The 57,671-nt window shown below is 40.7% G+C and carries 44 protein-coding genes and 3 pseudogenes (2 of these 47 running past the window's edge); 26 read left to right on the top strand and 21 right to left on the bottom strand.

Going from position 1 to position 57,671, the window contains the following annotated elements:
• The 3 genes from IPJ09_18895 to IPJ09_18885 all read right to left on the bottom strand — a co-directional run.
• A protein-coding gene (locus IPJ09_18895) for a hypothetical protein (protein MBK7373460.1) crosses the window boundary here: on the bottom strand, nucleotides 1-323 show its 5' portion. Its footprint begins 85 nt before the window's first position; the window shows 323 of its 408 coding nt (coding positions 1-323); its start codon is at nucleotides 321-323; its stop codon lies off the left edge, out of view.
• Nucleotides 324-535: 212 nt separating this feature from the next.
• Nucleotides 536-1,090: a T9SS type A sorting domain-containing protein gene (locus IPJ09_18890; protein MBK7373459.1), complete on the bottom strand. Its 555-nt coding sequence runs from the start codon at nucleotides 1,088-1,090 to the stop codon at nucleotides 536-538.
• A gap of 21 nt (nucleotides 1,091-1,111) precedes the next feature.
• Nucleotides 1,112-6,367: a hypothetical protein gene (locus tag IPJ09_18885; protein ID MBK7373458.1), complete on the bottom strand. Its 5,256-nt coding sequence runs from the start codon at nucleotides 6,365-6,367 to the stop codon at nucleotides 1,112-1,114.
• 152 nt (nucleotides 6,368-6,519) lie between these two features.
• Here IPJ09_18885 and IPJ09_18880 point away from each other — a divergent pair, with 152 nt between their 5' ends.
• The gene (locus tag IPJ09_18880; GenBank protein MBK7373457.1) at nucleotides 6,520-8,400 is read left to right on the top strand and encodes a hypothetical protein; all 1,881 of its coding nucleotides are present in this window, start codon (nucleotides 6,520-6,522) and stop codon (nucleotides 8,398-8,400) included.
• On the opposite strand, the gene IPJ09_18875 is transcribed toward IPJ09_18880, so the two are convergent.
• The gene (locus IPJ09_18875) at nucleotides 8,380-9,012 is read right to left on the bottom strand and encodes a response regulator transcription factor (protein ID MBK7373456.1); all 633 of its coding nucleotides are present in this window, start codon (nucleotides 9,010-9,012) and stop codon (nucleotides 8,380-8,382) included. The two genes, IPJ09_18880 and IPJ09_18875, sit on opposite strands and share 21 nt — an antisense overlap.
• A gap of 361 nt (nucleotides 9,013-9,373) precedes the next feature.
• Here IPJ09_18875 and IPJ09_18870 point away from each other — a divergent pair, with 361 nt between their 5' ends.
• On the top strand, nucleotides 9,374-10,768 hold the full coding sequence (locus IPJ09_18870; GenBank protein ID MBK7373455.1) for a hypothetical protein: 1,395 nt from the start codon (nucleotides 9,374-9,376) through the stop codon (nucleotides 10,766-10,768).
• Between the two features lie 210 nt (nucleotides 10,769-10,978).
• The gene (locus tag IPJ09_18865; GenBank protein ID MBK7373454.1) at nucleotides 10,979-11,701 is read left to right on the top strand and encodes a Crp/Fnr family transcriptional regulator; all 723 of its coding nucleotides are present in this window, start codon (nucleotides 10,979-10,981) and stop codon (nucleotides 11,699-11,701) included.
• Nucleotides 11,702-11,750: 49 nt separating this feature from the next.
• On the opposite strand, the gene IPJ09_18860 is transcribed toward IPJ09_18865, so the two are convergent.
• On the bottom strand, nucleotides 11,751-12,248 hold the full coding sequence (locus IPJ09_18860; GenBank protein ID MBK7373453.1) for a hypothetical protein: 498 nt from the start codon (nucleotides 12,246-12,248) through the stop codon (nucleotides 11,751-11,753).
• 246 nt (nucleotides 12,249-12,494) lie between these two features.
• On the opposite strand from IPJ09_18860, the gene IPJ09_18855 reads away from it, so the two are divergent.
• Nucleotides 12,495-13,025, top strand: a complete 531-nt coding sequence (locus tag IPJ09_18855) for a CvpA family protein (protein MBK7373452.1) — start codon at nucleotides 12,495-12,497, stop codon at nucleotides 13,023-13,025.
• Nucleotides 13,026-13,040: 15 nt separating this feature from the next.
• The gene (locus IPJ09_18850; protein ID MBK7373451.1) at nucleotides 13,041-13,697 is read left to right on the top strand and encodes a lysoplasmalogenase; all 657 of its coding nucleotides are present in this window, start codon (nucleotides 13,041-13,043) and stop codon (nucleotides 13,695-13,697) included.
• On the opposite strand, the gene obgE is transcribed toward IPJ09_18850, so the two are convergent.
• Both obgE and IPJ09_18840 read right to left on the bottom strand, forming a co-directional pair.
• Nucleotides 13,694-14,710: a GTPase ObgE gene (gene obgE / locus IPJ09_18845; protein MBK7373450.1), complete on the bottom strand. Its 1,017-nt coding sequence runs from the start codon at nucleotides 14,708-14,710 to the stop codon at nucleotides 13,694-13,696. The genes IPJ09_18850 and obgE overlap by 4 nt on opposite strands.
• Before the next feature lie 24 nt (nucleotides 14,711-14,734).
• Nucleotides 14,735-15,328, bottom strand: coding sequence for an adenylate kinase (locus IPJ09_18840; protein MBK7373449.1), 594 nt, complete (start codon nucleotides 15,326-15,328; stop codon nucleotides 14,735-14,737).
• A gap of 166 nt (nucleotides 15,329-15,494) precedes the next feature.
• On the opposite strand from IPJ09_18840, the gene IPJ09_18835 reads away from it, so the two are divergent.
• Nucleotides 15,495-16,328 carry a hypothetical protein gene (locus IPJ09_18835; protein ID MBK7373448.1) on the top strand — a complete coding sequence of 278 codons (834 nt, stop codon included), beginning with the start codon at nucleotides 15,495-15,497 and terminating at the stop codon, nucleotides 16,326-16,328.
• Here the strand turns inward: IPJ09_18835 and IPJ09_18830 are convergent.
• Both IPJ09_18830 and IPJ09_18825 read right to left on the bottom strand, forming a co-directional pair.
• Entirely contained in the window at nucleotides 16,278-16,784 is a 507-nt protein-coding gene (locus IPJ09_18830; GenBank protein MBK7373447.1) for a C40 family peptidase, read from the bottom strand. The two genes, IPJ09_18835 and IPJ09_18830, sit on opposite strands and share 51 nt — an antisense overlap.
• Before the next feature lie 137 nt (nucleotides 16,785-16,921).
• A complete protein-coding gene (locus IPJ09_18825; protein MBK7373446.1) occupies nucleotides 16,922-18,421 on the bottom strand; it encodes a right-handed parallel beta-helix repeat-containing protein in 1,500 nt (499 codons plus the stop codon).
• 135 nt (nucleotides 18,422-18,556) lie between these two features.
• Here IPJ09_18825 and IPJ09_18820 point away from each other — a divergent pair, with 135 nt between their 5' ends.
• From IPJ09_18820 to IPJ09_18795, 6 genes are all read left to right on the top strand, one after another.
• Complete coding sequence (locus IPJ09_18820) at nucleotides 18,557-18,949, top strand: HEPN domain-containing protein (protein MBK7373445.1); 393 nt, start codon at nucleotides 18,557-18,559, stop codon at nucleotides 18,947-18,949.
• Nucleotides 18,928-19,308, top strand: coding sequence for a nucleotidyltransferase domain-containing protein (locus tag IPJ09_18815; protein ID MBK7373444.1), 381 nt, complete (start codon nucleotides 18,928-18,930; stop codon nucleotides 19,306-19,308). The genes IPJ09_18820 and IPJ09_18815 overlap by 22 nt, the downstream gene beginning before the upstream one ends.
• 69 nt (nucleotides 19,309-19,377) lie before the next feature.
• Complete coding sequence (locus IPJ09_18810; GenBank protein MBK7373443.1) at nucleotides 19,378-20,064, top strand: glycosyltransferase; 687 nt, start codon at nucleotides 19,378-19,380, stop codon at nucleotides 20,062-20,064.
• The gene (locus IPJ09_18805; protein ID MBK7373442.1) at nucleotides 20,065-21,543 is read left to right on the top strand and encodes a glycosyltransferase; all 1,479 of its coding nucleotides are present in this window, start codon (nucleotides 20,065-20,067) and stop codon (nucleotides 21,541-21,543) included. It abuts the gene before it with no gap.
• Nucleotides 21,518-22,867, top strand: a complete 1,350-nt coding sequence (locus IPJ09_18800) for a DUF2029 domain-containing protein (protein MBK7373441.1) — start codon at nucleotides 21,518-21,520, stop codon at nucleotides 22,865-22,867. Before IPJ09_18805 ends, IPJ09_18800 begins: the two co-directional genes overlap by 26 nt.
• Before the next feature lie 217 nt (nucleotides 22,868-23,084).
• Nucleotides 23,085-24,278 carry an ATP-binding protein gene (locus tag IPJ09_18795; GenBank protein MBK7373440.1) on the top strand — a complete coding sequence of 398 codons (1,194 nt, stop codon included), beginning with the start codon at nucleotides 23,085-23,087 and terminating at the stop codon, nucleotides 24,276-24,278.
• On the opposite strand, the gene IPJ09_18790 is transcribed toward IPJ09_18795, so the two are convergent.
• From IPJ09_18790 to IPJ09_18780, 3 genes are all read right to left on the bottom strand, one after another.
• A complete protein-coding gene (locus IPJ09_18790; GenBank protein MBK7373439.1) occupies nucleotides 24,270-24,683 on the bottom strand; it encodes a hypothetical protein in 414 nt (137 codons plus the stop codon). The genes IPJ09_18795 and IPJ09_18790 overlap by 9 nt on opposite strands.
• Before the next feature lie 189 nt (nucleotides 24,684-24,872).
• Nucleotides 24,873-26,111, bottom strand: coding sequence for an MFS transporter (locus IPJ09_18785; GenBank protein MBK7373438.1), 1,239 nt, complete (start codon nucleotides 26,109-26,111; stop codon nucleotides 24,873-24,875).
• Between the two features lie 62 nt (nucleotides 26,112-26,173).
• The gene (locus tag IPJ09_18780) at nucleotides 26,174-27,094 is read right to left on the bottom strand and encodes a 1-phosphofructokinase family hexose kinase (GenBank protein ID MBK7373437.1); all 921 of its coding nucleotides are present in this window, start codon (nucleotides 27,092-27,094) and stop codon (nucleotides 26,174-26,176) included.
• An 88-nt stretch (nucleotides 27,095-27,182) separates the two neighbouring features.
• On the opposite strand from IPJ09_18780, the gene IPJ09_18775 reads away from it, so the two are divergent.
• Entirely contained in the window at nucleotides 27,183-27,815 is a 633-nt protein-coding gene (locus IPJ09_18775; protein ID MBK7373436.1) for a CPBP family intramembrane metalloprotease, read from the top strand.
• On the opposite strand, the gene rsmA is transcribed toward IPJ09_18775, so the two are convergent.
• Entirely contained in the window at nucleotides 27,775-28,560 is a 786-nt protein-coding gene (gene rsmA, locus IPJ09_18770; protein ID MBK7373435.1) for a ribosomal RNA small subunit methyltransferase A, read from the bottom strand. The genes IPJ09_18775 and rsmA overlap by 41 nt on opposite strands.
• A gap of 107 nt (nucleotides 28,561-28,667) precedes the next feature.
• Here rsmA and pdxA point away from each other — a divergent pair, with 107 nt between their 5' ends.
• Nucleotides 28,668-29,744 carry a 4-hydroxythreonine-4-phosphate dehydrogenase PdxA gene (pdxA, locus tag IPJ09_18765; GenBank protein MBK7373434.1) on the top strand — a complete coding sequence of 359 codons (1,077 nt, stop codon included), beginning with the start codon at nucleotides 28,668-28,670 and terminating at the stop codon, nucleotides 29,742-29,744.
• Here pdxA and IPJ09_18760 read toward each other — a convergent pair.
• The 3 genes from IPJ09_18760 to IPJ09_18750 form a co-directional block, all read right to left on the bottom strand.
• A complete protein-coding gene (locus IPJ09_18760) occupies nucleotides 29,741-30,349 on the bottom strand; it encodes a glucosaminidase domain-containing protein (protein ID MBK7373433.1) in 609 nt (202 codons plus the stop codon). The two genes, pdxA and IPJ09_18760, sit on opposite strands and share 4 nt — an antisense overlap.
• A 74-nt stretch (nucleotides 30,350-30,423) precedes the next feature.
• A complete protein-coding gene (locus IPJ09_18755; protein ID MBK7373432.1) occupies nucleotides 30,424-31,164 on the bottom strand; it encodes a response regulator transcription factor in 741 nt (246 codons plus the stop codon).
• Entirely contained in the window at nucleotides 31,165-32,214 is a 1,050-nt protein-coding gene (locus tag IPJ09_18750) for a histidine kinase (protein ID MBK7373431.1), read from the bottom strand.
• A gap of 311 nt (nucleotides 32,215-32,525) precedes the next feature.
• On the opposite strand from IPJ09_18750, the gene IPJ09_18745 reads away from it, so the two are divergent.
• Nucleotides 32,526-35,603 (top strand): TonB-dependent receptor, encoded by a 3,078-nt coding sequence (locus IPJ09_18745; protein MBK7373430.1) that lies wholly within the window; start codon nucleotides 32,526-32,528, stop codon nucleotides 35,601-35,603.
• A 19-nt stretch (nucleotides 35,604-35,622) separates the two neighbouring features.
• On the opposite strand, the gene IPJ09_18740 is transcribed toward IPJ09_18745, so the two are convergent.
• Nucleotides 35,623-36,261, bottom strand: a complete 639-nt coding sequence (locus IPJ09_18740; GenBank protein ID MBK7373429.1) for a carbonic anhydrase — start codon at nucleotides 36,259-36,261, stop codon at nucleotides 35,623-35,625.
• Nucleotides 36,262-36,295: 34 nt separating this feature from the next.
• Nucleotides 36,296-37,287, bottom strand: a pseudogene (locus IPJ09_18735) (hypothetical protein).
• A gap of 367 nt (nucleotides 37,288-37,654) precedes the next feature.
• Between IPJ09_18735 and IPJ09_18730 the strand changes: the two are divergent.
• From IPJ09_18730 to IPJ09_18685, 10 genes and pseudogenes are all read left to right on the top strand, one after another.
• Nucleotides 37,655-38,056 carry a hypothetical protein gene (locus IPJ09_18730; GenBank protein MBK7373428.1) on the top strand — a complete coding sequence of 134 codons (402 nt, stop codon included), beginning with the start codon at nucleotides 37,655-37,657 and terminating at the stop codon, nucleotides 38,054-38,056.
• A 177-nt stretch (nucleotides 38,057-38,233) separates the two neighbouring features.
• Nucleotides 38,234-39,514: an efflux RND transporter permease subunit gene (locus IPJ09_18725; GenBank protein MBK7373427.1), complete on the top strand. Its 1,281-nt coding sequence runs from the start codon at nucleotides 38,234-38,236 to the stop codon at nucleotides 39,512-39,514.
• A 3-nt stretch (nucleotides 39,515-39,517) separates the two neighbouring features.
• Nucleotides 39,518-41,457 (top strand): annotated as a pseudogene (locus IPJ09_18720) (efflux RND transporter permease subunit).
• A gap of 19 nt (nucleotides 41,458-41,476) precedes the next feature.
• Complete coding sequence (locus tag IPJ09_18715; GenBank protein ID MBK7373426.1) at nucleotides 41,477-42,736, top strand: TolC family protein; 1,260 nt, start codon at nucleotides 41,477-41,479, stop codon at nucleotides 42,734-42,736.
• 256 nt (nucleotides 42,737-42,992) lie between these two features.
• Nucleotides 42,993-44,111: an efflux RND transporter periplasmic adaptor subunit gene (locus tag IPJ09_18710; GenBank protein ID MBK7373425.1), complete on the top strand. Its 1,119-nt coding sequence runs from the start codon at nucleotides 42,993-42,995 to the stop codon at nucleotides 44,109-44,111.
• 6 nt (nucleotides 44,112-44,117) lie between these two features.
• Nucleotides 44,118-45,329 (top strand): efflux RND transporter periplasmic adaptor subunit, encoded by a 1,212-nt coding sequence (locus IPJ09_18705; protein ID MBK7373424.1) that lies wholly within the window; start codon nucleotides 44,118-44,120, stop codon nucleotides 45,327-45,329.
• Nucleotides 45,330-46,044: 715 nt separating this feature from the next.
• On the top strand, nucleotides 46,045-46,491 hold the full coding sequence (locus IPJ09_18700) for a hypothetical protein (protein ID MBK7373423.1): 447 nt from the start codon (nucleotides 46,045-46,047) through the stop codon (nucleotides 46,489-46,491).
• Nucleotides 46,492-46,648: 157 nt separating this feature from the next.
• Nucleotides 46,649-46,867 carry a heavy-metal-associated domain-containing protein gene (locus IPJ09_18695; GenBank protein ID MBK7373422.1) on the top strand — a complete coding sequence of 73 codons (219 nt, stop codon included), beginning with the start codon at nucleotides 46,649-46,651 and terminating at the stop codon, nucleotides 46,865-46,867.
• Nucleotides 46,868-47,672: 805 nt separating this feature from the next.
• The gene (gene cadA / locus IPJ09_18690) at nucleotides 47,673-50,252 is read left to right on the top strand and encodes a cadmium-translocating P-type ATPase (protein MBK7373421.1); all 2,580 of its coding nucleotides are present in this window, start codon (nucleotides 47,673-47,675) and stop codon (nucleotides 50,250-50,252) included.
• 68 nt (nucleotides 50,253-50,320) lie between these two features.
• A pseudogene (locus IPJ09_18685) lies at nucleotides 50,321-51,895 on the top strand (peptide chain release factor 3).
• A 351-nt stretch (nucleotides 51,896-52,246) separates the two neighbouring features.
• Here IPJ09_18685 and IPJ09_18680 read toward each other — a convergent pair.
• Entirely contained in the window at nucleotides 52,247-52,978 is a 732-nt protein-coding gene (locus IPJ09_18680; GenBank protein ID MBK7373420.1) for a hypothetical protein, read from the bottom strand.
• A gap of 32 nt (nucleotides 52,979-53,010) precedes the next feature.
• Here IPJ09_18680 and IPJ09_18675 point away from each other — a divergent pair, with 32 nt between their 5' ends.
• Complete coding sequence (locus tag IPJ09_18675; protein ID MBK7373419.1) at nucleotides 53,011-55,479, top strand: hypothetical protein; 2,469 nt, start codon at nucleotides 53,011-53,013, stop codon at nucleotides 55,477-55,479.
• Nucleotides 55,480-55,513: 34 nt separating this feature from the next.
• Here IPJ09_18675 and IPJ09_18670 read toward each other — a convergent pair whose 3' ends face one another.
• On the bottom strand, nucleotides 55,514-56,635 hold the full coding sequence (locus tag IPJ09_18670; protein MBK7373418.1) for an ABC transporter permease: 1,122 nt from the start codon (nucleotides 56,633-56,635) through the stop codon (nucleotides 55,514-55,516).
• Nucleotides 56,632-57,671, bottom strand: partial view of an ABC transporter permease gene (locus tag IPJ09_18665; GenBank protein MBK7373417.1) — the 3' portion only. It continues 70 nt past the right edge of the window; 1,040 of the gene's 1,110 nt are visible here — the last part of the coding sequence; its start codon lies off the right edge, out of view; the stop codon is at nucleotides 56,632-56,634. The genes IPJ09_18670 and IPJ09_18665 overlap by 4 nt, the downstream gene beginning before the upstream one ends.

Below are 57,671 nucleotides of genomic sequence, written 5' to 3'. Positions count from 1 at the left end.
GTCATCTCCATGGTAAAATGTTGATCTTGGTTAGAAACCAGATTTTTAATCAGTGCAGCCTTTACCTTTTCAACTCCTGCTAAAACCAAATAGGTATTTGCAACGATCACTGCCGCTCTGTTGACAATAATTCTGGAAGTATCCAACTTTGCGAGGCTGGATCCATCGCTTCCCCAACCACCTGCCAGTTTTATGTGCACATTGTGTATCGATGTCGCTGTATTAACACTATTAACAGCGAAATCCAGTTGCAAAGTTTCTATTTGAAGGTTCCCTATTCTTGCGTCCTTAGCATCGATGTTTTCAGTAATCGCATTGATCAAATCATGCGAGTAAAAATCAAAGGCTTTAGCAAATGACCCACTTTGCTCAAATGTCTTATTATCATCAAGGTCAACATTTATATGTCTGTGTATGGTGATATAATTGCAGCTAACTGCTAAAATTATAATGCAGATAAAATATATAGAAACAATTCTTTTTTCAATGGACAATCCCCTGCTCAGGTTATATTATAGTAAATTATGATTAATTGTCATTGAAGAATCATGCAGCGTTTATACTGCATCTTATTATTCGTTTTCAAACAAATCGTATGTACTCCGCTGACCATACTGGTGGAATGGTATTCAATTTTATATGTCCCCTTTTGCATGATTTGATCCACAATGTTATCTACTGTTCTCCCTTGCGAATCGATCATACTGAGCCTCACTTCGCTGGTTGCTTCCAGATCGAATTGAATAAAGGCCGTGCGAAAAAATGGGTTAGGGTAAATCGTCAGATCCGAGATGACACCGGGCTTATTTTGTTTGATCGGCTCAGGTGCGCTGTATTTTTCTATGGCTAAATTTTTATTGGATTTTTCTTCCATCCGATACCAAAAGCCGACACAAGTGATATTATTTAAGGTTACATATTTGGCAACGGCCGGTTGTCCAATCGTGAGGTTTAGGATGTAACTTCCATCTGTTGTCACCTGTCCTCCATTACTAATGACTGATTTACTTAGCATTGTCTGTGCATGCAGACACAGATATGCGCCATTCATCCAGACAAATAAAATACCAATTCGAAAGCATCTTTTCATTCAGTTGATTTTATTACTTCATTATTGTTGACGGGTAATTTTTTGCTGGATCACCTGGTCGGCCTGGAGGTTTGTGTTACTTCTTGGCTCCATCGTAGTCGGACCATCAGAATCAGGTATAAATGGTTTAGGTTCATCGGATTTATTTCTCACTACTTCAAATCCTTCATATCCTTTTCGTACACATTTGACTTCCCAATCAAATTCATAAGTTCCGGTCCCATCCAATAATTCCTCAACTTCAAATCCGGTATTGCTCTTTTTCACAACTGCAATACCTTTGGATTTACTGCTTAATGGGCTTACAATGACCGTCATAGTGCCGGCATTTGCCACCTGGATATAATGATCCGGAAAATCTATTCTGGCACTGCCATTAATCATTTTTCCCGTCCCTCGGATATATGCCGCCAATTCAGGCCCTTCGAGACTGCCATACCATATTTGTTTGTCCGGCTTACCGGGATAATCCATTTTAAAATTTTTGACATCGGCAAATAATATACCTTGATTATTGGCATTCGTATACATGCCCGCTTTGACTGGACTGCCTACGAGATTGGAATTGCAAACACCAATATATCCCAGGTTGGGTGCAGTAGCAGAAGACATAAAAGAATGCTCTACTCCATTGGGACCTTTGGCGAGGATAGTTCCACTTTTTACTTCAGCTCTGGCATGTTGCATTTTGTCCACCAGTATGAGGTTGACTCCACTTCCTGTACTGTAGACTGACAAATAAGACCCATCCGCATCCGTCACTTCCATGTTGCCTCCACCACTTAAGGTCACCCGTTGATTGCCACCATTATCCCTGACAGCAACTGTTCCTCCAAGGTCCCCACTATTCATATAAGCTCTTTCGCTACCTGATGCATTGCTGGCACGTATATAACCCTGGCCTGATGTGGATGCCAGCAAACCGGCTATGACAGATCCATTTGCATTATAAGTCGCTACAGTACCATGATTGCTAGTGGTCACCGATAGCTCAACTACTTCTTTGCCAGTAGCATTTCCAACGCTGATATATCCTGTGCCTCCGGCCGAAGTAGCCAATCGGGCGCGATCAGTGCCACCACTACTGTTGGCTACCCCGATATAACCGCCACTTGCATTATTGACAGATAAGAAGGATACTGAATTGCCTGCAGCATTGTCCACACTCACGTATCCATCACCTGTAGTGAGTGAACTCATGCGAGCGACCTCTTTACCTGTGCTGTGGTTAGCAAATAAGTAACCACCCCCGGAAGAATTATTCATATTTATGCCTCCCAAATTAGTTGAGGCACTATTATTAATCCCTATAAATCCGTTGCCGGCTGTAGTGCCAGTCATTCTGGCCACCTCTTTGCCTGTGGAGTTATTGGCAAATACATATCCTGCTCCTGATGATGAATTATTAGTGAGTCCCGCCAGATTAAATCCTGCCGAATTATCGATGTTTACAATACCGGTACCAGCGGCTGATGTCATTCTTGCTAATTCTTTACCGTTCGCATCTTTGGTATATAAATAGCCAACACCCGTATTGGCATTAGTAGTCATACCTGCCAGGTTGACACCACTGCCATTGTCAATGGTGACCAGTCCTTCTCCTTTGGTAGTAGATGTCATTCGAGCGATCTCATTGCCTGCCGTGCCATGGACCGCGACTTTGCCATGATTGGCTCCGTCCAACGATAGCGAAGTAGCCACTTTGCCCGACTCATTAAAAGTAGTCACATTGCCACCGCCATTAGTATTTGTGGTAATCCATACTGCATCTTTGCCATTTTGATCCTTATTACCCATAAATCCTCCGCCTAATGAATTATGTGTCATTGTGGATATCAATGACCCAACCGCATTGTTTATCAACAGGGCACCAAATGCATTGTCCTGGGTCAAATTGATGATATCATTGCCCAGATTATTTCTGATACCTATTCCACCGCCCTTACCATTATTGGCCGTTATGCGCACTACTTCTTTTTTGTCAACATTATCTACTCCTATAAAGCCTGAACCATCTGTATTGGCAGTCATGCGAACCACTTTAGTCCCATCAGCTGCACCTACCTCTATTTTGCCCCGGCCATCATCAAAATGGGCTATAGCACCTGTATTATTTCCACTTGCATTATTGACGAGTATACTTCCATGATTTAAATTCTGGGTAATGGTCACAATATCTTTGTTTAAGGCATTTTTTACGCCGATGCCACCGCCTTTGCCAGTATTAGCTGTAATGCGTACCACTTCATTTTTGTCGCTATTGTCTACGCCTAAATATCCAGAGCCGTCAGTATTGGCTGTCATACGAGCCACTTTGGTACCATTGGAAAAACCAACTTCTATTTTTCCGCGACCATCATCAAAGTGGCCTACTTGTGATGTAATGTTGCCCCCATTATTGTAGACATTTATCTCTCCGCCTGCGGAAGATGAGTTCATCTGGGTTTGATTTTTTTCATCTTTGTAAGTCGCTATCATACCGGATCCATCAGCATTTGATGTTAAGTCAGAAGCGCGTTGGTTTTTATTATTATACATGGTGATAAAACCATCCAAATTAGCAGAACCTCCTATTTCAACCCGGCTCTTAATGATATCTTTTGGATTGGCTATCCGGATGATTCCTTCGCCATTTTGCTGGACCTTCGATTCGTGAGTCATGAGATTATTTGCATTAAATATTGCTGTTCTCCCTCCGAATATCGTATTGCCCATCAAAGCCCTGTGATTTGTACCGGGTTTTCCATCCGTGACTGCTATACTTCCTCCATCCTGGAATGCAGTAAAATAACCTCCAGTATTACCTAAGTGGTTTTTTAACTCAATACTGCCATCACCAAACTCATTGTGGCCAAGGAAAGAAGTTTTAAGTCCTTTGGAGTTAAAAAGATTTAAATACCCATTGCCTAATACATCCCCGCCGAGGCGGGCTCTGTCAAGTGTATCGACGGCCTTTGAACTTATGCGAATGAGTCCTTCCTGAGTGATCGCGTCAGCTTGAAGGTTTAATATTCCTTTGGTGTCTTTATTAAAAATTGTTAGAAAACCTGATTCACTCGCAGCACTCCCGAGTTCTATTCTGCTTTTGGTCTTGTCAGATTTACTTCTGATTTGCAATAAACCTTCTGAATTAAAATTAGTCGTGAGAAAAAAAGTCTTGACGCCTTTGGCATTGTATAATTCGAGCTCCCCACCACCAACTCCTCCATTGAGTACAGCTCTAAGGTTTAGTCCATTGGTTTTAGTGCCATCAGTGACATACATAAAGCCGCCCAACGTTGACCCCTCTATCCCAGCCGATTCGAAACCTAATTTATTTTTAAGCAATAGGCTTCCATCGCCTAAAAATGATCTCAGATTGACAATATCAATATTTTGTGGATTAAATAATTTAAAATCTCCACTACCTTCCAATTCTGTTAACCGCGCAGACAATTTATTCTGTTGTGAGAATAAATTAAACAAACCACCGGCGTTGTCATTTGCAGTCAATTGAATGGTAGGGGTTTTTAATACAGAATTTAAGGTCAGTTCTCCATCGCTAAATGCATTGGATTTAATCAATGCCACTGAGTTACCCAATCGATTATTTAGATTGATTCTTCCACTTCCGTTCATGGTATTAATCCGAACTTTTTCTTCACCCAGCTCATTATTTATCCTCAAATCACCGTTTCCATCTAGTTCCGTCGCCTGGGCAGCGATCAAACCTTGCTGGTTAAATATGTTGATGAGTCCCCCAGCATTATTATTGGCAGTCAAGAGGACAGTTGGATTGGTCAGGACGGAGTGAAGTCTAAATTCTCCGTCACTAAATTGATTGCTGGTCAGCTCTGCAGTAAGATTTCCCAACCGATTGTTCATTCGCATAGATCCTTGCCGCTGAGCTGTAGTAGTAATCCTAAAAATTTCTACCGGGTCCTGATTGGAGATGCTAAAAAATCCACCCCCATTGGTATTTACTGACAAATCACCCACGGCAGTGTTAGCTCCGGATCTGACGAATAAACCACCATCACCTACATTATTGGTACTCAGATTTACAGCTGTATTGCCTGCTCTATTCCTTACACTGATAATCCCCCCGCGGTTTTCAGCTGTGGATAATCTCACCGCTTCTGTAGATTCATCATTGAAGAGGGATAAGAAACCACCTCCTCCGATATTGGTTTTCAGGTCAAGTACCAGTACATTATCCACTGAACTCAGCATTAACCTGCCGTTACCTGCTGAAGTCGTGGTGAGTGCACTTACGGCATTGCTTCTTTGATTAAATACATTGATAATTCCTCCAGCATTTTCATTAGTTCTTAATTGAACGGTTGGGCTTCCTGCTCCGGATTTAAGATTCAACTCTGCATCACTTGATTCATTTGCTTTTAAATCTACGATCTGTCTACCCAACCTGTTGTTCAAAAACAATAATGGCTGGCCATCGTTAAAATTAGTAACCCCAAACATTTGGGTACCCTGGGCATTGGAAGTGGTGATGCTCCCACCCTGGTTTGCACTATTGGTGGTTATACCTGTTACCACAGCTGAGTTTTGATTGAGGATGTGGAGAGACCCACCCGGCCCAAGCTGAATATTTGGCTTCAATCCAATGGCTGAAACCGGACCAGTCGGGTTCTGGATATTGATGCCATTGCCATCTGTGAGCTGAAGGATGCTCCCTGTCCCGCCACCACCTTCACCAGTGGAAGAAATGGTAATTGATTTGTTTACATTATCGGTCGTAATAGAAACATTGGCTCCGGCTACAAGATTTACATTGCCACCATCATTGGTAATTCCGTTAATACTTGAAATCAATGGAGTTACTATTTTATCCAGGGTCACTGCATTGTTTTGAAGCTTGCCAGTCGATATGGAGTTGTCTTCTATATTTTTAGCCATCAAGCTATAAGGCACAGCTGTGAGCTCGATCCTGGGAGACATTTCCGGATTCTGCCCCAGTTTAATGCCCAGAAAATAAGTCTGATCAAATGGCAGAGTAAGGGGACTTATTTTTCCTAACTGGGTGCTAAAGACACCTGCAGCTACATTGACATTGCTCTGGGTCTCCAACCACAGAATGACATCACTTTGGGCAGAATTATACAATCTGAAAGATATTGAATATACTCCATTAGTCACAGGCACTCCGGCCACATTGGTCAACACACCCTGAATATTGATGGTGGTCGGTACTTGCACCTGAGTCCTCGCCGACAAAATCACTGTTAACAACAAAATAAGACTCAAAACCGATCTTAATACAAAATTGGCAGATTTCATATAGTAGTAATTTTTTAGAATATTGCTGCACAAAGCAAATCAAGCCTTGGCTTTTCTACAATCCCCTCCTGAGGGTATTTTTAATAAAAACTACTGAAATAGTTTGAACACCGTCAGAAAATGTATTTAATTTGAATTTCAAATCGTACTTCATGATAAAGTCATCGACAGTTATAAAGCTGTTCATTTATTATCTTTTCTTTGTATGGCCTTTGTGCTCAGAAGCAAAAGACCAAACAGCCTGGGCTAATCAGCAGTTGGCCAATTCAATTCAGATCTACGAGGATAAATCAGGCCAGAAATCAATTGATGACATTCGTCTATTGCCTGAATTCGAATTTAAAAAAGGTAGTGTTTATCAGAATTTTGGATTTACAACATCAGCCTGGTGGGTAAAATTCCAACTTACCAATCCACTGGATACCTTACAAAAATTATTACTTAATCTTGCCAATGGACATATTCATGATATTCAATTTTATTCAATCAGCCCTGATGATTCTTCCCATTATAGTACAGGCAATCATTTTCCATTTTCTTCAAGGCCGATAAAATACACTGAATATTTATTCCCAATAGAATTAAAAGCTGGAGCAGGAGCACAATATTATTTAAGATTGGAAAAAAAAGGAGCTGAATTAAATGCACCATTAATAATATTGCCCGGAAATTATAATTACGGTGAAAACTTCAATCGGTGGAATTTACTTTTTGGCTCCACATTTTTATACATACTGATACTATTTATTACCTTTTGTGTCATACGCACTAGGGTCATCCTGTATTATTTCCTGTATGCCACTTGTTTATGTCTTTATATGGCTTCGGCTAAAGGGATTACCTTTTCAGCAATTTGGCCTGATCAAACCTGGATACAAACCAATATATTAGAACTGAGTAAACACCTCGCAAATATTTTTTACATTCTTTTTGTTTTAAAATTTATTGGCTCGAATAAAAAATACCCGGCCATCAATTATTTCCTTCAAGCCTGCATCATACTTTGCGGGCTAAATATAATTTGCAGGTTGACTTATGCTTCCTCAAATTGGATATCTGACATTTTGATGATGCGATTCGTGCAATTCACTGCATTGCTGCTTCCGGTAGCGGACGCAGCCCTCATATTTTTACTATTCGATGCATGGAAAACCAATAAAAAGGCTGAAGTGATGTGGTTATTGGTATTGACTACAGGATTGATCATACCTCTATTATTCCTCGTAAGTCTTCATTTTGGCTGGATACCAGCACAGCCCTTTTATCCCAATATGCTGGTTATTCTTTTTTTGCTTGAAATTGTATGTATTAGCATCATTATAATCTACCGGTATTACGAATTATACACCAAAGAAATATATCATCTAAGGGAAATCACCTTACTGAGAAGAAAAGCCGTAGAAAATATACTTCTTGGTCAGGAAGAGGAACGAATCAGGATAGCCAAAGATCTACACGATGGCATCAGTTTGTCGCTCGCAAGTGCGCGCATGAGATTATCATCACTTGAATACAAATTGGAAGAAGGGACTCAAAAAAAAGTCCTCGAAGATGTAGTCACCCAACTAGGCCAAACCTCCCAGGAAGTCAGAAATATATCTCATAATCTTGCACCCTTGTCACTACAGCACCAGGAGTTGACCAATGCCATACAAGAGCTAGTTTATCAAATCGAATTAAATGACTCGAATATGGATATAGAATTCAATTTTACACCTGAAATCAACAAATACCTGAGTTTAATTTTAAAACAAAACATATATCAGACTGTAAAGGAAATATTTAATAATATATTGAAGCATGCAAGTGCTTCGCAAATAATAGTCACATTAGACCAGCATCAAAATGAATTGAAACTAGAGGTCGCAGATAATGGAAATACTTATGATTATGCCAAGTCTATCCTGGATAGTAAAGGTGTTGGTTTGTCCAGCATTCAATCCAGAGCAACCTTGCTCCATGGGAATTTTGAAGCCAAACCAAGAGCGGGCGGTGGCATGCTGCACGTATTGTCAATACCCAATTCCGTGTAATGGATTTTCAATAAAATAACGAATAAGTTCAGAGTTGGAATGAATACCCAATTTTCTAAATATATTTTTGCGATGAGAGTGCACCGTATGCTTGCTGATAAATAAAGATTCAGCTATCAATTGCTCTGTCAGCCCTTTAATAATTAAGTTTATGATATCCATTTCTCTGGAAGACAGAGGTTCCCTGTCCGTGGTGATATGCGTGGAAGGCAGCAAGGTACTACCCAGGCAGGTAATGTTCTGTCTGCCTGACCATACCAATTTGAGTGCCTGACTCAACTCCAGCATAGTGATATCTTTTCTCAGGTAACCGGCCACGCCATATAAAAAAGCCTGCTGCACCAATGCCGGCGATTCATAGGCACTGAGAATGATCCATTTGACATGGTTAAATTTTTGAACCATACTACCGATCCGAACCAGTTTATTTTCTCTGTTGTAAAATACATCGACCAGCACAATATGAATATTTCTGTCGTTTGATAAAATCTGCTCCAGTTTATCCGGATGATTACATTCCCCTATCCAATTAAAATGCTCAACCTGCTCAAGCAAATTCTTTAATCCTTCCAAGATTAAAGCATGGTCATCTACGCAAAAGACATTTGGCACAGTTCTAATATAGGGAAAGTTTATGAAGCATAAAAAATTCAGATTATTTCTTATTCCTCATATGTTTATATCTTCATATATATATCTGGGCTAAACATTTAATGAAGCGAGTTGAGATAATTGAAGGTTGTAAGGTACAACTGATATAATTGCAAAAAAACCAGAAAGTATCGTACCAGGCTTGACTAGACTTAAACTGATGTATTCTTATCTGGTTTAAATTGCTTAAAGTTTTACACCTCCTTCAACAAAGCATATGTTGTAAAGCATATTTTCTAGAATACATAGATCATAGGTTTGCCTCTGTTATCGAACACAGATTTGATACCATCTATCTAAACCGATATAAACAAGACAATCTATGAAAAAAGCAATTTTGATTTCCGAAATCACAAAGGGGTGGCCCAGGCTATTATTGAAAGCAATGCCCCTACTTATTCTATTTGGTCTCTTATCAAGTTGTTCGCATGAACCACTGACAGAAGAGGCTCTGGACCTTCAATTAAAAGAACTCCTGGCACAGAATGCACCTACAGGGTCTTTTGAATATTATATACTACCTGAGAGCTTTGAGCTGCATCGTCTGCCCAATCAAGACCCAAAAAATCCCATCAACGAAGCCAAAGTTGAGCTTGGCCGTATGTTATTTTTTGAAACAGGGATAGGGATGGATGCGGTAAAAACCGAATCCATGGGCACCTATTCTTGTGGTTCATGCCATATAGCTTCCAAAGGATTTACTGCAGGCAGGTACCAGGGCATAGGTGATGGCGCTATCGGATTTGGAAATCATGGAGAAGGAAGAATTAAAAATCCATCTTATACAGACGAACAGGTAGATGCTCAAGGCGCAAGACCCTTACCAATGCTAAATTTGACTTATGTGACGAATGCACTCTGGGCCGGCTCATTTGGGTCCAGAGGCGTCAATATTGGAACAGAATCTGTATGGAAGCAAGATAGTTTGATAGCGATCAATGCTAATAATTTGGAAGGGTTGGAGGCCAATAATCACAGAGCGCTCATAGTCCACAGGCAAAACGTAACCAAAGAGATCTGCGATAGGTTGGGTTACACACCGATGTTCGATGCAGCTTTCCCTGAGGTAGCTGTCAAAGATCGATACAGCAGGCAGACAGCTGGCAATGCCATCGCAGCATATCAGCGCACCATCATCACCAACAAAGCACCTTTTCAAGACTGGCTTAAAGGTGAGAGCACTGCGCTGACCACTACACAACGAAATGGGGCCATCCTGTTTTTTGGCAAAGCCGGGTGTGTCAATTGTCATCGAAGTCCTTCGCTCAACAATATGGTTTTCCAAGCTGTAGGAGTGAAAGACATGTATCAAAACAGATCGACAACTTTTGGCACCAGTGTTGATGATAAAAGAAATCTGGGTAGAGGTGGTTTTACAAAATCAACAGAAGACAACTACAAATTTAAAGTGCCTCAGCTCTACAATGTAAAAGATTTTGGATTTTACTTCCATGGTGCAAGTAAAACCTCAGTTCACGATGTGGTGGAATATTTTAACAATGGCCAGGGAGAAAATCCAAATGTGCCAAATAGTAAATTATCCTCCTTTTTTCATCCACTCAGATTGAATGCCACAGAAGTAAATGAGCTTACTGATTTCTTAGAAAATGCACTTAGGGACCCCGACCTCGAAAGATATTTGCCTACCAATGTGATGTCTGGCAATTGCTTTCCTAACAATGATCCACTGTCCAAGGACGATATGGGATGCAGATGATCTATAATCTAAATAAAAAAATATTTCTGTAAGGTTATTAAGGGGTTTAGTGTATGGTCGGTCTAATACTCTGCAAAGAGATTAACCGACCATTTTTTTATATTTTGATGATGATGGTTATCATTTTACCTGATATAAATCAGTCTCCCCAACTCCTGAGCAGCATATTTTTGGGCGCTCCGGACCTTACAGAATATGTGTACATCGACAATGAATACGAGGGATCTTGCTGAAGGATCTTGCTCTTCAGCTTGCATAAACTGCACCTTTAGACACTTATCCTTATTCTCCAAACTTCAACCTGAGGAATTACAATTATTAAATTCCAATAAATCCTTTGCTCGCTTCCAGGCTGGAGAGTACATTTTCAAAGAAGGCAGTAAATTAAAGGGACTCCTTTGCTTGCAGCAAGGAAAAGTTAAACTTACCCGAAGAGCCGACTCTGGAAATAATGTGATTATCGCCTTAAATAAACCCGTAGAATTCATAGCCCTTCCCGAGTTATTAATTCATCAACATCATCATTCGTCAGCGATGGCCTTGGAAGATACTTTCATTTGCACTATTGATTCCAATCACTTTATGGAGATCATGCAAAATAATGCTGCTTTTAGTTTGCAAGTCAGCACCTATCTATCCGGCAAATTAGAATCAGCCCAAAACCATTTAATGCATTTGACTCAAAAGCATATGAGAGGCAGACTGGCCTATGCAATATTATATTTTAAAGATTTTTTTGGTATTGACCCTACAAATTCCTTCCTGAATATGGGATTAAAAAGGTCAGATCTGGCAGAATGGACCAATATGACTACCGCCAACGTGATCAGGACTTTATCTTCCTTTTCAGTAGAGCGATTAATCGAAGTCAGGGGCAGAAATATCAAGATACTTGACGAGGCTTCGCTGAAGCAAATATATCAGTTAAATTAAATATAGTTAATAAGTAGTAAGTGCCTTGCTAAAACAATAAATTAGAAGGTTATTTTTTGCTGGCTACTTGTTTTTTCCCAGGCACTGGAAAAGCTACACTGCCATAATTATAAAAAGCAATTGTAGAAGCAATAGGCAATCTGTAATAAGACATCATGGTCTCCACTACCTGACCAAACACTACTTTGTCTACGGCCTTAGATCCAGGCTTGGGGTAGTAGGCAAAATGTCCGATAGATCCGTCTGCATTCCAATTGATGGAACACCAAAGTTGTACCCCCTTGAGACTAAAACCCAACTGATCACTCACGTTCTCCAACTCAGTCATGGTATGTAGCCATTTGTCATAAGCCAGGTAAACATCATTGTTGCATACCTCTAATAATGAAGTGGTGGAGCTGTTTAGCTTCTCATATTGTTCACTGAACTGGCCTATCAGAAATACTTTTGGCAAACTGTCCAGAACCTCCAGGGGTATAATACCTTTAGAGGAAAAGGTAGCAGCTGCACTATTCGCAAAAGTGCATACTACAATAAATAATGCCAAAATAGGTTTCACAACAGATAAACCTACAAGTAATATGCCATAAATCAAAGAAAATAATGAGTGATTTATGATTTTTATATTTTGAGGTCATGTAGGCCAAGCTGTCTACCGCCTTGAAAAGTGGATTCAGAGCCCTTTGACAAATTCTGAATAGCTATATTTAGGTCTTATTTTGGCTCATTTGTCGAAAACTTTATCAATTTCACAAATCCGATGTTAATATTGACTTTTTAAATTCATCCATCCATGGCAATAGACATCATTGCAGCCCTCATAGCAGTTTATGGTTTTTACCTCGGGTATACCAAAGGCATAGTCAAGACCATCTTTGGCATCGTATCCATCTTCATAGGCCTCCTGGCAGCACTCAAACTTTCTCCATATATCGTGCAAATGTTAGAAAAAGTATCGGGGAGCAATAGTCCAATGGTATTCCTGGTCGGATTTGCACTGACTTTTGTGTTGACCTTGTTTTTGGTGCGGTTTTTAGGCAACCGATTTGAAGACCTGCTAAAGATGATTAAGATCAATATATTCAATCAAGTGATTGGCGGAGCAGCTTTGAGTGTTTTGTTTTTATTATTGTTTAGCTATGGCATATGGTTTGCTGACCAGGTGAAAGTAATTTCAGAACCGGTTAAAAAAGCAAGCTACACCTACTCCTATTTGCAGACCTTGCCGGAAAAGTCTAAATCCGCCATCGCTATGGTCAAGCCGCTTTTTAGAGAATTTGCCGACAAAGCCAGTGCAACGATAGACAGTGTAAAAAACAATTAATTCTATCTTATATTGATGCTACGAAGATCCTATCTACCTTATTTCTTTGTGGCCCTGCTTCATTTGATTGCGGAGTTTTTTAGCTGGTCTGATATCACCATTTATACCAAGCCTTTATTGATGCCGGTGCTGGCCGTCGGTTTTTATTTTTCGCTGACATCTGTTTCAAAAAATCTTCCCTATATCAAATCCCTGCTTGCCGCTTTGGCCTTTAGCACAGCTGGAGATGTGCTGTTGCAGTTTGAAAAAACATTATATCAACCACTCTATTTTTACTTTGGACTAGGTGCTTTTCTCTGTGCTCAATGCATGTATATTCTGAGCTTCTTCCGACTGGGACCAAGGAGTATTTCAAAGTACTGGTTCGTGGCTTATTTGCTTTATTTTATCACCTTTTTAGCAGTTTTGTATCCTGGCATGCCGCTGGCCCTACAGGTTCCGGTGACGATCTATGGACTAGTCCTCACTTTGATGGCTTGGCAGAGTTGGAGGTCATTCAAAATAGGTGGATATATCTCTGTGGTCGGGGCTTTGTTTTTTGTACTTTCTGACAGCTTACTAGCCATCAACCGATTTAAGATGGCCATACCACAAGCAGGGACCTGGATCATGCTCACCTATTTGATAGCGCAATTTTTAATCGTAAGGGGTGCAACTTATAAACAGCATTAAGCGCCTTCTGTACCTTCCTGACCTTGATGGATCAGTGCCCAAATCTTGTCTTTTAATTCTCCCAAGCCATATTGATTGACAGCAGAAATCAAACAGTAAGGCACTCCCTTGGGCAGTTTTCTTTTGACCGCACTATATTGATCAGGCTCGATGAGATCCATCTTGGTCACAGCCAGTAGCCTGGGTTTGTCCATCAACTCCGGATTATACAGTTCCAGCTCTTTGAGCAAAATCTTATACTCTTTACTGATACTCTCACTATTGACAGGCACCATAAATAATAAGACGGCATTGCGTTCGATATGCCTCAAAAATCTTACTCCCAATCCTTTGCCGGCATGGGCATCTTTTATAATACCCGGGATATCGGCCATCACAAAAGATTTTCCCCCATGATAATCGACGATACCAAGATTGGGTACCAGCGTCGTAAATGCATAGCTGGCTATTTTGGGTTTGGCGGCTGTGACCGCAGCCAGCAAAGTTGATTTGCCTGCATTGGGAAAGCCAACCAAGCCTACATCTGCCAGTATCTTTAATTCGAAAGACAGCCATGCTTCTTTGCCGGGCTCGCCTTCCTGAGCAAACCTGGGCGTTTGATGGGTAGATGATTTAAAAAATGCATTCCCTTTACCACCCCTGCCTCCATCCATGAGCACTTTCACCTCGTCCTGAGAAGTGACTTCTGCCAGAACCTTCTCAGTTTCTACATCCCTGATCATCGTGCCCAAAGGGACTTCTATAAAAATATCTTCACCTGCCTGACCAGTCCTATTGGCCTTAGCACCACCTCCCCCATCGTCAGCATAGATATGTTTTCTATATCGTAGGTGCAGTAAGGTCCAGAGCTGACTATTGCCTCTGACCATGATTCGGCCGCCTCTACCTCCATCACCGCCATCAGGGCCTCCCATGGCTTTAAATTTTGCCCGATGCAGATGGACAGCTCCTGCCCCGCCCTTACCAGAACGACACAAGATTTTGACAAAGTCAATAAAATTTTCTTCAGCCATGTAAGGGAGTAACTCTATTTTTTTTTAATAAACAAACTTGGTGGTGAACCGATCGTCGATCACCAGGCACAATTCTTCAAAAATTTCATCGACGGTACCCATACCATTTACCTGAATGGACAATCCTTTTGCGTCATAATAATCATACACCGGGGTCGTCTCATCACGATATACTTTCATTCTATTCCTGATGATACTTTCATTGAGGTCATCTGTACGGCCAGAGGTCTTTCCTCTTTCGAGCAGACGATGCACCAATTCATCATCGTCTACCACTAAAGAAAGCAATGAAGTTAATTTTATATTTTTTTCATTTAAAAGTTCGTCCAATGCTTCTGCTTGTGCTATAGTCCGGGGAAATCCGTCGAGGATGAACCCATTTTTTACAATACCGCTATCCATTCGCTGCTTGAGCATCGCAATGGTCACTGAGTCAGGCACTAACTGGCCCTTGTCCATATATGATTTGGCCAGTTGGCCAAGTTCAGTCTTATTGCCCAGCTCATATCTAAACATATCGCCGGTAGATAGATGCGTGATATCATATTGATCAACCAGTTTCATGGCTTGCGTACCCTTGCCTGAGCCCGGAGGTCCAAAAAGTATTAAATTAATCATGGTCAGTATACTAGCTTTTCTATAAGGCGAAAGATACGAATAAGTGACTAGAACTCTAAGATTTATCTAACCGTCAATCACAAAATAAGGAGCTCAGTATTCTGGGTAGTTATATTGACAAAAACTAAAACTGGTATTTAAAAGGCAGAAGCTTAAATTTGAACACTTGAAAATTTTACTCGACTATTATTCTAAAATCAGATTTGACCTGCCTGAAAATGAAAGGAGTGACATATTCCTTCCAACCTATATGCTATCCTTGAGGTTGCAGATTAAAAAATTAGTCGCTCTCCATTTTATGATTGGTCAATGCGACAAAAATTTTGATCGCAAAAAATCTCTTCAACCATTTCGGGATATTTACAAATCTGCAGGTGTTCTCAGAGAGATTCATCTGGAACAGACCATGCTGGAAAAATATGCAACAGGTATCGGGTTGCCGGCATTAGAGTTTTCTATGCTCGAGCGCCAGGCAGTCGCTCATGCCCAATACGATACTTTCATGACTAAAAAAAACATGAAGGCACTCAACCGACATTTGAAAGGCCTTGTGCCCCGTCTTCGGTCCATCCGTCGTAAGGAAGTTCATAACTACCTTATTAATGAGGCAAAGGAAATCCATCATCTTCTTAGTCAAGGACCCTTGAATGAAGATCAAATCCACCTGGTCAGAAAAAAAATGAAACGATTTATGTTCAATCGTAAAAGCATAAAATGGGAAAACCCTGCACCTTGTTTTTCCAATGATGCCATCTTACCTAAGTGGATGGGCATATGGCACGACCACTATACTTTTATGATGCGTTTGAATGAGGGTCTGGGAGCTTCTGAAATATATGACATAGAGCGAAAAGAACTTACACGCATTCATGCGAAAATAGAAGTCATCACCAAAGCAATTTTGAGTCAGATCCAGGCCATTTTAATCGAAAACCTGGGTCAGGACTCTCTAAATAATGACCCTCCTGGCCAGCTTAAGTCTTTTCATCCAATAGTCTGAATCCTCTAAAACCTGTTCAACCACACCTTTGCTCGAAGTAGAATGTATGAAATATGTTTTGCCTGATTTGACTTTGCTGATCATCGCTACATGATCGATCTTTTTATTGCCAAAAAACAGAAGATCTCCGGGCTTGATCAAAGGCAACTTTATGGTGTGACCTACCTGTGCCTGGTCAAATGCCATACGGGGGAGCGAAAGATGAATCGACTGAAAGACTGCAGCCGTAAAACCAGAACAATCATAAGATTTGGGCCCGGAACTGCCTAGCCGGTAAGGTTTACCAACTAATTTTTTTGCTGAAGTACAAAGGGTTTCGATTTCTTCAATATGGGCTTTTAGGTAGGCCTGATCTGCCGCTTTGGCCTTATCGGACACTATATGTCTGCTCTGATTACAGGCGACAAACAGGAATAAGCTCAGCACAATGCAGGTCAGTTGGCGCAATACGTTCATGGAGAGACAAAGGTAACCAGGTCACATCACCCGTTTTTTTAATATGATGTTAATAGTTGTGAAAGGTGGTTAATAGTTTGTTATGTATTCCTCAGAATATCAGACGCTAGTGAGCCAGCGTATCGACTCCAAAAAAATCACTTCAACTCATAACATCCAATATCTGGATTGGTAGCATGCCTTCTGACACCCAGGATATCTCCCAACACTCTGTCGATAGGCTTTGCTTTACCGTTGACCACTGAATTGGTATCTAATCTAAAATCCAGCTTAGGAATACTTAGAAATACGGTGTCTTTCGACTGTGCACGTATACACCCAGGGCAATTATCAAAAAAACCCGGATAGTTTTTAGGATCCAACAGATCTTCTGCCTTGATATAACAATTGGTAAAGTTGGTTTGAAAAAATGATGGATTCTTTGGTTCTGTCAGATCCACCATGTCTACTTCATCCTTGCCGGAACCATAGAATATACTATTGGTGATATTCGCTAGCAGGGGATACAATTCTATCCGATTGGTCTCAGGATCACGCAGAATAGCATTGTTCATAGAGAGTGCTTCTGCTTCGTTGTCAAAATTGACCGCAGTACAATAGTCTATACGATAGTTGCCCCCATATGCAAGCTGTATACCATGTGACCCGTTAGAATGAAAAAGACTGTTTTCAGCTGTGATACGAGCATGGATGCCGACCAGCCCTGAACTGGCGGTATTAAAGATCCTGGTATTGCGTACAGTCAGATCACTGGCGCTGTCAGCATATATACCGACAAAGGCTGATCTGATCTCAGCGTAGCTGATCCGGTTATTGATACTACCCTGCCCTATCCTGATCCCGGACCATGCGCCCCATTCATCTTTGAGTTCTTGTTCTAATCGATCTGTCGTAAATATCACAGGACGATCAGCCGTGCCCTCCACACTGAGTCTGCCGTGATCCAATACATAGATGATCCCATCATTGTATATTGAATTGGCAGTCCTGACCAAACCCCCATGCACGTACACGCGCGCGCCTGCAGGGATGCGGAGCGTGCAACTATCTATCAGCAATACTCCATAGATCACATAAGGTTTGGGATCCGACCAGGTCTCTTCCTGGAGGTTACAGCTCAATAAGGCGAGTGAGCCTTTGGAATAGCGGTCAGGGATATAATTGGCATTTTGACCCCAGGCTTCCAGATATACCGTCTGGATATTGCTATTGGTCTCAAATTCAATAGCATCGCTAATGACAAAAGGGCTTATAGAGAGTGGCTGGTCGGGTTGGATAGTCACCTCTAAAAAAACATAGATGCTGTCATGGGCACCAATTTCAACACCTTTAAGTATTTTCGATGGAGCCGAAAATCCATCTACATTGAGTCTGAATACCGAGGAGGCTCCGGATCGGATAGAGATCTTTTCAATTTTCAGGGGCAGGCTGGCATCATTATATACTTTAAAAGACCTCGTGGCGGAGCCTACGGTCACAAATACAGTATCAAATCGAAGGGTATCCAAAGAAAACCGAAGGCGATCAGTCGTATCTGTGGTGAATTGTTCTGTATAACAACCCACATTCCAGAGCTCTAAAGCACCAAGAAAGAAACATAATAAAATGAAAGGGCGACCTTTCAAGGCGAATTGCATGTGGCAAAAATAGGGGTTTATAATTGAAGTAAGTGCGTAGCAAGGTAAGGCAATAAAAGCATCCCAAGCGACATCCATCCTATATTAGGCTGCAAACGAAAGTATTACGATCAAGTGTGTATATTTGTGATAAGCATGCTCACCAAACAAGGACATATCGATTATTGGTTAAAAGCCGGCCACGAATCCTGGGATTCTGCTGAGTTTTGCTATAAAGGAGGTCGGAATGTTGATGCCTTGTTTTTTTACTGTTTAGCTGTAGAAAAATATCTAAAAGCCAATTTTGTGCTGGACAATATTCAAAACCTGGCTCCCAGAATACATGAGCTACAGGCGATCTACTCACAGACCGAAATCCAACTAGAACCTGAATTAATTGATTACCTGGACAATGTAAACAGATGGAATCTTGAGGGCAGGTATCCTGATTTTAAATTTAGCCTTCACAAGCTTGCCACAGCAGATTATATGAAAAATCACCTCGTCAAATTAAACAAACTTCGAATATGCTTACTCGAAAGGCTTTGACCAATTTATTAACTGGTGTTTTCAATGAATTAGTTGACATGGGGCTCCGGCCGGATCGAATGATATTATTTGGGTCCTATGCCAAAGGAAATATTCATGCCTATAGTGATGTCGATCTCGCTATCTGGAATAAAAAATTTATTGGCGAAGGTTTGATTGACTTTGAATTGGTTCAACCTGTATTGAGAAAATTTCGAGCTGTCAATAGCATTGACTTTAAAATGTATCCTACAGGTGCTACTGCGGAAAATTTTGACCCTTTTATTGAAGAAATTGAGAGAGATGGTATGCTTTGGGTACCCGAGGTGAACGCTTTGCAAAAAGTACACTCTGTGAACAAATCTCACTTCTCCACTTGACCACTTCCCTATAATCTGTAAAAGAAAAAAACTTTAGATTCGATACCCTGTCATACATTAGTAGTGCTAATGCCCGTCATCGATGTCATCATCCCTGCTTACAATGAAGAGAAAGCCATAGGCCTGGTCATTGATGAAATTCCTAAAAACCTGGTGAGGAATATCCTCGTAGGGAATAATAACAGCAAGGATGGCACCAGGCAGGTGGCGGCAGCCCATGGAGCAATCGTCCTGGATGAGCCCAGGCCTGGTTATGGATATGCCTGTCTCAAATGCATGGACTATATCAGCCAGCTAAGTCAAAAACCTGATATCGTCGTATTTATTGATGGTGATCACAGTGATTACCCTGACCAAATGACTTTGATCTTAGGCCCAATCCTGGACGGTCGGGCCAACCTGGTCATAGGTTCTCGCGCGTTAGGAAATAAGGAAAAAGGGTCTATGACTATCCCACAAAGATTTGGCAATTGGCTGGCGACCCGTATGATTCGATGGATCTATGGCTACGTATTTTCGGACCTGGGGCCTTTCAGAGCCATCGACTACCCTAGTTTGCTAAAAATCGATATGCAGGATAAAACTTTTGGCTGGACGGTGGAAATGCAAGTCAAAGCCGCCAAACTCAAACTCCTCACTGCGGAAGTACCCGTAAATTATAGGCGGAGAATCGGCACTTCAAAAGTAAGCGGCACCATAAAAGGAACTATCTTAGCCGGCTATAAGATCATCTGGACGATATTAAAACTGATCTGAGTGGAATATCTCGCTTATTTTTTTGCACTGATTTATTTCCTGGCCCTGAGCTTCATCACCATTTATGCTTTCCTGGAATTTCACCTTTTATATTATTACCTAAAAAAGTATAAGTCCATCAGGCAATATCAACCACCCGCCTTGAAGGTATGGCCCAAAGTCACCATCCAATTACCTGTATTCAATGAGCTGTATGTGGTCGAAAGACTGATCGATGTAATCTGCAAGATTGATTACCCGCCTGCACTATTGGAGATCCAGGTACTGGATGACAGTACGGATGAAACCGTGGAGATCATCACCCGCAAATGCCGGGAGTATGCCGCCAAAGGTATCGATATCAAACATTTACATCGTACTAACCGATCCGGTTACAAAGCCGGGGCGCTCAAAGAGGGACTCAAAGTAGCTTCTGGTGAATTCATCACAATTTTTGATGCTGATTTTTTGCCGCAGCCGGATTTTTTAAAAAAATGCATCCCATATTTTCAAAATCAAAAAATAGGCGTGGTCCAGACCCGGTGGGATCATATCAATGAAAACTATTCTTTGCTCACCATGTTACAGGCCTTTCAGCTGAATGTGCACTTTTCTATAGAGCAGTCCGGCAGGCAGTCCGGCGACCTTTTGTTACAGTTTAATGGCACTGCAGGTACCTGGAGAAAAACAGCTATCGAAGAAGCCGGTGGTTGGCACTCCGATACCTTGACTGAAGATCTGGATCTTTCGTTCAGAGCACAGCTCAAGGGTTGGGAGATTTATTATATACAGGAGATAGGATCACCGGCAGAATTGCCAGCAGAAATGAATGGTCTTAAGTCTCAGCAGGCGAGATGGATGAAAGGCGGAGCTGAAGTAGCCAGAAAATTGATCCCGGTTATCTGGCAATCAAACCTGGCCTTTGTTCAAAAACTACATGCGATCACGCTTTTGTTGGGCAGCTCGATTTTCGTGTTGGTACTGGCCTTGGCGGTATCGAGTGTGCCTATTTCATTTCTAGTCTCTCATTACGGTATATCCCCAAAATATTTTGCATTTGGATTGATTGGTACCTTATCCATCATCCTCATTCATTTTATGGCCAACGTGCGCATTGCGTGGAATAAAATCCCTTTGTGGAAATCCGTACTTCGATTTATCGTGTTATTTCCACTGTTTCTTGTTTTTTCTATGGGGCTTTCCCTGCACAACAGTGTAGCTGTCATCCAAGGCTGGCGTGGCAAAAAAAGTGCTTTTGTCAGGACTCCAAAATTCAACATTAAATCTATCACTGATCGCGTCGCCAAGCACAAATACCTCTCTCACCATTTATCCTGGATCACTGTGTTCGAAGGATTGCTGGCCGGGTATTTTATCTATTCTGTCTACTGGGGTATTACGACTCAACAAACCAATTTTTTAATTTTTCACGTGGCTTTGGCACTCGGATTTGCCTCTATATTTCTATACACGATTGTACATATCAGCCTTAAAGACTGATCTTTCTACTATGGCTGTCCACCTCCATCGATCGCTACTCCTTATAATAGTATTAGCCTTGACGATATTGGCATATACTGTTCCACAGGCAGCCTTCGGCAAACTGGTCTTATATTATGGTATTGCGTTTGGGGCCTATGCCTGGGCAGGTCTCCACAAACCTGCTTCTTTTGAAGCTCACTCCTGGCTCAATTGGATGGTAAAACTGGTCCTGGTATTTTCGTTCCCCCTGGCCTCAGATGATTTTTATAGATTTTATTGGGATGGAATGTGCGTATTGGAAAAAATAAATCCCTATCAATTTACTCCTCACGAGCTTCAGACATTATACCCCCAGGATTGGATGGTTGTATTTACTAAGCTCAATTCACCAAATTATTTCAGTGTTTATCCACCCATATTACAAGCACTCTTTGCTATGTGTGCCATCGTGGGCTTCAAATCTATTTATTTATTCTCAGTGAGTTGGAAGATGCTTTTATTCTTATCAGATGTAGGCACGATTTATTTCCTGAAAAAATTAATTCCAAAAGATAAAATTCAGATGGTTTGGTGGTATGCATGGAATCCACTTATTTTATTTGAAATCATAGCCAATGGGCACCCTGAAGGATTCATTATGTTTTTTATTGTAACGGCTTTGTATTACCTATTTCGTACCAGGTATGATTTATCCTCTGTCATGTTGTCGCTTGCTGCTGCGATCAAAATATTTCCCATCATTTTATTGCCTTTCCTATGGAAATACCTGGGATTCAAAAAAGGACTTAGATACAGCCTGTTATCCGTCTTGATATTTATACTCTGCCTTTGCTGTATATACCTTTATCAGGATCATTTTATGCAATCGATCAGGCTATATATTTCCAGTTTCGAGTTCAACGGCAGTTTGTTTGAAATCTGGAAAGCTATAGATTACCAAAGATTTGGATTTGACAATGTCCGACATATAGGACAGTATCTTTCGGTCTTATTCATCCTATGGACCACCTATCTATTTATAAGACAAAAGTCCAAGCAGTGGAGCTCTCTGCTACCTTCGATCTTACTGATGTGGATGGGTTATTTGCTATTGAGCACGACGGTTCATCCCTGGTATATCCTTCCGCTGCTTTTATTGGGTACCCTGTCCGGCTGGTTAGTACCTTTTATTTGGTCGGGGCTGATCGTTTTGTCTTACAGTTGGTATGATCCGACGATGAGCACTACGTGGAAGTATGCATTGATTGGGATAGAATATATGGTGCTGCTGATTTTCTTTCTAGTGGATCGAAATGGACTGATTCGATTTAATTTAAAGGATACCGGAGCTCATGCATCTTGACATGATTTCAAACCGGGTCACCGATGTCAGCTGTGACCTACTTTTTTCCTTCGGAAAGGTGGTCCTGCTCTAAGTAGTCCTGAACTATTCTACCATTCATTCCTACTTTGATTAGAGCTTAGTTGTATAATAATTGCTTTATATAAAAGCAATTTATTCATTTTTATGCTTTTTATAAAAGCAATTTACTTATTTTTGTGCTTATTTATTAAGCAATATGGAGCATTTATATAAGATTCATCAAAATCTAATAACCAATTTAAAAACTTCATTCAGAAGGAGTTATATAGATATTATTGATTGGAATGAAAGACTTATTGGTATTAAAGGATCAAGGGGTGTAGGCAAAACCACCATGATCTTACAACATATCAAAGAGCATTTTGGCGTCTCCAGTAAGGCACTATATATAAGTTTGGACCATTTGACGCTGAGAGGGGTCACGATCACGGAGGTCGCGACTTATCACCAAAAGCAGGGAGGAACCCATCTATTTATTGATGAAATCCATAAGGAAGATGACTGGAGCCTTCACCTCAAAACCATTTATGATAACTTTCAGGATTTTCACATGGTATTTTCTGGTTCCTCCCTTTTGAAAATATACAGCGCCCAGTCTGACTTGAGCAGAAGAGCAATGTCATATGAACTTCCTGGCCTATCACTTAGAGAATATATCAATATTGAATCCAAGACCAGTTTCGAGCCTTCGACTTTAAATGACCTATTAAATGATCATATTCCGATTGCATCCAACATATTGCAACAGCTCAAAATCATCCCCTTGTTTAAATCGTATTTGGAGCATGGGCATTACCCTTTTTATCTTCAAAGCGTAAAGAATTATTCTATTAAACTAGATCAAATCCTAAATACAATTATTGAAGTCGATCTACCTACCGTATTGAGCATAGATATCCACCATATCAACAAAATAAAAAAACTGATCTACTATCTAGCCACTGAAGTACCTTTTCAACCCAATATATCTAAACTCGCTACCAGCATTGAAGTCCCTAGAAATACGCTTTATGAATACATCCATTATCTCGACCAGGCTAAAATATTCCACTTACTTCAGGAATCAGGAAAAAGCTACAGTGTGCTGAGTAAACCGGAGAAAATATATCTGCACAATACCAATATCCACATGGGATTAGCTCCACATCAGACCAATATTGGCACTTTAAGAGAGGTATTTTTTTTTAACCAGGTATCTACCAAATACAAAGTACATTCCTCCAAATCCGGTGATTTTTTAGTCGCTGAGAAATATACATTTGAAATAGGGGGCCCAGTCAAAACATTCAAACAGATAGCAAATAAGCCTAATAGTTATCTCGCCATCGACGACGATCTAAGTGGAATAAAAAACAAAATACCCTTATGGATGTTTGGTTTCCTATATTAATGAGGCAAATGATTTTGATCGAAGACTAAAGTCGTCAAACCGACTTAGGTCTGTACGGAGCGAGAGTAAGCCGCCGGTGGCCAGTACTTGCTGGCTCAGAGAAAAACCGATATTGGAAAAATTTTGTTTGCGAGGTAGAAACTTTATTGTACCATCCGGTTGTCTGACATCGAAAAAGTCTTTGCTATAAGCCGGTACATTGCCATAAAATGTAATTTGAGGGCGAAAATCACTTTCGAAACTCTGATATCGATACAGACTGATCTCTTTTTGAGTGTGGGCCAGTTTACTTTGCGGTGAGTTTTCCTTGGCCAGTGCGATGTAGCCTGGCAAAGTGATTGCTGATTGGCTAAAGGCAAAAGCATACACCTTAGATAATACAAGGAGCGTAATAAGGTATTTCATGTACCGAAAGGTAATAATATTTTAATTTTTGCTTTGATAGAAAGCAGGGCCGAAAGCTTAAAGCTATGGTGGGGCAGGTCTCCTTCTCTATTCAGGCAGGTTATCTATCCTAAAGCATAGCTTGCTCCTGAACAGGTCGGAGTATAACTCCTCTAAAACAATGTCACAAAATTTATACTACCATTCTTTTTAATCCAACTCCAAATAATCCAGATCCTTGTTATGCGTCTCGGAGATAGTGGTAATCGAATAGATGGCTATGATATATACCAACAATCCTCCTAATCCTGCTGCCAGTGTAGCTGATCCCAGCAGACCCTTAAATGCCTGGTACAATACTGTATCTATGACCGTCGTGCCTCTCACCATATTGGGGATAGTAGTAGCAGCAGTAGCCCTCAGGTTAGTGCCAAACTGCTCGGCTCCAATGGTCACGAACATGGCCCAATAACCACCCCCTAGCCCCATCAGCCCATTGAGCAAATACATGCCTGTGGCTGAGCGAAACGTACCTGACAAATAAAACAAAACAATCACTATCTGAAATAATAAAAAATACAAAACGGCCTTTTTGCGCGATTGAAGATAATGACTGATGATCCCATTGGCAAGGTCACCAATGGACAAACCAATATAACACCACATGATAGAAAGTCCCGGTTTGATCGGCTCGGTGATACCAAGTGCCTTACCGATTTCATTGCTAAATGAGCAGAGCACCCCGATCACAAACCAACTGGGGATACCCATACCGATACATTTGAGATATCGGATGAATCGATCCTTTTTGGCGAATAAAGCAAAAAAATTGCCTTTTGATATTTTATGATCTGCTTTGATACTTTTGAAAAAAGGCGTTTCGAAGACCCCCATTCTTAAAAACAATAAAGCAAATCCCATCCCACCCCCAACAAAATAAGCAGTGCGCCAATCAAACATCTCAACTGTTAGATACCCGACTACTGCTCCTAACAGGCCTACGAAAGCCACAATACTGGTACCCAGAGCCCTTAGATGTTTAGGAATGGATTCAGACACCAGGGTGATGCCTGCACCTAACTCACCTGCCAGACCTACCCCTGCTATAAAACGGATGATTTTATACGTAGTAGGATCCTGCACAAAACCGCAGGCTATATTGGCCAAAGAATAGGTGATGATAGACCCGAACAATACCGAAAGCCTGCCTTTTTTATCACCAAATACACCCCACAATATTCCTCCAAGCAACATCCCTGTCATCTGCCAGTTGAGTATGGAAGCGCCTATGCTGGAGACTTCACTCTCTGACAGCCCAAGAGAATTTAAGCTAGGGATCCGTACGATACCAAACAACAGCAGGTCATAGATATCCACAAAATAACCCAGGGCAGCCACTATGACCGGAAGGCTAAATAAATGTTTTAAGTCACCGCGATGAAAATTCATAAGCACAAAGTAATGTTTGGAATAATTGGATTTTGGGTGGATACCATCTGCCGATAATATTTTTATTTAATCAGTCGGTAAAGTCTCCGGGCATTGGTAGGATCAAATAGTTTGGTGCCCTTTTGAATAGTGGCCGCCGATCCACAAGCCAGCCCCATTCGAAGTGTATCTCTCAAACTTGCCTTTTTGCTAAATTGATAAATCATGCCGGCCACCATACTGTCTCCCGCTCCGACAGTGCTTTGCACCTTGACACTTGGCGCCTTGAGTTCTACAACTTCCTGATCAGTGGCAAGGATTCCCCCGGAAGCCGACATCGAAATAGCGATATGCTGAGCATAATGTTGGCTTATCCATTGGCGGGCTTGCTTGATCACCTGTGCCGTAGTCATTTTTTTTCTACCTGCCAATTGATAAAATTCCGCAAGATTGGGTTTGATCAAAAAGGGGTTTGAAGAAAACCAGGGCAACAATTGATCAGCGGGCAAATCCACTACCAGGCGACTGCCTTTCCTGGCACACCACTGCGCCACAGCCTTTGAAAACCGGGTATTGATCCCAGGTGGAAAACTCCCGCTCACAATTACAAACTCAGGAGCGGTATTGATTGAATTTAATTTTAGCCAAAATTTTTCAAGGTCCAGGGAGGATATTTTTTTTCCTTTATTGACCAGTCGATATTCTAAATGACTTGAGATATCATCAATGGTGATGTTTTCCCTGGTTTCACCGGCGACATTGACGGGCAATATTCGTTGATGGTCATCAGCCAGTCGCTGCTCGATCCATCTGCCGTTTTGACCTGCTGAAAAAAACAAAGCACAACTATCCAGCCCAAGTCTGTTCAGTCCTTTAGCTACATTTATGCCTCCACCTCCGACTTCCTTTTCGTATTGCTCGCAGCGCAATTTTTCTTCAGGAATCAACTTAGTGACATGCACCGATATATCAATGGATGGGTTGAGAGTAATAGTAAGTATCATACACCAAGCGTAAAGATTGTATTTTTTCGGCTAATTTTGAGCTGTGTCTTTATTTTCGTTTTTTTTTATTGGGCTACAATTTATTGTTTTGCCGCTTTTAAGCTTTCAGACCCGGGTCATAATTGAAAATCATGAAGTGATCCCACCCAAAAGATTGCTTTATCTCCAGTCGATCATCATGTTATCCATCATAGGTGGTCTGGCTGCGTTAGTAGATTGGCGCGAAGCCCTGGCTGTGAGAATAATAGGACCGATCGAGCTGCGTTTCATACTCTTTGGGGCCGCCTTATATGCATTTGGCGTGTTGATCAATTTTCTGCACTTCAAGTTTTTTCAGAATGACTCCAAAGCAGAAGATGAAATCATATTACCTGAAAAGCAAAACGATTACTTTTTGTGGGTATTACTTTGCCTGGTAGCCGCCTTATCCGAAGAGTTTGTATATCGGGGGGTGCTCACCCACCTGTTAGCCAAGCATGGCATGCTTTTTATCCTCGCGGCGATGATGAGTGCGGTAAGTTTTTCATTTTCACATTACACGCAGGGCTGGTTGGCTATCCCCATTACCTTTTTATTCGCCCTGGGGTTCCAATATCTGTATCATTTGAGTGGCAGCATCCTGCTTCCGATCATCGTACATTTCTTTTACAATATCACCATCGAACTTTTGAGACGCTCACTCATTGGGCCGGTAACTTCTTCTGATCGGTCACCAGATTAGTAATCGTGACAAACTCTGATACAGCCAATTGTTCTGGCCTTTTGTCGTAAAAAGGATCCTTCAATATATCAGCAGATAGATGCGATTTGAGCGAATTTCTGATCATCTTTCTTTTTTGAAGGAAACAGGATTTTACGATTGATTTGAATAAGGATTCGTTACAGTCCAAATGCAGGGTTGACTTGCGGGTAAATCTCAATACAGCAGATTTTACTTTGGGAGGGGGGCTAAAATTGCCCTCTTTGACTGTAAACAAATATTCTACATCATAATATGCCTGTGTCAATACGCTGATGACCCCATACTCTCTACTGCCTGGAGCATGAGCGATACGCTCTGCCATTTCCTTTTGAAACATGCCTACCATACCGGGTATCAACTCCCGATGATCAATCATCTTAAATACGATCTGGGAAGAAATATTATATGGAAAATTGCCAATGATATACAATGGTCGTGAACCATTTAATGCAAGCAGGTCGAGTTTCAAAAAATCCTCTTTGATTAATTGGGCTGTGCCAAACTTCGTATCAGCCTCCAGGAAGTCGACCATGTCCTGATCTGCTTCTACCATGATAAGCGTTGGGAAAGCCTCGATGAGGTATTTGCTCAACATGCCTTTCCCGGGACCGACTTCTAACAGGTGGTCTATTGGTCCAAAAGGAGCCAGGGCAGTGGTGATACGTTCTGCGATCGATTCGTTGGTAAGAAAATGCTGCCCATAGGACTTTTTAGCATAAGTCATCTGCAATGATACGCCTTTCTACTAATCCTTTAAAGTCAATCCAGGTACAACACCCGAACTTCTAAACCATTCTAAATAACTATCTTCGTACTCCAATAGATATTCATATGGGGAGTAACGAATCGAACACAGTCAAAATCGGCATCACGATCGGCGATATCAACGGTATCGGGCCGGAGGTAATCATCAAAGCACTTAGAAATCCTAAGATTTTAGATTTCTGCATACCGGTTATATATGGTTCAGGTAAGATCATCTCTTATTATAAAAACATCGTAAAGGCAGATGATTTTGTTTATTATCAAACCAGGAATAACGAAAAGCTGCAACCAGGAAAAATATATGTGTTAAATGCATGGCAGGAAAATGTCACAGTATCCATCGGAAAAATTACTGAGACAGGAGGCAAATACGCTTTGGCTGCATTGGATCAGGCTATCCAGGATATCCAAAGTGGCTGGTTAGATGGGCTGGTCACGGCTCCGATACACAAGCAATCTATGCAGATGGCAGGATTTAACTATGCAGGCCATACGGATTACCTCGCGGAGAAACTTAACTGCTCAGAATATATGATGATGATGGCTGGTAATAATATCACAGTAGGCCTGGTCACCACCCATATTCCTTTGCAGGCCGTGCCTTCAAAAATCACTATACCCAAAATCAAATCTGCGATTCAGATATTACATGCCTCTATGCAAAAAGACTTTGGTATTGATCGACCATTGATAGCAGTATTAGGCCTCAACCCGCATGCAGGAGATGGTGGGGTCATCGGCCAGGAAGAACAACTTTTTATCATACCTGCTATCGAAGAATTAAAGCAACAAGGGATGATGATCTATGGGCCTTTTTCGGCGGACGGCTTCTTTGGATCTTCTCAATTTAAAAAATTTGATGCCATCCTGGCGATGTATCACGATCAGGGTCTGATCCCTTTTAAAGCCCTTGAATTTGAAAATGGAGTCAACTTTACAGCCGGTCTGCCAGTGGTGCGCACCTCACCGGATCATGGAACCGCTTTTGATATTGCAGGCAAAAACGAAGCTGATCCAACCTCATTCAGGTCCGCTCTTTTTGGGGCCATCGAAATCGCCAGGCAGCGCAAAAAATATGCTGAAGATCGTGCCAATCCTTTGAACAAACATCAAAAACAATCAGAAGAAAAAGTGGAAGGTTAGTCTATGGTAGACTGAATAGGAACTATTTGCGAAGTCAGCGCTTGATATGCTGGCAGATCAAACTCACTGGACAAATAGGTATCGTATCGATAAAGCTGATATTCTTCAATTGTACGTATAAGTTTTAAACTGTAGGATCTATCTGTGGCGTAGCCACATTCTTTGAGGCCATAAGCCCAGGATTTGTAATCCGTAATATCCAGGTTAAACAAGCTGGCATACTTAGCCGATGACCTGAGGAAATCTGAATGATCCTTGAAAGACGCATCTATATCCGCATATGCCCGAAAGCAAGACTCCATCAACTTACCTTTGGCATCCAGGTCATCATCTTTATGGTAGTAGCTTTGGCCTTTCCAGTAAGACTTACATTTAATTCCAAAATGGTTATTGCTCTCCAAAGCCAATACACTCCGACCAGCATTAGATTCTACCATGGCCTGAGCCAATTTGATACTGGCAGGTACCCCGCTACGACGCATCTCATTGACAGCCAAGACCGAATATCTTTCTATATATGCCTGGGCAACTACCCGTTCGTCCATTTTATAGCGAAAAGAATAAAATAACGTGCAAATCAATACAATGCTGACCCAAGACTTCATACTGGTCCGTGAATTGCAAAAACTATGCCAAGTGGGGCAATGGCCATACCGAAACTTCGGGATGCCTATTGCCCCTACTCTTCTCCTAACAATTTCTGAGCGTCGACATATTCCCTAAATGCCTTTCGGTAGGTTTCTCCAATCGGAATAGATACACCATTGATCTCGACATAATCTTTATGGATCGCTTGTATCTTTTGTAGTGCGATGATATAAGAATGATGGATGCGGATAAACCTGCCCTTGGGAAGCTGAGCCTCGAGGTTTTTCATCCGCTGAAGGGATACTATTTTATGATTGGGAATGTAGATGCTTACATAATCTTTAAGTCCCTCGATATACAGGATGCTGTTTATGTCTATACGTACGAGTTTGGTGCCATCTTTTACGAAAATAATGTCGTCTTTATTATTGGACTCTTCGGGGACTACGTGATTGGGTACCTGAGCAGTAGAGGTAATGGACAATCTTTGTTTTACCTTTTCTACTGCTTGAAAAAAACGTTCAAAAATAATCGGCTTAAGTAGATAGTCTGTCACATCCAATGAATATCCATCCAAAGCATACTCGCTATAAGCCGTCGTCAATATCACCTGAGGTTTGTACGACATAAGTTTTAGCAAACTCATACCGGTAAGATCAGGCATCTGGATATCCAGAAACAATAAATCGACGCGGTGATCTTGCAGGTAGGTCAAGGCTTCGAGTGAGTCCGAAAAGCTTTTGACCAGGCGCAGCACCGGCATTTTACTTACATAAGTCTCCAATAACTTTCTGGCCAGGGGTTCGTCTTCGATGATAACACAATCAATCATTTAATTTAATTGAAGATCTAAGGTAGCAGTATAAGTATCATCAAGCTCTTTTACATCCAGGGTATACTTGCCTGGATAATTTAGATCGAGCCTACGCTTGACATTGTCCAGGCCTATACCCGTATTGGCAGACGCAGCGGTACCTTTATGCCGGGTCTTGCTGTTAGACACATGCAAAGTGACTTTTTGATGATTACAGTCCAGGATTGCTTTCACCCAACTATCCTTATTATTATTGGATATACCATGCTTGAATGAGTTTTCCAAAAAAGGTATAAGAAGCAAGGGTGCTATCTGTTTGTTTTCAGGATCGCCGGTCACTTCAAATTCAATGGGTATCTGATCGTTTAATCTCAATTTTTCCAAAGAAATATAATTTCTCATATATTCTATTTCTTTTTCCAAAGGTACCTGGTCGTAATTAGAATCATAGACCATATACCGCATCATCTGTGACAACCTTGAGATCACTTCTGTAGTCTGAGGCGAATTAGAATAAGCAAGTGCATAAAGATTGTTGAGTGTATTAAATAAGAAGTGCGGGTTGATCTGATTCTTGAGAAACTTCAACTCAGCGACCAGCTTCTCATTTTTTAATTGAGCTCTTTGATCTTCCAGGTCTCTCCATTCTGAGAAAAATCTAAGCAAAGCCACAAAAGCAGATACCAGGACCGAGGTTACAAAAGAGCCTATGGCAAATCGATTGCTGTAATAAAAGTGATTGTCATAGGTGTATCCATCTACTATCCATCGTTTAGCGTGTACGTATAAAAACAGGATGACCACAGCCATGGATACAAACTCTACAGTATATCTTATTCCATTTTTATGGCGAAGAAACCGAGGCATGATCAAAAAATAATTCAAATAAGCCACGATCATCAGATAGATGGTATGTGATAAGGCATTGTTAAATAGCTGGAGAAAAGGTTGATCTTCGGCCCTCGATCTACCCGAATTACTGATCTGGTAAAAGAAAAAAGAAAAATAAACACTCCAAAAAAGTAAATGAAGCGTTTTGTTTCTATGTCTTTGCAAAAATCCTTGCATATGGTGATTTAGTAGATAAACCATCAAAATTACAAGTATATAGCGGTTTGCTTTTCATTTAGGCACCATACTATACGACTTATCGACTACTTATGGATTATTTTATACAAATTTGGATTTAACTCGTTTTAGGACAAAAAATCATATTATCCATATATTTAATATGTTCAAAATGTTATTTTCTTTAACAAAACTGGGCAATTTAGACGAAGAGCCGATAAAACCTGCCTGATCGTCGAATCTGTCTTGTACTCCGACCCTTTCGGGGTTACTTTTACAGTCTATTTTAATACAATTATCTCGAAATCACAATGTTAAAAAAAATATTTACCCTGCTTGGCATCTTCATTTTTGGACTATCTATTGGTCAAAATGCGAATCGTCCTGTAAAAGGAACAGCCGTTTTACAAGGGAGCATCCTGGATACCACCAATAAAAAACCTGTAGAGTTTGCCACTGTAGCCTTATTGATAGCTGCTTCCAAAGAGGTAGTCGATGGCAATATCACGGATGATAAAGGCGAATTTGAAATCCAAAATGTTGGGGCAGGAGAGTATTTACTGGAAATCGATTTTCTGGGATATCAAACAAAACAAAGTAAAATCATCCAAGTTAAAGACGGAGAAAAAGTAAAACTAGGCAAATTATATCTGGTACCGGAAACCCTGGTACTTGGCGAAGTGACAATCGAAGGCCAGACTGATATCATCGAAGAGAAAGTGGACCGCCTGGTATATAACGCTGAAAAAGATATCACCAGCAAAGGAGGAGACGCTGCAGATGTAATGCGCAATGTACCCTTGCTCACTGTTGACCTGGATGGCAATGTCAGCCTGAGAGGTAACTCCAATGTGAAAGTATTGATCAATAATAAGCCTTCCAGTATCATGGCCGGAAGTGTAGCAGATGCTTTAAAACAAATACCTGCCGACATGATCAAGTCCATTGAGGTGATCACCAGTCCTTCTGCCCGATATGACTCTGAAGGATCTTCCGGGATCATCAATATCATCACTAAAAAGAATACACTTGAGGGTATGACTTTGGGTGTAGATGTCAGAGCTGGAAATCGCGGTGCCAACCTGGGTCTGAATGGCAATTTGCGTACCGGAAATATGGGTTTCAGCCTTAGAGGATATGGCAGAGCCGAATATGGAATAAAAGGAGCTTTTGAAAATGTACAGACTACGCAGACCTCAATAGGTTTGCAAAAAAGTATCCAGAGCGCTACTACGCTTTCTGATAGACTTCATGGCAGTTATAATCTGGGCTGGGATTGGGATATTACTAAAAAATCCAACCTTTCTGCAGGGTTAAGGTTAGGTACAAGAAATGGCAACAGTGTACAGGACAACCTTATTTCTCAGACATTTCTACCAGGTGCCACTATACCCTTATTGAGTGGTAGAAATGTAGCATCCAAAGACCATGACATAAGTTATGATTTGAATTCGACCTATACTTATACTTTTAAGCCACAACAAGAATTGAGTTTACTTGGCTTGGTTTCACGCAATAACAGGGATAATAGTTTTGAAGCTGACTTACTCAATAATGTAGACCTTCACACCATCTCGGCAAGACAAAAAAATGATAATACCAGCTACAACCTGGAGTCGACATTAGAAGCAAACTATCAAGCACCGACCGGAGAAAGAGGTCTTATTGAATTTGGAGGTAAAGGAATATTTAGAAAAGTAAATAGTGACTATCAATATTATTTGGGTGAAGGCACCTCCAATCAATTTGTTTTAGACGAATCCAGAGTATCTAACCAACTCAATTATAACCAATCAGTCGGTGCCGGCTATTTGTCTTACACCTTCACTACCAAAAATAAAATCAGTGTTAAAGCTGGTGCCAGACTAGAATATGCTGATATCAACGCCAGTCTATTTAAAACGCCTGATGTGCTCTTAGATATACCTTCTTACTGGAGCCTGGCTCCCAGTATCAATCTTTCCAAGACGATCACGAAAAAATTAACCTTAAAAACAGCGTATAACCGTAGGATTCAACGACCGGGCATACAATATTTAAACCCAAATGTCAATGAAGCCAACCCCACCAATATTTCTGTGGGCAATCCCTACCTTGATCCAGAATTTACGGACAATTATGAGGTCAGCGCCAGCATCAACCTAAAAGCTATTTACTTAAATACCTCCGTTTTCTATCGGCATACAGGTAATTCTATTACTAGCTTGAGAGATACATTCACTACACAAAATCCAAATCCTACGGAACAAGGAAGTATAGCTGCCATCAGAACTACGTACGCCAATATCGGTAACGAAAACACCATCGGTATGAACATATTTGGTAACGTGACTTTTTTCAAAATTTGGCAGATCAATGGAGGAATTGATCTATATAATGTGAGCCTGACTAATAATAATCCAAACCCATCTTATGCAGCTTCCAATAGTGGCCTGGTCATGGGAGGTCGTTTGTTCAGCAACCTCAGGCTTAAAAAAGGCTGGGGCATCCAAGGCGGTGGAGGCGGAAGAGGTCGTCAGGTCAATCTCCAGGGGTATTCCGGTGGATTTAGATTTTATATGATGGGAGTTAAAAAAGATTTTAATGATGGTAAGGGCAATGTGAGTTTATCCGCTGAAAATTTCTTGAATTTCCCTTTCAAGGTAACTTCGGAATCCAAAAGCCAACTGCTGCAACAACTTAATACCAACAGTTTTTATAATGCTGGTGTGCGGATAGGTTTGAGTTATAAAATTGGAAAAATGAATTTCGTGGACAGAAGAAAAAGGAAATCAATTAATAATGATGATATGAAATCTGGTGGCGATGGCGGCGGAGGTGGTGGTGATAATGGAGGTGACCAACAACAGGCAGCACCCACTCCTGCAGGCCAGCGAGGGGGTACCAGAGTACAGGGTACTACCCCGCCAGCTAATAACATGAATTCGCCAAAAGATACTACTGCCAAGGGAGCAAATATGCCCCTGGAGCAAAGATCACCAGACCAGGGTCAATGGCAAGGTCAGAGACCCCAGGGTCAGTGGAACAAACCAGGAACACCTGGCGCGGATACCACAAGAAGACAATGGCCTCAAGGTCAGAGACCTGCCGGCCAAATGAGAAGACCTGGTCAGGACTCCACGATGCGCCAAGGCCAAAGGCCTGATGGCAGTCAATGGAGAAGGCCTGGTCAACCCGGCTCAGATTCTACTGGAGTGCAAGGGGGCCAAAGGAATGGTCAAAGACTACAAGGACAGCCATCCGATACAAATAACAAACCCGGCACTGAAGACAAACTCATCAATGAGTCTAAAGAATCCGTAAAACTTATCAATCCAAATGATTTAAAACCGATGGTAAATGATAGTGTGCAGATGAAAAAAGATTCTATCCCGGTAAAAAAACAGTGATCCCGAAATAGCCCATTCCCTAGGACACGCCGAGATCATAAATTCGTCGGATCATCTTTAGTTTCTCCACAAAATCGATCTGGAGATCTATCAGGCGACCTGAATGCACATCAAATACCCAGCCATGCACAGTAGGACTGCCTTGAGCAAGGTAGTGTTTTTGCACTACTGCAGTTTTGATAACATTAAAACATTGCTCTTCGACATTGATTTCAACAAGTCTTTTATATCTTGTTTCTTCATCAGTAATGGCCTCAAGTTCTGACTGGTGAAGGCGATAGACATCCCTGATATTTCTGAGCCAGGGATTGAGCAGCCCAAGGTCTTTAGACTGCATAGCAGCCTTGACTCCACCACAATAATAATGACCACAAACTACGATATGTTTGACCTGGAGATAGTCTACGGCATATTCTATCACACTGAGTGCACTGAGATCATTATTGCTCACCAGGTTGGCTATATTGCGGTGGACAAACATCTGGCCAGGCTTGACACCTGTCATTTCCTCCGCAGTCACCCTGCTATCACTGCAGCCTATGTATAGAAAATCGGGATTTTGGCCAAGTGATAATTGACTAAAAAACTCTTTATCATTCCGCTTCTTCTCTTCGATAAATCGTTTATTATTTTCGAACACTTCTTCGTAAGTAATCATATGGATCTATTCTTTATCGAACCAAGATATAACATTACATCAAAAAATCATTTTGAGCTGCCACTGGCTCAGGAATATTTGTATCCCCCAGCATTTCTCTCAGGTCGATCTCTATGGTCCTGGAGATACTGGTGATGGGCACATCATTATAAGTGCCTTCAAAGGGATTTTCTGAGTAATCCCCGATTTTTCCATCAAAAAAAAGACCCATATAATCAAGGCAGAAAATAGAATATTTAGCCACAGCATACTATCTCCCATGTCTTTAAATGCTTGTATCATTCCAAAGGGTATAAGCGCTGCAAATACCCAGGTCATCCACAATGCGACGGAAGCATACTGCCGGGGAAATGGGAAGTTTTTTATACGTTCACTTTTCCCTGATCTTCATAAAAGATTGAATCAGTCGATATAATTCCATATGCCTGAAATCTTCGATGTACCCTTTATTTTTAAGCTCCTGCAATCGTTTGCTTTGTGTCAATAATATTTGAGTGGAGATATTAGATTTGAGTTTGTATGCTTCAAACTCTTTTTCAGGAATGAAATTCATCAGCTCCTGGTCCATTTGATCATAATATTCCTCACAAATAGTAGGAGAATAAAGTCCTTTGATCCGGTTTTCAGTATGTTCCCATTTTCTGCTTAATCTCAACTGATATCGAAGTGCAGTCAACCATGCCAGGTGTCTGTATATAATTCCCGATGTATTGTACTCGCTTTATCCCCATCTCTCGATCTCACAAAGGAGATTATTGCACTGCCAAAAGTACGGCTGCTATTGACTATCGAGCCCCAGATCTTCCGTGCCTCCCAAGTCCTGTCATAAGAGCTATTATTTTTAAATCCCAGGTAGAAAGCAACTGCAATCCCTATTATGCTGACAGGTTGCCATGGGATGATAAGGTCCCAGTCCATAAAATAATCAATTAAAGTGACGGCGGCGGCATAAATAGCCCCTAATATAAATGGCTTTCTCGACCAATTAAATGTCATCCAAAATCCATAATTTTTATTGATATACATCAGGCATTAGTTTAGAGAAAATCTTGATATCAGTTTTTAAAACATTGATATCAAGAAATGGTTGAGTATATATCGACTTTTCTACCTTTTTCCATTTTGTAGAATCACTATGCCCTTACATCGCGATGACCCAGCCACTAAAGCTTATTCCGCAGTGGATAAAAATATTGAATCCTGACACTTGACCGCATCGCAGTGAAATTAGATTTGTTCAAGCCTAAGCAGACTGATTTTACCTGGTTACAATCCAAAATAAGTAAGACTAAAAGAGTGAAAAAACCTAAGAGTTTCACTAATTTGATCCTATTTGATTGATTTTAAATAAAATACAGGATTAAAATACCTCTATTTTTGCATTGCCCTACAAATGAAAAAATTTGGAATCGTAATATTGACTTTCATTTATCTCACCTCTACCTCTGGTGTCATGGTACATATGCACTACTGTATGGGAGAATTGGCAGATTGGGGATTTGGACGAGTGACTTCTGCTATTTGTAGTTTCTGTGGCATGGATAAGGGTCATGGACAAGACAATGGCTGTTGTAAAGATGAATTCACATTCATCCAGAACCATACCGATCAGCATTTTAATGAATCAGGATCAGACCCTGTCCATACTAATATTATTGACCTTCTGGTTTTTCATGACCAATCTCTTCCTTTACTGGCCACTTCTTCTAAGGCACTTCAGTTGATACATCATCCCCCACCTCGGGGTGTTTCCGGTATACTGACCTGTGTGCTTAACCAGGTTTTTCGTTTATAGCCTCCCCTTTTCATGAGTCATTCCATGGGGCACAGTCTCATGATGCCATGATGGATTTTATCTGGGATCTCAGCCTATTAAAGTACTCAGAATTTTCTAATCGAAGTTGTTCTGCTTGCCTTCTTCGAGGCCAAATAAAAAAAATGAGGCCAATCATCTTCCAAAATATAAATAGCTATGATATCAAATATTATATCCTGGTCATTAAAAAACAGGTTCATCGTTTTACTGTTAGCCACCGGTCTATTTGTATGGGGCATAGTCAACATGGAGAGGAACCCTATTGATGCCATTCCCGATCTCAGCGAAAACCAGGTCATTGTCTTTACAGAATGGATGGGGCGTGGACCACAAATCATGGAGGATCAGGTCACCTATCCTTTGGTGAGCAACCTGCAGGGTATTCCCAAAGTAAAAAATATCAGGGGGACTTCTATGTTTGGGATGAGTTTTGTGTATGTCATTTTTGAAGATGATGTAGATGTGTATTGGGCCAGGACCAGGGTATTGGAAAGGCTAAATTATGCACAACGATTATTGCCCAACGGGATCACACCGGCAATTGGACCTGATGGAACCGGAGTTGGCCATGTGTTTTGGTACACCCTGGATACAAAAAATCTTGACCTCGGAGAGCAAAGAGCCTTGCAGGATTGGTATATCAAACTTGCCATACAAACGGTACCCGGCGTTTCAGAAGTAGCATCCTTTGGAGGATTCGAAAAACAATATCAATTGGTACTTGATCCGGTAAAGTTACAGTTCTATAAGGTAAGCCTGATGGATGTAATGAACAAAGTAAAAGCCAGTAACAATGATGTAGGGGGCAGAAAATTTGAAATGAGCGACATGGCCTATATCATCCGGGGACTGGGTTACATAAAAAATAAGGACGATATAGAAAGTATTGCGGTCAGCAATAATAATGGTATTCCGGTAAGGGTGAAAGATATTGGCACCGTCCAGATGGGTGGCGATTTACGCTTGGGCATATTTGATGAAAACGGCGAAGGCGAAGTAGTAGGTGGTATTGTGGTCATGCGCTACGGCGAAAATGCTGATAAGGTTATCAAAGCGGTAAAAGAAAAAATGATCGATGTGCAAAAAGGACTGCCCGAAGGAGTAACCTTTAAAACAGCTTATGACCGCAGCGAACTGATTGAAGCAGCTATTGAAAATATCAAAGTAAAATTGCTTGAAGAAATGGCGGTTGTGGCCCTAATCGTTATCATTTTTTTGTTTCACTGGCGAAGTGCTTTAAGCATTATCATTCAGATTCCCATTACCGTTGCCATCAGTTTTATACTGTTGAATATGTTTGGCATTTCATCCAACATCATGTCACTTACTGGCATTGCATTGGCCATCGGCGTCATTGTAGATAACGGAATTATTATGAGTGAGAACGCGTACCGGCATTTATCAGACTGGCAAAACGCCCGAAACCCTAAATCGTAAGCTATGAAAAGATTATTTAAAAAATTAAAAAGCGAAAAGAATTACTACATTATTCCTGAACCGAAACGGATGCAATTGATCGAAAGAGCCTGCAAACAGGTGTCAAGAGGTGTCTTCTTTTCAACCATTATTATCATCACCTCTTTTCTGCCAGTCTTTCTATTGACCGGGCAGGAAGGAAAATTGTTTCACCCGTTGGCATACACCAAATCTTTCATCATGATAGTGGATGCATTGCTGGTGATTACATTAGCCCCTGTGCTGATATCCTTTTTTATGAAAGGTCGTTTCAGGCCGGAAACCCAAAACCCTGTAAATCGTATATTGGAAAAAATATACGAACCCTTAATTCGCACCTGTATAAAATGGCGTAAAACAACCCTCGCCATAAACATTGTTTTATTGGCTATAAGCCTTCCCATGCTGCTGAGTTTAGGTAAGGAGTTTATGCCACCGTTGGATGAAGGTTCTATATTATTTATGCCCGTTACGCTTCCTGATGTTTCAAACAGTGAAGCAAAACGGATTTTACAGGTGCAGGATAAACTCATTAAATCTGTACCTGAAGTAAAAAATGTATTGGGCAAGGCAGGCAGAGCCAATACTGCTACGGATAATTCTCCGATCAGCATGATTGAAACAATCGTTTTATTAAAACCTCAGTCTGAATGGAGAAAGGGAATGAATAAGAACGATATTATTAATGAACTCAATGCAAAATTGCAGATACCCGGTGTTACGAATGGATGGACACAGCCCATCATCAACCGTATCAATATGCTTTCCACCGGAATCCGTACTGATGTTGGTGTCAAAGTGTATGGACAAAATCTAGACACCATTTATGCTTTCGCTGAAAAAGTGAAGAAAGAATTGGAAGGTATAGACGGGGTAAAAGATCTGTATGTAGAACCAATTACAGGAGGCAAGTATATTGATATAATTGTAAAACGGGATGAAATAGGTCGGTATGATTTGACCGTAGATGATGTGAATAGCGTAGTCGAAATTGCATTGGGTGGTATGCGGCTTACCACTACCGTGGAAGGAAGGCAGCGGTTCTCCGTAAATGCAAGATTTGGGCAAGATTTCAGAAATAACCTTGAATCTATAAAACACTTACAGGTGCAAACCATGAAATTCGGCCCTGTGCCATTGGAAGCGGTAGCTGATGTCAAAATAACAGAAGGCCCGCCCATGATCAATTCTGAAAATGCCATGCTGAGAGGAACCGTATTGTTTAATGTCCGGGAAAGGGATTTAGGCGGTACGGTAAATGAAGCCAAAGAAAAACTGAATAAAATGATTACCAAACTACCAAAGGGTTACTTTTTAGAATGGAGTGGTCAATATGAAAGCCTGATCCGTAGTGAGAGGACATTAAAAATGATTTTACCTATTGTCCTAATAATCATTTTCTTGTCCATGTATTTTGCATTCAGGAATGCCAGAGAGGCCTTTTTGAGTTTGATCTCTATTCCTTTTGCACTGATTGGAGGGGCTTTCATGATTTATTTCTGGGGGGTCAACTTATCGGTTGCCGTTGCAGTAGGATTTATTGCTTTATTTGGGTTAGCCGTGGAAACAGGTATTGTCATGGTGATTTATCTCAATGATGCCATGCAGCAACTCGTAGAAAAAATGGAAATTCAAGAGAAACCATTTCCAAAACAGAATTGAAGGAATATGTCATTGCAGGCGCAGCAAAAAGATTGAGGCCTAAATTGATGACGGTAAGTGTATCTCTGTTTGCCTTGATCCCAATTTTATGGAGCCACGGTGTGGGAAGTGATGTGATGAAACCCATTGTACTGCCTATGGTTGGCGGCGTATTGACTTCTGCAACCCATATTCTATTGGTCACCCCACTGATCTTTTTAATGGCCAAGGAATATGAATTGAGAAAACATGGGAAAATTGAAGTAATGGAAACAAAACACTAAGCAATAAAAAAGAAATAGCATGAAACGAATACAAATAATTATTGCATTTCTACTAATCACATGGCAAGCAAAAACTCAAAACATGCTCACCATGAAGGAAATTCAATCAGCAATAGAAACCAATCATCCCGCCCTAAAAATGTTGGATGCAGAAGCCAACTCGTTGAATGAGGCAGCAAAAGGAGCCTATAGTTGGATGCCGACAGACCTTGGTGTAGGGGTATTTCTATTACCCTATAATCCAGCTCAATGGTTAGATCAGAATGGAACTCCTGGTCGCGGGATGTTTATGATTTCGGCTCAGCAGATGCTTCCTAATCGAAAAAAACAGCATTCTGAGTATGATTATATGCGAGCAAAATCTTCCATAGCGCATCAAAAAAAAGAGGTAGTGGTCAACGATCTTATATATATAGCCAGGAAAAATCTTTACGAGTGGATAGTTATAGGAAAAAAATGGAAGGTTCTTGAAGAAAACAAAAGACTTCTTCAGTTTATGATGCAAAGTGCGGAGATACGCTATAAAAATGGGCTTGGAAAAATAAGTGCTTATTATAAATCTCAGGCAGCACTGGCCAACGTGGAGAATATGATGCTCGTGCTGAAGAATGAAATTGCTGAAAAGAAAATTGCTATCAATACCGTTATGAATAGATCGCGGGATGAAGATTTTTTGATAGACACCAACATTGTTTGGTTCGACTTTGATCAGTCGATGTTTGATTCAAACTCTTTAATGAATCGAAAAAGCGAAATCAAGGTGATCGACAGGGCTATCCAAGTAAATAACCTGGCCCGGTCAGCCGAATTAGCTAAACTAAAACCGGAGTTTGGAATTAAATATGACCATATGACCAGGTGGACTGGCCGTCCTATGCAATTTTCATTAATGGGCATGATGAGGTTGCCTTTGCTCGGCAAATCGACTTTGATGAATGAAGCAAATGCGTCAAGCCTCCTATTGGAAAATGAAGCTTTAGAAAATCAACAGCAGGTGTATATCAACGAAGTTGAAGGGTTTGCACGATCCTCTCTGGTTGAGTTGGAGTTGAAAAAGAATCAAATGAAATTGTATGAGGAGCAGATCATTCCGGCTTTGAGAAGAAATTTTCAAACTATGCAGTTGGGTTACGAACAGAATACCGAAGATTTGTTTCAGCTTTTTGATGCCTGGGAAGCACTAAACATGACACAGATAGACTATTTCGACCAGTTACAGAAAGGATTACAGATGCAGGCAGAGTTGATGAAAATATTAGAAATAAAACAAAACGATTAGCATGTACCCAATTCATAAAATAAAATGGTTTGCAGTTGTAAGCATGGCCCTCTGCTTTTTTGCCTGCAATAGTGGTAACCAGCAAACAGAGATAATGTATACCTGTCCTATGCCAGAGGATTCCGTGTTCAGTGACCAACCCGGTACATGTCCTAAATGTGGAATGGATCTGGTACCAATAGAGAATCATACCATGCACGTGGGACAAGAAATAGCTGACAGCAGCATGGCAATAACTAAAGGATACACCTGTCCTATGCATCCGCAGGTGCATAGCGATATGGAAGGAACTTGTCCGATCTGCGGTATGCAACTCGAAAAGGTAAAGTCACCCAACGAATCCAAAGCTGTTTCGCTGAATGCCTTGCTCAAACCTTCTAATCAGCAGGTGATTGCCAATGTACCCATGGTTCACATGATGGCAAGGGAAGAAGATATAGAAATGGAATCATATGGATTTATCACTTATGACACAAGACAAACAGGCATTATATCCACTAACTTTTCAGGCCGTATTGAAAAGTTGTATGTGAAATATCGTTTTCAAAAAATCAACAGAGGACAGCGGATTATGGACATCTATAGCCCTGAACTATTGACTGCTCAGGAAAATCTTTTGTTTCTGCTAAAAAATGACCGGGAGAATGCTACGTTAATCAGTGCTGCAAAACAGAAATTGTTTCTGTTGGGTATGAGCAATCAACAAGTAAGTAGCGTGATGAATACTTCCAAACCATCTTATAATGTTTCTCTTTTCAGTAATTACAGTGGTCATATTCATGAAAGCACCAGCAAAGGCATGGGAAACAATCAACCCGCAACCATGCAACTGTTGGATGCTACTACCGCTGAATTATCCGTTAAAGAAGGAATGTATGTGCAGAAAGGACAAAACATTTTTTCGGTCTATAATCCGAATAAAGCATGGGCCATGCTGAATATTTTTACCGGACAGGCAGCTATGCTACAAGTGGGAAATAAAGTACACATCATTCCGGAAACAAATTCTGAAAATGATTTTAATGCCAGCATCAGCTACATAGAACCTTTTTATAATGAAGCCAGTAAAACAGTAACAGCTAGGGTCTACTTTGATAATTCCTCCTATAGACTTCCGATAGGCAGTCAGGTGAAAGCTACCATTTATGCTGGAAACCGTCTGGCAAACTGGCTGCCAGAGGAAGCAGTATTATCACTGGGCCTGGACAATGTGGTCTTTGTAAGGACAGGGGAAGCTTTTATGGCTAGAAAAATTGAAACCGGAATTACCAATAAATATCTGGTTCAGGTATTAAACGGCCTCGATAAAACAGAAGCCGTGGCCGCAAATGCACAGTACCTGGTAGACAGTGAAAGTTTCATAAAAACTAAATAAGGAATTATGAAAAAATATATAATAATTATCGCAGCCCTTTTACTAGTCTTTACATCCTGTCTAACTAAAAAGCCAACTAGGGTGAATAAAGACGAATATTATACCTGTAGTATGCATCCACAGATCATGCAGGACAAACCCGGAAATTGTCCAATCTGCCATATGGAATTGATAGTAGTAAAGAAAACCAATACAGCAGAAAATGAATTATTGCTCAATGATGAACAGATCCGATTGGGTAATATTCAAACAGATACCATTCGGTACGGATTGATCAGTGATAAAATGATATTGACTGCAACATTAAATACAGATGAAACCAAAGTGTCTAGCATCAATGCCCGAATCATGGGGCGCATCGACAGACTATATTATAAAAATATGGGTGATTATGTTTCTAAGGGAGCACATCTCTATGATCTGTATAGTGAGGAATTAAACAATGCTAAGCAGGAGTACCTAATAGCCTTTGAAAAACAAAATACACTCGATAATTCCATCATAGATTTTAACCGGCTGATTGAAAGTGCAAAAACAAAATTGATGTTATGGGGCATGAATGAATCACAAGTACAGGAGTTAGCCAAAACAAAACTGGCTTCTCCGCTTACATCGTTTTTCAGCAATACTTCTGGCTATATTACAGAATTGCCGGTGATGGAAGGTCAGTATGTATCGGAAGGAAGCACCATCGTAAAGCTGGCCGATCTTTCTTCTTTATGGGCAGAAGCCCAGGTATACAGTTCACAATTATCAGCTTTAAACCTGAAAGGAACTGTCATAGTCCAATTTCCGGATCTACCAGGCAAAGAATGGAAAGGAAAAATTGAATTTGCAAATCCTGAGATAGCATCAGACAGACGGCTTGTCCTGGTGAGAGTTTCTATACCTAACGCCAATGGCTTACTTAAGCCAGGAATGCCAGCTTATGTCATCATAAAAAGCAAAGAACTAAATTCACTCACACTTCCTACAGATGCTGTACTACGAAATGGAAAAACAAATATTGTATGGGTGCAGACAGTGAAAAATAGTTATAAAATGAAGATGATCCAAATCGGTCTGGAAAGTGGCGACAGGTTGGAAATAAAATCAGGATTGACAAACGGTGATGTAGTGGTAACACGGGGTGCTTATTTATTGAATAGTGAGTTTGTTTTTAAGAAAGGTGTCAATACCATGGCCGGCATGGATGGAATGGACATGGGCACAAATTAAGATTACTGAAATAAAATATGTATCAATGCTACTTTTGCTATTCAAATTGGCATCCATTTACGTTTAGGCAACTTTTCAAGCTTATTCTTAACAATAATTTTTGGCAAGCACCTTGCCAATTTCATCACTATATAGCAAATCTTAAAAGAGTCTGCAAAAGACAAAATTATTCATTCAAAACCAGATAATTTAATTCATGCCCATGAATTATTACAAAATCAAAAAATAATTTAAATGATGTCTCAATCAGGATACATTAATCGCTATCCAATTATAAAAAACACCAATATATACAGATAAATAATAGAGATTCTTAAAGCTACACAGGAATTTAAATATGTGAATGATGTAACATTTATCCTTATTTGTGTAATATATGTGGCATTTAAGAAAGTACATTTGGGTGGCGCTAATGATTAAGTTCAATTAAAAATACTAACAGCGGTAGTTGAAGTCTTTAATTCATTCTTTTCGCATCCTTTCAAAACCATACAAGTCAAAACCATGAACCTTGAAAACAGAAAACGAATAATGAATTCATGCTTAAATTGTGAACGGTAGTTTTACGAAGCTTGAAGGTCTAACAACAAAAGATCTAAAATTCAGGCCAGGCAATAAGGCAAACAGCTATTAACTAAATTCAACCTGAAACTGAGTACAATTATATGCTTTGTCCAAATCTACATCAATATTATAATCAACAAAATTAAAAATAATGAATAAATTAAAAACAATTTTAGTAACAACAGGATTGATACTTTATATTTCATCTTGTTCTCAAAGACAGAATCCTTCTGTATCAGAATTGCTGAATAACAAATCACAACAGGATTCTATTATGACTTATATTGCAAATAATCACCAGATGATGACCAACATGTTGAGTCATATGACAGACAACGGACATGCCATGCAGATGATGATGCAAAACGGACCAATGATGCAGGGTGTGATGAACATGGCTGAAAATGACAGTATATCAGGCCAATCAATGATGAATATGATGATGCAGCAACAGGGGATGATGAATATGATGATGAGCAAGATGATGCAGAATCCAGAGATGATTAAAACTATGATGAATATGATTTCTCAAAATCCCGGAATGATGAAAATGATGCAGGAAAAGAGCATGATGGGAGGAAAAGGAATGATGCATTAATTACGTACCGGTCTATACAGAAAGAAATATTGACAGTGAGACGAACAGAAGTAATACAGGTCGTTTTATGATAGCCATACAGGACAGGTGTAATATAAAAGCAATGAAAATAGAAACAAAGAAATATTAATTAGCAGCCAATTAAACAAATTTAAAAATGAAAAAAGAATATGACTTAACAGGTATGAGTTGCGGGGGATGTGTTAATAGCGTAAGGAACACATTACTCAAACTACCAGAAATCCAGGAGGCTGAAGTAGGATTAAATCCGCAACGTGCCATTCTTACCATGAACAAAAATGTTGATATCGCAGAATTACAAGCTCAACTAAAAACAGCAGGAAATTACACCATTAGGGAACTTGCCTCCAACTAAATATCAGCTTAAAAAAGACAACTGAAAACAACTCAAATAAAGTGTTGCGTAGAAATCTTTTACCACTATAAATAAAGTGTTGAAAGATACTAATGCAGAAAGAGAAAGATAAAATCGGAAAGGCTGTCGATAAATCCGTAAAAAGAATTGCGAAGATGTAAAAGAAAAAAAGAAAATTACAGCAACATCACAGGCAAAAAAACAGCCCTAAGCCATTTATTTAAAACAGAAAATTGTACATTTTATCAATAAATGCAAATGAGCACTAATAAATTTTAAATAAATAAACTGTTTATTAACCATTGTATTATAAAATAATGTCTCATTATATCTATCACTTCAGAGGAATGCACCTCCTATTAGTGGATTATTTGGATAGTACTTATCATCTGCATTTTTGCAACTCCTTTTGGCATCCCTGGTCAACCTGGAAAAAAAGATACCACGTTGGTTATTCTAATCACTAAATGAAATCGTACAGTATGCTTGTAGAAAGATGCAATCGGCAACCCAGGCATATCATTCCATCCGAAAAACATTGGTATCGAAATTATAAACTAGCGGAATTAGTCAACAATCATTTAATTTCACATAAATATCCTCAATCATAATATTAAAACATTGAATAGAATATAGAAAAGAGCAGAATATGAAACATACCTTGGTTAAATTTGATGGGGTAACCTCTATCTTTCACCGCTAGAGGTGTTGAGATGCTGATCAGGTTCAATGTCGTGAAGGACAATGCAAACATCCTGAATAATACAGCGACTGACAAATATTTTTAATAGAACAATTAGAGTTTATGAAAACAAGCAATATCAATGTACAAGACATGTTATCAGTGTGGAGCGTACAAGAAGTGGAAAAACACATTTGTGAAGTGCCAGGTGTAGAAAGTGTTACATTGAATTACGATACAGGAAATGCCACTGTACGATATGACGAAACCCTTCTGAATGTTGCTGATATCAAATCCGTTGTACGGCAAAGAAGTCATGAGTCCTTTGCACAGGAGAATTCGGAAGACAAACCTGCAGAACAGAATGGTGAAGTTATAGCAACCCCACCTTCAGCCGAAATTCTGGAGGAAAAGGATACCCCTGAAATCAAATCTCCTGCAAACATGAAAAATCCTGATGTGAATCCGCCGACCGGAACGGAAGTCAATCCAGAAAAAGCGAAAGAAAAGTCAACTGCAGCCAAACCACAGGAAGAAAACCACAAGTCCGAAATCAAACCAACTGCAATTGGGGAGAAGAGGGAGGAAGTTAATTCAGGTATTGACCACAGTAAGATGGATCATTCGAACATGGATCATTCGAACCTGCCTGCCGGCAAGGCAGGAATGAAAGACTCAAAAACGGATCATTCCAAAATGGATCACAGTAAAATGGATCATGGAAGTATTCCAATGGACATGGCCGGACACGATCACCATAAAATGATGATAAAGGATTTTAAAAAACGCTTTTGGGTAAGCCTCATTCTTACTGCTCCAATTCTAGTATTGTCTCCAATGATACAGGATTTCTTCAGATATAGGATTACAGTTCCATACAATTCATATATTCTGCTGGCACTGTCGTCTGTGATTTATTTTTGGGGGGGATGGCCATTCCTGAAAGGTTTCTGGAATGAAATAAAAGCCAAAGGTCCCGGCATGATGACGCTTATTGCAATGGCCATTTCAGTCTCTTATTTTTATAGCATGGCCACCGTTTTTGGTTTGAAAGGCGTTGACTTTTTCTGGGAACTGGCTACCCTAATTGTTATCATGCTATTAGGCCACTGGCTGGAAATGAAATCAGTACTAGGAGCATCCAAAGCATTGCAATTATTAGTAAGTATGATGCCTGCTGAAGCACACCGTGTAAAAAAAGATGGGCAAATAGAAGAGGTAAAACTGGAAGTTTTAAAGAAGGATGATACTATTTTGATCAAACCGGGAGAAAAAGTTCCTGCAGATGGAATCATTGTGGAGGGTAGCAGTTATTTAAATGAATCCATGCTCACCGGTGAATCGAAACCGGTAAAAAAAGAAAAAGAGAACAAAGTGATAGGAGGTTCTATCAATGGAAACGGTTCTTTAAAAATGCTGGTGGAACATACCGGCAAAGAAAGTTATCTAAATAAAGTAATCACGCTGGTAGAAGAAGCACAGAAAGCAAAATCTAAAATGCAGAACTTCAGCGACAGAGCAGCCAAATGGCTTACCTACATCGCTATGTCAGTTGGATTTATCACGTTGGCAGTTTGGCTGATTGTTGGGTATCCTTTTGTTTTTGCTTTGGAACGTATGGTTACGGTAATGGTGATTGCCTGTCCACATGCATTGGGCCTTGCTATTCCTTTGGTAGTAGCAATATCAACAGCAGTTTCGGCTCAAAACGGTTTATTGATTCGTAACCGGACAGCTTTTGAGGAATCGAGAAAGATTACAGCACTTTTATTTGATAAGACTGGAACATTAACCACCGGTGTTTTTGGAGTCACCCGATTTGCAACTGTCGACGCTTCAATTTCAAAAGATGAATTGTTACGATTGGCAAGTGCTTTGGAACAGACATCCGAACATCCGATAGCAGTTGGAATTATCAATAAAGTAAAAGAACTCAATATCACCATACCCCAGGCAGAGAAATTTAATGCCATTACCGGTAAGGGCGTTGAAGCACTGGTTGAAGGAAAATCTGTAAAGGTGGTCAGTCCGGGTTATTTAAAAGAAAAAAATCTATTAGTGGTGGAAGGCGCATTTTCAAGCAAAGCAGAAACTGTAGTTTTTATTTTGGTGCGTGATAAAGTGGCAGGATACATCGCATTGGCTGATGCCATAAGGCCGGAAAGTGCAGAAGCAATCCAGGTATTCAAAAAGAATGGCATTAAAGTGTTGATGGCTACAGGTGACAATGAAATAGTAGCAAAAGCCGTGGCTAATGAATTGGACTTGGATGGCTATTATTCAGAAGTATTACCCCATCAAAAAGTGGAGATTGTAAAAGAATTGCAAAGCAAAGGTGAATTTGTTGCCATGACAGGTGATGGTGTAAATGATGCACCGGCTTTGGCACAATCAGATGTAGGTATAGCAGTGGGTTCCGGAACAGATGTGGCAGCAGAAACAGCAGACATTATATTAGTCAACAGCAATCCCAAAGACATTGCTAATTTAATTCTCTTCGGAAAAGCCACTTACAAGAAAATGGTTCAAAACCTGGTATGGGCTACCGCTTATAACAGTATAGCTATTCCATTGGCAGCAGGCGTGTTATACAAATCAGGTTTTGTTTTAGGCCCCTCAGTAGGCGCTGTTTTTATGAGTTTGAGTACTATAATTGTTGCCATTAATGCTCAACTTCTAAAAAGTAAGCTCAGACAATACTAAAGCGACATTTAATCTCCATCTAATTCTTACCTTTGCGCCCCTGCCTGCGAAAGGCAAGTTATTTTATTATGGCAGAACAGATACAAGCACGACGCACTTTTGGCATTATTTCCCACCCGGATGCCGGTAAAACTACCCTGACCGAAAAACTTTTATTATTTGGGGGAGCTATACAGATAGCAGGTGCTGTAAAATCAAACAAAATCAAAAAAAACGACTACTTCTGACTTTATGGAGATAGAGCGACAGAGAGGTATTTCTGTCGCTACTTCGGTAATGGCCTTTGAGTATCGTGACATCCTCATCAACCTCCTTGATACCCCGGGTCACCAGGACTTTGCCGAAGATACTTTCCGCACCTTGACTGCGGTAGATAGTGCTGTCGTCGTCATTGATGTAGCCAAAGGGGTCGAGACTCAAACAGAGAAACTAGTCGAAGTATGCCGTATGCGTGATACGCCCATGATGGTTTTTATCAATAAACTCGACCGTGAAGGCAAAGATGCGTTCGATCTGCTGGACGAAGTCGAAGGCAAACTCAAACTCAAAGTTACCCCACTCTCCTGGCCGATAGGTATGGGGTCCCGCTTCCAGGGGGTATACAATTTGTATGAACAAAAACTTAATCTCTTTAAGCCTCACCACAAACAAGGGGAAGACGAAACCATCATCATCGATGACATTAAGAGTAAGGAGTTAGAAAAACACATCGGCGAATCTGCAGCCAAAGAACTGCGTGACGAATTGGAGACAGTCACTACAGTTTACCCAAAGTTTGATGTAAAAAAATATCTCGATGGATCCATCTCTCCGGTATTTTTTGGCAGTGCGGTCAATAATTTTGGGGTCAAAGAATTGCTGGATTGTTTTGTAGAGATTTCGCCACAGCCCATGCCTCGCATGACCGAAGAAAGAGTAGTCGTGCCGGAAGAAAAAAAATTCACTGGATTTGTATTTAAGATTCATGCCAATATCGATCCGAGACATCGGGATCGAATCGCCTTCGTACGGGTAGTGAGTGGGGTATTTGAGCGTAATAAATCTTACCACCTGGTGCGCCAGGATAAAAATCTTAAGTTCTCCAATCCATATTCTTTTATGGCTGCCAAAAAAGAAGTGGTCGACGAAGCCTTCCCTGGAGACATCGTAGGCCTTTACGACAGTGGCAATTTTAAAATTGGTGATACGATCACCGAAGGTGAAGATTTACATTTCAAAGGTATTCCCTCTTTTTCTCCAGAACAATTCAGGTACATTCTCAATACCAACCCACTTAAAACCAAACAACTCAATAAAGGGATAGAGCAGCTTATGGACGAAGGGGTCGCTCAATTATTTATAAAAGAAGATAGTGGTCGCAAAATCATCGGGACAGTAGGCGCACTTCAATTTGAAGTAATCCAATACCGTCTTGAGCATGAGTACGGAGCGAGCTGCTCTTATGAACCCTTGCCACTACACAAGGCATTGTGGTTTAAATGTGACGATACAGCTGCCTTAAATGAATTTATCCAGAGACGAAAAAAGACATAGCCCAGGACAAAGATGGCAAGTATGTATTGCTTGCTGAATCGCCCTGGACCTTAAGGATGGTGCAGGAAAGTCATCCCAAGATTGAATTCAGGTATAAGAGTGAGGAGTAAATCCTGATATTTCAGAGGCTTGTTTTAAGATAGAGCGAGACTCTTCATCTATCCATATGTATTAAGTTAACTTAAAGGTGATCAGGGTGGTCATACCCAGACTGAATAAAAGCCCCAGCGGAGCGCCTTTTTGGTAACTTAGACTAACAGCCACTTGCCAAAGTCCCGTAGGGACGACCTTTTGGAGTAAGGATGGAAAAATGGACAACCAATTAGGTGAGGATAAAATTAAAAGTTGAATACGCTTTTAAAAAATAACCAAATTATCACTAAGAAAGAATTCTACTTTTCGCCCGGGATAAGAAAATTGTTAAAATTAATACGCCCAGCAAAACTTAGTCAGGCCGAAAATCACCTTGAGCCTTCCAGGAATGCAGCTATAAATTTCAACGCCGGCTTTGGCAGATCATGTCCTCCCAGGTGAATATAATGATGCAATTTCAATCCGGTTTTAATATTTCTATAGATGGTCAGTTCGTCATTGATGATTTCGTGACTATCACATTGAAGCAAGGACTGCACGAGATCAGCTGATTTCAATTGATTGGCATTATTCACTACCCTGTCTTGTCTTCCAGTGATTATCATTGCAGACCTGGGCTCGAGCTCCGCACCTAGCAGATCTACTCCCTGGTGGGCATTGATGATAAATCCATTGAATAAACCCGCTCTTTCACTCCATAGCAGATAAGTGAATCGACCCCCATTACTATGACCCATGGCATAGATCTTATCTTTAAGCTTTGGATAGGACGACTTCAAATGTTTGACCAGCATATCGATCGCATACAAATCCCGATCTTCTCCATCCCCTTTCTTTCGTTGCCAACCATTTTTTAATCCCTTGGGATCAAATCCGCCACCGATACCAGGGATACCCTGCAGATAAACTATCAATCCCTCAGAAAAAATATTTTGAAGAACGTACTTTTTGGCAAATCCTTCCGCAGTGCCTCCATTGCCATGAAATACGATCACTATATACTTTGGCGTAGGGACTTCATCATTGGAGAGATAAGAACGTGTTGTTCCATTCACCTCAAAAGTATGCGTAGTCAATGGTGTAGATTCAGTTTTATTCATTAGCCTACTAAGCTAATAATTTATGCAACAGCGTGAGCAAGACGCTTAAAATATTTACATTCTGGGTCATATTTATCACCCCGCGAAACCTGGGAAGCTCCATCCAGGCAAGGACTTTGGCACCATTTTTGATTCCATATCATATTAAAAATATATTTAATATAATGAAGGTCTGTTTGAAGGCGTGTTTGATCCTGTTAATAGTGATTTCTTCAAGCACGTTACACAGCCAGAACATCACCAGATCTTGTGGAAGTGACGGGATTTACCTTCAACAATTACAGACCAATCCAGCTTTTCTACAGACTCGTAACCTCATATCTGATCATACCCATACCTATCAATCGGGACAAGGTATGCGCAGGGCAGAGATCCATATCCCGGTAGTAGTACACGTAGTGTATAATACTGAATTACAAAATATCAGTGATTCACAGATCATAGCCCAGATCAATATTCTCAACAAAGATTTTGGCACCATTCAAACTCAAAAGTATGCTCAGGCTGCTGCGAGTTCGATCCGATTTCACCTGGCCACGGTAGATCCGATGGGTTATAGGACTAATGGAATCACCAGGACTTATACGACACTTTCAAAATTCCCTATTGGCCCTGTGGTAATGTCAGATCTCTATGGAGGCAAGTCCCCATGGCCGTCCCAGCATTATCTAAATATATGGGTAGCGAATGTATCAGGGGTATTGGGATATGCTTATATGCCCGGTGATTCAAGAGATGGCGTCGTCATCAATTACAAATATTTCGGCCCAAATGAAAAATATAGCCCTTTTGATATGGGTCGAACAGTGACCCATGAGGTAGGTCATTGGCTTAATCTATTTCACACCTGGGGTCTAAGCACCGGTTGCGAAGCGGATGACGAGGTAGACGACACTCCTAATTCTGCAGAACCAAATTATGGCTGCAAAATAGACCATCCTTCATGTTCTGGCATCGATATGGTCGAGAATTTTTTAGACTATTCGGATGATGCTTGCATGAGCTTATTCACTCAAGGCCAGGTCGACAGGATGGAAGCTTTGTTTGCTCCTGGAGGATATCGGGCATCTATCTTACAGTCTCCTGGATTATCTATTGGTATCATAGCTCATTGTAGTGATGGTATTCAAAATGGCGATGAAACAGGTATCGACTGCGGAGGAGAATGTGGCCCTTGTCCAACTGTAGCTTTAAACACTTGTCATGATGGTATTCAAAATGGCAAAGAGACCGGCATCGATTGTGGAGGTGATTGTGCCCCATGTCCATGTATAGGAGCAGGAATGTTTTCGATGTTTGATTATATCCAATCTGTATCCATCAATGATAGTACCCATAGCACAGGGGACGATCATGGCTATGCCGCCTTTGACGATACCTATTTACCCTTGTATACCAATAAGACAAACTCTATAGTCTTAAAACCTGCCCCCAACGATTACCAAACACAACAACATTGGTCCATTTGGATTGATTGGAATAAAAATGGACTTTTTGATAATGATCAGGAATGGGTTTATCACCATCAGGACATCGGTACCATCACAGATACACTCACTCTAAAATATTTTCCATCGACTTTTAAACTTGCCACTTCAGATACTTTTTCCATGAGGGTCCAAATGCAGTGGGCGTTGCCTCACTCTGCTTGCGATACCTTCGATTTTGGTGAAACAGAAGACTATAAAATTATTTTACAGGAAGCCATCTTGATCGATCCTTGTCAAAACGGCATTCAGGATGCTTCTGAAACCGGTATTGACTGTGGCCCGTACTGCAAACCCTGCCAGATCAATTATTGTATTTCCAAAGGAAAAATCAGCAAATATGAATTTATCAACCAGGTCAGCATCGGCAGTCAACTTTTTAAAACAGGCAATAATAATGGGTACCTGGACCACACGGAGGCCACCATTGAAGTAAATCCCGGACAACTGCTGGACATCCATCTTCAAGCAGGCTTCGCCGGAAATTATACTCTTTCTGAAAATTGGTATATGTGGGCCGATTGGAATCAGGATGGAGATTTTGATGACCTCAATGAAATGCTTTTGCAGAAAACCAGCGCACTCTCCATCCACGAAAACATAAATATCCCTGCTTGGGTAACACCAGGCAGCTACCGACTCCGCATCCAAATGCGTGACAGTAAAAAAAGCAATGCTTGCGAGACCTTTAGTTTTGGTGAAGTAGAAGATTACACTTTATCTGTAAATCATATAAATGCCAGAGTGCTTCCCCCTAAGGCTCCAACCACCATCACTGTCTATCCCAATCCGGTGAGCTCCTGGTTAAATATCCGGTTTGGAAAACTTCCCTCCGGAAAAATAAAAGTTTACCTCATCAATGAGCTTGGACAAATGGTCTATACCGGTCTCGCCCAAATTACAGGAGAAAATAATATTACTCTGGATTGTCAAAATGTACGTGAAGGAGCGTTTACGCTAATATGTAGGACAGAAAATTGGCAGGAAACAAAAAGCATCCTGATCTTCCATTAATTAATTCTTCCTAAAGCTGGATACAAAAAAACGATCAGGTGCTTCTCTTTCTATAATTCAACACCGCCAGGGTATTCAACACAATCCCAAATACGATCATCGCCTTCAGTTCAGGGATCAAATCTCCAATACCACTTCCCTTGATTACAATAGCTCTCATAACACGGATAAAATATCGCACAGGATTAAAAGACGACAAAGTTTGTGCCCAATCTGGCATGGATTCGATCGGCGTATACAGACCTCCCATCAGCACAAAAAACATGACTATAAAAAAAGAAAACAAAGTCGCCTGCATCTGGGTGTCTACCAGCGTGCTCAACAATAGCCCTACTCCCAATGCGCCTATCAAATACACTCCCGAGAAAAAATAAATCGAAAAATAAGAACCTCTTGGTACGATCCCATAAATAAAATAAGCTACCAACAAACCCAAAGTGATCGACACGAGGCCAAGCACCCAAAATGGAATTAATTTGCCAAGCAAAAATTGATACCTTTTCATCGGGCTTACATTTAATTGTTCTATCGTGCCGATTTCTTTCTCCGATACGATATTAAGTGCAGACATCAGACCACCAACCATCGTAACCAATAAGGCTAAGATACCCGGTACCATAAACAAAGGGTATTTGATCAATGGATTATACCAAAAGGAAGTATTCACCTCAATAAGGGTCATTTCATTAAATCTGGGCATCTGAACCAGCCTTTCCCTGATCTGTTGATTATAATCTCCAATGATCTGGGATGCGTAGGTGACACCCAGAGAAGCTTTGGTGCCGTTGACGGCATCTGCTTCAATAGAAACCGATGCTTTGTTTTCACGAATCAGATCTTTTTCAAAATTATGTGGCACAGTGATAGTCAGATCGGCTATATTCTCTTCGATATTATGCAGCGCTTTGTCAGGATGGTCAGGTACGCTGACCAATCTAAAATACGGAGAAGCCGCCAGTTTTTGGATCATCTCCTGGGAATAGGTAGAATGATCGAAATCAATGACCTGAAGATTGATGTTGCGCACCTCATAGTCTGCTGCCAGTGGTATCAAAATCAATTGAACTATCGGCATCATGATCATCATACGCAAAATGGCAGGCTGACGAAAGATTTGTGCAAATTCTTTTCGCACGATGACTAATAATTTTTTCATTGTAGATGCACTTTAAACTTTTTAACTGCAATAGCGATCAAAACTATCGTCATACCTCCTAAAATCAATGTCTCTTTCCAAATACTGGCTATGCCCAAACCTTTAATCATGATCGCCCGCACTATGCTATAATACCATCTCGTAGGTACCACATGAGAGATGACTCGAAGTGGCAAAGGCATGTTTTCTATAGGGAACATAAATCCGCTGAATATCAAAGCCGGCAACATCAATCCTACCAACGAAATAAACATGGCCACCTGTTGCTTTTCAGTAGAAGTGGATATCAACAATCCCAAAGCAAGAGTGGTGCTGATAAATAACACACTCTCCGCCAACAATAAGAACAAACTGCCCCGGATAGGAACATTTAATACAAAGACAGATAAAAACAAAATGATCAATACATTGACAAAGGCCAGCACCATATAAGGCACTGCCTTGCTGATCACGATCTGCATCGGATGCATCGGCGATGCAAGCAAAACTTCCATGGTGCCTGTTTCCTTTTCTCGTACGATGGCCACTGATGTCATCATAGCGCCAAGGATCATAAGGATCAGGGTCATCACACCGGGTACAAAATTAAATGCACTGATCAGTTGAGGATTGTACAGCATATGCGGCTCCACTTTGATCTCATAGGGCAGCTTGGTCAGGCCCAGACCTTCCGATTGAAAATTCCTCAATATCGCCCCCGCATAATTAGCAGCTATAGCCGCCGTATTTGGATCAGAAGCATCAGCCAGGATCTGCACCGATCCTTTGTTGGTATGTTTCAGATCCTCCGCAAAATGGGCAGGAAATACTATGGCAAGCAAAGCTTTACCTTGTTCAAACCAGGTGCTGACTTCTTTGCTGTCATCAATCGTGCCCACCACATGAAAATATCTACTTTCATCAAATCGATCGATCAACGCAGCACTCATCTCATCATGTGCCTGATTGATGATGACTACCCGGGATTCCTTGACCTCATTGCTCAGGGCAAATCCAAATAGTGTCATCATCATCACCGGCTGAGCCAACAAAAAAA

This window comes from Saprospiraceae bacterium, from assembly GCA_016709995.1.
Classification (GTDB): Bacteria; Bacteroidota; Bacteroidia; order Chitinophagales; family Saprospiraceae; genus JADJLQ01.
Note: the sequence above shows the minus strand (reverse complement) of the source record. Positions and strands in the feature narration are given on the sequence as shown.

Coding starts and splice junctions, on each gene's coding strand:
- obgE (MBK7373450.1), bottom strand. CDS start 14,710: ATGGCTGAAGAAAATTTTATTGACTTTGTCAAAATCTTGTGTCGTTCT.
- IPJ09_18715 (MBK7373426.1), top strand. CDS start 41,477: ATGAAACGAATACAAATAATTATTGCATTTCTACTAATCACATGGCAA.
- IPJ09_18885 (MBK7373458.1), bottom strand. CDS start 6,367: ATGAAATCTGCCAATTTTGTATTAAGATCGGTTTTGAGTCTTATTTTG.
- IPJ09_18855 (MBK7373452.1), top strand. CDS start 12,495: ATGGCAATAGACATCATTGCAGCCCTCATAGCAGTTTATGGTTTTTAC.
- IPJ09_18795 (MBK7373440.1), top strand. CDS start 23,085: ATGGAGCATTTATATAAGATTCATCAAAATCTAATAACCAATTTAAAA.
- IPJ09_18740 (MBK7373429.1), bottom strand. CDS start 36,261: ATGATTACTTACGAAGAAGTGTTCGAAAATAATAAACGATTTATCGAA.
- IPJ09_18700 (MBK7373423.1), top strand. CDS start 46,045: ATGAATAAATTAAAAACAATTTTAGTAACAACAGGATTGATACTTTAT.
- IPJ09_18750 (MBK7373431.1), bottom strand. CDS start 32,214: ATGCAAGGATTTTTGCAAAGACATAGAAACAAAACGCTTCATTTACTT.
- IPJ09_18670 (MBK7373418.1), bottom strand. CDS start 56,635: ATGAAAAAATTATTAGTCATCGTGCGAAAAGAATTTGCACAAATCTTT.
- IPJ09_18850 (MBK7373451.1), top strand. CDS start 13,041: ATGCTACGAAGATCCTATCTACCTTATTTCTTTGTGGCCCTGCTTCAT.
- IPJ09_18825 (MBK7373446.1), bottom strand. CDS start 18,421: ATGCAATTCGCCTTGAAAGGTCGCCCTTTCATTTTATTATGTTTCTTT.
- IPJ09_18880 (MBK7373457.1), top strand. CDS start 6,520: ATGATAAAGTCATCGACAGTTATAAAGCTGTTCATTTATTATCTTTTC.
- IPJ09_18695 (MBK7373422.1), top strand. CDS start 46,649: ATGAAAAAAGAATATGACTTAACAGGTATGAGTTGCGGGGGATGTGTT.
- IPJ09_18785 (MBK7373438.1), bottom strand. CDS start 26,111: ATGAATTTTCATCGCGGTGACTTAAAACATTTATTTAGCCTTCCGGTC.
- cadA (MBK7373421.1), top strand. CDS start 47,673: ATGAAAACAAGCAATATCAATGTACAAGACATGTTATCAGTGTGGAGC.
- IPJ09_18815 (MBK7373444.1), top strand. CDS start 18,928: ATGCTTACTCGAAAGGCTTTGACCAATTTATTAACTGGTGTTTTCAAT.
- IPJ09_18725 (MBK7373427.1), top strand. CDS start 38,234: ATGATATCAAATATTATATCCTGGTCATTAAAAAACAGGTTCATCGTT.
- IPJ09_18890 (MBK7373459.1), bottom strand. CDS start 1,090: ATGAAAAGATGCTTTCGAATTGGTATTTTATTTGTCTGGATGAATGGC.
- IPJ09_18680 (MBK7373420.1), bottom strand. CDS start 52,978: ATGAATAAAACTGAATCTACACCATTGACTACGCATACTTTTGAGGTG.
- IPJ09_18780 (MBK7373437.1), bottom strand. CDS start 27,094: ATGATACTTACTATTACTCTCAACCCATCCATTGATATATCGGTGCAT.
- IPJ09_18870 (MBK7373455.1), top strand. CDS start 9,374: ATGAAAAAAGCAATTTTGATTTCCGAAATCACAAAGGGGTGGCCCAGG.
- IPJ09_18830 (MBK7373447.1), bottom strand. CDS start 16,784: ATGAACGTATTGCGCCAACTGACCTGCATTGTGCTGAGCTTATTCCTG.
- IPJ09_18730 (MBK7373428.1), top strand. CDS start 37,655: ATGAAAAAATTTGGAATCGTAATATTGACTTTCATTTATCTCACCTCT.
- rsmA (MBK7373435.1), bottom strand. CDS start 28,560: ATGACTTATGCTAAAAAGTCCTATGGGCAGCATTTTCTTACCAACGAA.
- pdxA (MBK7373434.1), top strand. CDS start 28,668: ATGGGGAGTAACGAATCGAACACAGTCAAAATCGGCATCACGATCGGC.
- IPJ09_18705 (MBK7373424.1), top strand. CDS start 44,118: ATGAAAAAATATATAATAATTATCGCAGCCCTTTTACTAGTCTTTACA.
- IPJ09_18820 (MBK7373445.1), top strand. CDS start 18,557: ATGCTCACCAAACAAGGACATATCGATTATTGGTTAAAAGCCGGCCAC.
- IPJ09_18865 (MBK7373454.1), top strand. CDS start 10,979: ATGAATACGAGGGATCTTGCTGAAGGATCTTGCTCTTCAGCTTGCATA.
- IPJ09_18760 (MBK7373433.1), bottom strand. CDS start 30,349: ATGAAGTCTTGGGTCAGCATTGTATTGATTTGCACGTTATTTTATTCT.
- IPJ09_18745 (MBK7373430.1), top strand. CDS start 32,526: ATGTTAAAAAAAATATTTACCCTGCTTGGCATCTTCATTTTTGGACTA.
- IPJ09_18755 (MBK7373432.1), bottom strand. CDS start 31,164: ATGATTGATTGTGTTATCATCGAAGACGAACCCCTGGCCAGAAAGTTA.
- IPJ09_18810 (MBK7373443.1), top strand. CDS start 19,378: ATGCCCGTCATCGATGTCATCATCCCTGCTTACAATGAAGAGAAAGCC.
- IPJ09_18840 (MBK7373449.1), bottom strand. CDS start 15,328: ATGATTAATTTAATACTTTTTGGACCTCCGGGCTCAGGCAAGGGTACG.
- IPJ09_18710 (MBK7373425.1), top strand. CDS start 42,993: ATGCATCCGCAGGTGCATAGCGATATGGAAGGAACTTGTCCGATCTGC.
- IPJ09_18790 (MBK7373439.1), bottom strand. CDS start 24,683: ATGAAATACCTTATTACGCTCCTTGTATTATCTAAGGTGTATGCTTTT.